The following is a 57,671-nucleotide window of genomic DNA, read 5'->3' on the forward strand; positions in this document are numbered from 1 at the left end:
GCGGGTTCGGCTCGTGCGGCACGCCGTGCCTGACCGCGGGCGCCTCGCCGCTCAGCAGTTCCTGGTGTACGGCCTTGAGCCGGGCGCCCGGATCCGTGCCGAGCTCGTCGCGCAGCTCACGGCGGTACGCCTCGTACCGCGCGAGCGCGGCGGACGGTCCCGCCGTCGCGGCTTCGCCGCGCAGCAGTTCGGCGAGCACTTCCTCGTCGCGCGGATGCTCAGCGGCGAGCACGGCCAGCGGCCCGGCCGCCTCCGCGTGCCGTCCAAGGCGGGCGAGCGCGAGCGCCCGGGCCCGTACGAGCGCGCCGTGCACGGGGACGCGCTCGGCGCGCAACGCGGCCACGGGGTCTGTGCTTTCGCCGGGCCCGCCGGCCCCGTCAGGGGTGCCCTCCCACAGCCCGAGCCCGGCCTCGGCCGCGGCCAGCGATCCCGCGTGGTCCCCGGCTCTGGCCCGGTCCGCGCTCGCGGCGGCACGCAGCAGCAGGGCGGAACTGTCGACCTGGTCCTCGGCGAGGGCGAGCCGGTATCCGGTCGGCGTACTGGCGATGACGTCGGCGCCCAACTGCGCCCGCGCCCTGGACACGAGAACCTGCAACGCCTTCCCCGGCCGCTCCGGCAACTCGTCCGGCCACAGCCCCGCCACAAGCCGCTCGGTGCTGCAGCCCGTGCGGAGGTCGCCCGCGAGCAGGGCCAGGAGGCCGCGGAGCCGGGGCGCGGTGACTTCCTGTCCGCGACAGGCGACGCGCGGCAGCAGGGTCAGGTCGGTGGTCACCCGTGCAGATTATCCAAGGCACGCCGAACGGCCGAACTCCCGCCGGGGGCCGAGCCCTTGGCGCGTGCCGAACTCCCGGGGAGGTGCCGGGCCTCTGGCGCGTGGCGAGACCTTGGCGCATGCCGAGCTCTTCGGGCGCGGGCGACCCTCGGCGGCGTATGCACAACGCCCGGGCGGCCTCATCCGGCATGACATCCCATGAAGCTATCAATGATTAGCCTAACTCCAACCGCTCTTCCGCCATGGGCTCGCGCAAACCCTTGACACACGCGCCCACCTACCTCTCTCATGGCTAATGACTGATAGCCAAGGTCAAGGGGTCAACGTGTCGATCGGGTTCGAGACCGACGAGAGGGTCGCCGACATCGCACGGCGCACCACCGGGTTCGTGCGGGACGTGGTACTGCCGGAGGAACAGGCATGCGACGGGAACGTCCATGACGGGCCGGAGCCACTGCGGCGCCGGCTGCAGGAAGCGGCCCGGGCCGCAGGGGTGTTCGCTCCGCATGTGGGGGAACAGTGGGGCGGGCTCGGGCTGGATCTCTGCGGCCAGGCCGTGGTGTTCGAGGCGGCCGGATACTCGTTGCTGGGCCCCCTCGCGCTCAACTGCGCGGCACCGGACGAGGGCAATATGCACCTGCTCGAAGTGGTCGCCGACGAGGAGCAGAAGGAGCGGTATCTCCGGCCGCTGGCGGCCGGCGAGGTGCGCTCCTGCTTCGCGATGACCGAGCCGGCGCCGGGCGCGGGATCCGACCCCCGGGCGCTGGCCACCACGGCGACGAGAACCGGACGCGGCTGGCGGCTCGACGGCCGCAAGTGGTTCATCAGCGGAGCCGACGGGGCCGGCTTCGCCATCTGCATGGCCCGCACGAGCGGCGTCCCCGGCGAGGCGGGGGGCGCGACGATGTTCCTCGTCGACGCCGACAACCCGGGCATGAAGGTCGTCCGGAACATCGACACCCTGGATCAGGGGCTGTTCGGCGGGCACAGCGAGGTCGTCTTCGACAACTGTGAGGTCGGCGACGGTGCCGTGCTGGGCGAGGTGGACCAGGGCTTCGCGCATGCCCAGGTGCGTCTCGGGCCCGCCCGTATGACGCATTGCATGCGCTGGCTCGGGGTGGCGCGCCGGGCACAGGACATCGCCCTGGAACGGGCGGTGGATCGCTCGGCCTTCGGTAAGCCGCTGGCCGAACTGGGCATGGTGCAGCAGATGCTGGCCGATTCCGAGATCGACATCGAGACCGGTCGCGCGGTGCTGCTGCGGGCCTGCTGGGAACTGGACCAGGGCCGTTCGGCCGCCCAGCACACCTCCATCGCGAAGACGTACGTCTCCGAGGCGGTGAACCGCGTGGTCGACCGGTCCGTGCAGGTGTGCGGCGCGCTCGGCATCTCCTCAGACACCCCGCTGTCGCGGCTGTACCGGGAGGTGCGTCCGTTCCGGATCTACGACGGCCCGTCCGAGACCCATCGCTGGGCCATCGCCAAGCGCGCGGTGCGGGCGGCGCGGGAGCGGAGGGCCGCGCGATGACCACGACGGAGCACGCATCGGGGCCCACGGCAGAGCATGCGTCGGAGCCCGCGTCCGAGCCCACGGTGGCGGTACCGCGGACGACGGCGACCACGTCACAGACCGCGGCCACCACCCCGGACACAGCCGTGGTCGGCATCGACGGCCCCGCCCTGCAGCGCTACTTCGAACGCCATGTGCCTCGGTGCGCGGGCCCGTTGAGGGTCGAGCTGCTGCACGGCGGGCGCTCCAATCTCACCTACGAGGTGACCGACGGGACACACCGGTGGGTGCTGCGCCGGCCGCCGCTGGGCGTGCTCACGCCGACCGCGCACGACATGGACCGCGAGTACCGCGTCGTCGCCGCACTCGGCGGAACCGACGTGCCGGTGGCCCGAGCCGTGCTGTCGTGCACGGACCCGGCGGTGATCGGCGCGCCGTTCTGCGTCGTCGACTTCGTGGAGGGCGCCGTGCTGCGCGACGGTGACGAGGTCGCAACGCTTCCTCCAGCCGACGCCCGGCGCAGTGCCGACGCGCTGGTGGACGCCCTGGTGGCACTGCACTCGGTCGATGTCGCCGCGGTCGGGCTCGGCGACTTCGGCCGTCCCGACGGTTATCTGGAGCGCCAGGTGCGGCGGTGGCGCAGCCAGTGGGACAAGGTCGCCACCCGTGCACTGCCCGACCTCGACGCGCTGCACCGCCGGCTCGGCCGCGCCCTGCCCGTGAGCGGCGCGCCGACGATCGTGCACGGTGACTACCGCCTGGACAACACGATCCTGGCGCCCGGCGGCTTCGGGCGGATCGCCGCGATCGTCGACTGGGAGATGGCCACGCTCGGCGATCCTCTCGCCGATCTCGGGATGCTGCTCATGTACTGGGACCCGGTGTGCGAGCCGGTGCTCGGGGCGCGCCACGTGCCCACGGCCAACTCCGGCTTCCCCACGGGGCGCGAGCTGGCCGAGCGGTACGCCACAGGATCCGGCCGGGACATCGGGGATCTGGCCTTCTACCAGGCGCTGGGCTGCTTCAAGCTCGCGGTCATCGCCGAGGGCATCCACGCCCGCTATCGCGCCGGTCAGACCGTCGGCACCGGCTTCGAGCTGGTCGGCTCCGCGGTCCCGGCGCTGCTGCGCTCGGGCTTGGAGCTACTGCCGTAAAGGCCACTGGACCACTGACACCGACGCAGACGACGAATCTGAGGAGGACCCGTGCGAGACCGGCTGTCCGGAGAGATCGCCCTGGTGACCGGCGCGACCGGTGGGATAGGAGACGCCGTCGTACGCCGGCTGGCCGCCGAGGGTGCCGCGGTGGCGGTGACCGACGTGGACGCCGGCCGCTGTGAGGCACTGGCGAAGGAGCTGAGGGACGGCGGGGCGCGCGCGCTGGGCCTGGCCCTGGACGTCAGCGACGAGGAGACGTGGCGCCGCGCGGTCGAGCGGGTCGTCGACCAACTGGGCGGGCTGTCCGTGCTCGTCAACAACGCGGGCATCGCCGAGACGCGGACGGTGGAGACGGAGACCCGGGAGTCCTGGGACAAGGTCATCGCGGTCACCCAGACCGGTGTCTGGCTCGGCATGAAGTACGGCGGGCCGGCGATCGAGCGCGCCGGCGGCGGCTCCATCATCAACGTCGCCTCGATCTTCGGTACGGTCGGCGGCTTCGGCAGCCAGTTCTCGTACCACGCCGCCAAGGGCGCGGTCCGGCTGATGACGAAGAACGCCGCGCTGCACTGGGCCACCCGCGGCGTGCGCGTCAACTCGATCCACCCCGGCTTCATCGAGACGGCCCGCTCCCGCGAACTGTGGCAGGGCACGCCCCGGCACACCGCGATGGTCGAGGGCACCCCCTTGGGGCGGCTGGGCCGGCCCGACGAGGTCGCGGGAGCGGTGGCGTTCCTCGCTTCGCCGGACGCGACCTTCGTCACCGGCTCCGAGCTGTACGTGGACGGGGGCTGGACGGCACGCTGACGGCCGGCGCCCCGTGCCCGGCCCGTGCCGGTGAAGTCATCGCACGCGCGTGTACTGGTCCACGCCGCCCACGGATGCCACGGTCGCCCGCCCCTGGAGCACGAGGACGTCCAGGTGGGCCGCCGTCTCGTTGACCGCGAGCATCTGGTTGAAGGCGTTCAGCTCGCCGAACGGCACCGCCCGGCGCGTCCATCCGAGCTTGCGCGCCACCGCGTGGGCGTCGAGCGTGTCCTCGCCCAGCGCGGTGAGGCTCTTGGCCAGCCGGTCGTCGTGGTGGGCGAGCAGCTCGGCGACCCGGGTGTGGGTGCTGTCGGAGACCGGCCCGTGCGCGGGCAGCAGGCGCGCGTCGGCGTAACGGTTCATCAGGCGCAGCGAGTCCAGATAGTCGGCGAGCGGCCGGCCGCCCGGCTCGGTCAGCTCGAAGCCGATGGACGGGGTGATGTGGGGCAGCACATGGTCCCCGGAGAACAGCAGTCCCCGCTGCTCGTCCAGGAAGACCACATGTCCCCGGGTGTGTCCCGGAGTCGGCACGACGCACAGCTCGCGGTCGCCGAAGCGGAGGGTCTCGGCGGCGAGCCAGCGGTCGGGGGCCTCCCACACGCTCGGGTCGAAGCCGCCGTGGTTCATCCTCCGGATCTGGTCGGCCAGTTCGCCGGCGCCCGCCCTGCTCAGGGTCTGAAGTGAACTCACGGGTTCGTCGCTGCGCAGCCGGTCGAGCATCTCCAGACCCGGGCGTTCCCCCGCGCCGAGGTAGACGCGCGAGCCCAGCAGCCGGCGCAGTTCCACCGCGTGCGTGTAGTGGTCGCGGTGGATGTGGGTGACCAGGATGTGGCTGATGTCGCCGAGGTCGCGGTCGATGGCGGCCAGGGCCTCCTCGAGCGTCTTGCGCGCCTCGGGGATCGCCCAGCCGCCGTCGATCATGACGAGGCCGCCGTCGTCGGCGAGGTCCTCCAGAAGGTAGACGTTGACGGCGTGCAGGCCGTCGTTCGGAAGCGGCAGCGGAACGCGGTGCACCCCGGGCTGGACGGTCTGGACTCCGGATGCGGCCCACGGGCCCTGGTCGAACCGCGTTGTCATGATCCTCCTTGTGGGTGTGCCGCCGCGGGATCATGCCGGTGGGCACGCGCGACGGCACCGTTTCGTCCATTGTCGCCTCAGGCCTGGTCGCCGGGCGTGCGGGCCGTCATCCTGACGGCCAGGTCCCGGGCCCCGCTCCGGTCGAGCTTGCCGACCTTGGTCTGGGGCAGTTCCTTGATGCCGTACACGAATTCGGGCCATTTGGTCTTGGACAGGCCGACACTCTCCAGGTGTCCGGTCACCTCGGCCAGGTCGATCCCGCCGCCGTCCTCGGTGACGACGAGCAGGGCCACGCGTTCACCGAGCACCTCGTCGGGAACCGCCGCGACACAAGCCCTGGCCACGCGCGGGTAACTGGCGACCGCGCGCTCGATCTCGGTGATGTCGATGTTGCGGCCGCCACGGATGATGACGTCCTTCTCGCGGCCCATGATGCTGATGGTGCCGTCCTCGTGGGTCATCAGCAGATCGCCGGTGGGCAGGTAGCCGTCCTGAGTCAACGCCGCGGGAGCCAGCTCGCCGTCGCGGGCGTAGCCGAGGAAGAGGGAGGGGCCGCGTACCTGCGCCCGGCCGGTCACGCCTGGCCCGGCCGGCTGCCCGTCGGGGGTGAGCGCGCGTACGTCCGTACCCGGGAAGGGGCGGCCGTCCCTGCCGAGCCGGATCTCCTCGGGGTCGTCGGGGCTGGGTGAGGTGTGGCCGAGGCACTCGGACATGCCGAAGACGCGGAGGATCCTCGTGCCCAGGGACTGCTCCGCCCGGGCCAGCGCTCCGCGGTCCATGGGGCCACCGCCCACGGTGATCGACCGGACGCCGCGAAGGATGCCGGAGCCGGCCGCCTCGGCGCCCATCTGCAGCGCCATGGTCGGTACGCACATGGTCCAGCGGACGCCGGCGTCGGCCATCCGCCGCAGGGCGAGGGCCCGGTCCCACTTCCCCGTCATGACGAGCGGCCCGCGCAGCATCAGGGAGAGATAGACACCGAAACAGTAGGCCGCCGTCGACGACAGCGGCACGATCGCGGCGACGGCGTCGCCGGGCGCCAGGCCGTTGATGGCGATGGTGCTCCGGGCGGCATAGCGCAGGGCCGACTCGGACTGCACGACGCCCTTGGGTCGCCCGGTCGACCCGGAGGTGAGGCCGATCAGCGCGCCGCCCGACCAGCGTGACACCTCGCGCTTGCGGGGCGTGGACAGGCAGGTCCAGCCGTCGAGCACCGTCCGCGGCGGCCCCGGCAGCCGTTCGGCCACCGCCCATTCGTCCATCGCGGAAGGCTCGGCGACCACGGCGTCCGGGCGGATGTCCTCCCAGGCCGCGGTGAACTCGGCATGTGTGGTGTGCCGGTTGACCACCGCGATGACGCCGCCGTCCCGGCCGCTCATCCCCACGGCAAGGGTGGCGGCGACCGTACGCCATGAGTTGTCGGCCTGGACCATGACGGTGCCGCCCGCTCCGTCGGCCTTCGCGGCGGACAGCGTTCCGGCCAGCCGTGTGGCCTCGTCGAGCAGTTGCCGTGCCGTGTGGCTGCCCGCATCGTCGATGACGGCGACGAAGTCCGCCTCGTCCGCCTTCTGTTGGAACTCCCGCACTACCTGTCGCATCTTGTCCCTCGCTGCGCTGTGCCGAACTCCGTCTACTGAACGCTGGGGTGGGTGCCGTGCCGGTGAGCCGGGATCGTCCGGCAGGGGCGCCGGTTCGACGACCGGCATCGCCGGCCGGGCCGTCGCGTTCCTGTCAGCCGACGAACATCTCCGCCTCGTGCCCCATGACCGCGATGCGGCGGCCCTTCATGTCGCCGACCTGGGCGACGGCCTCGGCCCACTCGGGGCTCGCGAGGGCCTTCCGCAGGTCCTCAGGGGAGTCGAAGCCGAGCACGGAGATCCCGTCCCAGCCCTCGGAGCGCGGCTCCAGGGCGGCGTCGATCTCGGTGTGCCGCCAGGCACGCAGTCCGGGCAGGCGGTAGGTCAGTTCCGCGTGGTCGCCGCGCCACCACTCGATGAACTGCTCGTGCGTCCACTCCGGAGGCCGAGCTGCCAGCAGGACAAGGTTGTACATGACGGTCCTCCGTAAATGCCTGCATGGTCCGTTGAACGGGCGCGGCGGGACGGGCGTACGTGGCTGATCACGTGAAACGGATCTCGGAGGAACGGCCGATCAGCAGGCGCTGCAACCGGCCCTCGTCGTTCACCCGCCCCGCGGCGACGAAGCTCGCCTCGGGGACACCCGCGCGTCGCACCTCCCCCAGGAAGAGTTCGTCCTGGCCGAGCGTGGTCGCCGACAGCCGGTGGTGCGTGCGGGTGCCCCTCTCGCGCTGTTCGAGGTAGCCGACGAGAGCCGCGCGGTCGCCGGCGAAGTCGGTGGCGTTGCCGTCGCCCGTGGAGAACAGGATGGACAGCGTGAAGTCGTCGCTGATCAGGTCGAGGATCCGGGACGGCTCGTCCCCGTCGAGGATCTCGAACCACGCGGTGAGGAAGGGGGCCGCGGTCGTCGAGGTGTCGGTCATGCCCGGCTCCTCTCGTCCGTGGCCCGCCCGGCCCAGTCGACGAGTTCGAAGGAAGTGGTGAAGACGGACTGGTAACGCGCCAGGAGCCCGCCGGGCGATACGACCGCTGCCGACAGGAAGGAGCCCCTGTACTGGCCGCCCTCCGTCACCACTCCGTAGACCGTCTCGACGTCGCCGTCCCGGCTGTGGCGCAGGATCTCGTGCGCCCGGTCCACGGGGTTACGGCCGGCGATGTACGCGGCGAAGTCCTCCTTGGAATTTCCGATGACCTCCTTGCCGGGCAGGGCGATGAGGAAGCGGAAGTCCGGTTCGAGCAGGTCCAGCGTCCGCTCCGGATGCCGGCTGTCCATGCTGGCCATGTATGCGCGCAACGCCATAGGAGCCTCTCCAGATCAACCTGAGCCAAATTCAATTCAGTTTGGATGGTAATCCCGCGGAAACAGGGCTGGCAAGAGTGCGTCACGAAGCTTCCGCCGGCGCTTCTTCCGTGGCGCCGCGTGCGCCGGAAGCGGGGCGAAGCGGGCACGACAATGCCCCCTGGCATCCGTCATGTCCACCAGGGGGCAGAAAAGCCGACCGCGGCCGCGGAAAGCCGGCGCCGCTCAGGGCGTCACGTGGCGACCATCCGGACGCAGGCGCCCTCGATGAGTTCGGAGACCTCCGACAGCGGCGTCGGCCCGGACGGCCGGTACCACCGCCAGACGCTGACGATCAGGCCGAGCACACCCGCGCCCAGCAACTGCGCGTCGCGCAGCGGGAACGCGCCCTGGGACATGCCCCTGACCAGCAGGTTCGTCCAGTCCCGCTCGACGAGCTGGACCAGCTGGCGGGCCGCGACGCGCTCGGCCTCCTCCCGCTTGGACTTGCGCGGGCCGGAGAGCAGGTCCATGTGGTTCTGCAGGATGCGCATCTGCAGGACCTCCTGGTCGGACACGTCGTACGCCGCGCGCACGGCCGCACGCAGCGCTTCCACCGGCTCGGCGACGTCCGAGGTCGCCTCCGTGAACTTGTCGTGGGAGCGCTGCAGCTCCAACCGCATGATGGTGAGCAGGCAGTGGGTCTTGGACTCGAAGTAGTGGTACAGCGCGGTCTGCCCGATGCCCACCCGCTCCGCCACGGTGGACCACTTGGTGGCCTCGAACCCCGTCTCGCCGAAGCAGTCGACGGCGGCCGCCAGAATGGCGGCGCGCTTGGACCTCGGCCCCGCTTCCGGTTCAACGATCTTTGTCGCCATCAGTGACCTGTCTCCTGGCTGCCGCCCACCTCGTGCGTACCCGAGAGTAGCCCCAAGCTGAACTCAGTTGCCAATCGACTTCCGGTCAAAGGCGCTCGAGGACGGTCGCATTGGCCATGCCGCCGCCCTCGCACATCGTCTGCAGACCATAACGTCCGCCGGTCCTGCGCAGTTGGTGGACGAGCGTGGTCATCAGCCGGGCGCCGGTGGCGCCGAGCGGATGGCCCAGCGCGATGGCGCCGCCGAAGGCGTTGATCCGTTCCCCGTCGGCACCGATCTCCTTCTGCCAGGCGAGGACGACGGAGGCGAAGGCCTCGTTGATCTCGACCAGGTCGATCTCCCCGATCGACAGCCCGGCCTTCTTCAGGACCTTCTCGGTGGCGGGGATCGGGCCGGTCAGCATCTGGATCGGGTCGGAGCCGACCACGGCCATGGTGTGCACGCGGGCGAGCGGGGTCAGGCCGTGCCGGCGTACCGCCTCCTCGGAAGCGATCAGCAGGGCGGCGGCGCCGTCGGAGATCTGGCTGGAGACGGCCGCGGTGAGCCGGCCGTCCTCGGTGAGCGTCTTCAGTCCGGCCATCTTCTCCAGGCTGGTGTCGGCGCGCGGGCCCTCGTCGGCGGTGAGTCCGAAGGCGGGGGTGATCTCGTCGTCGAACGCACCGTCGGCCTGGGCGGCGAGCGCCCGCTGGTGGCTGGTGAGAGCGAACCGTTCCATGTCGGTACGGGAGACGCCCCACTTCTCGGCGATCAGCTCCGCCCCGCGGAACTGTGAGACCTCCTGGTCCCCGAAGCGCTCGCGCCAGCCGTCCCCCGCGTACGGGCTGCCCATGCCGGCCTGCTCGCCGACATACATCGGGCTGGCGATGGGCACCAGGCTCATCACTTCCACTCCACCGGCGACCACCAGATCGGCGGCGCCGGATCCGACCGCCTGCGCGGCGAAGTGCACGGCCTGCTGGGAGGAACCGCACTGGCGGTCGATGGTGGTGCCGGGGACGTGCTGCGGCAGCCCGGCGGACAGCCAGGCGGTGCGTGCGATGTTGCCGGTCTGTGCGCCGAGCTGGCTGACGCACCCGAAGTACACGTCGTCGACGGCCCCCGGGTCGGCCCCGGTGCGCTCCAGCAGGGCGCGCAGCACATGGGCGCCGAGGTCGGCGGGGTGCACGCCGCTGAGCGTGCCCTTGCGGCGGCCGACGGGGGTGCGGACGGCTCCGACGATGAAGGCTTCGGACACGAGGGGCTCCCTTGTTGGGTAGGGGATCAGGTCCTGGGTGAGAGGTGCTGGAAGTCGGGCGCCCGCTTGCCGAGGAAGGCGGCGACGCCCTCGCGCCCCGTGTCGGAGGCGGCCGCGGCGGCGAGCGCACGGGCCTCGCGGTCCAGGTGCGGGCCGAGGTCCGAGGCCAGTCCGGCGGCGACGAGCCGGCGGGTGACCCCGAAGGCGGCGGTGGGTCCACCGCTCAGGGCATCGGCCGTGCGGGCCGCCTCGGCGGCGAGTCGGCCGGGGGCCACGACCCGGCTCACCAGTCCGATCGCCTCGGCCTCCGCCGCGGGTATGCGGCGGTTGGTCAGCAGCAGGTCCAGGGCCCGCTTGGGGCCGACGAGACGGGGCAGGAACCAGCTGACTCCGGCGTCCGGTGAGTAACCGATGCCGGTGTAGGCGGCGGTGAACGAGGCGTCGGCGGCGGCGAGGGTCACATCGGCGGCCGCGGCCAGGCCGATGCCCGCGCCCGCCACGGCACCCTGCACGGCGGCCACCACGGGCGCGTCGCCCGCGGCGAACGTCCGCAGGGCGTCGTGCAGCGCGTCGGTCACCGCGGTCAGGTGCTTCTCCAGCGCCTCGCCGGACAGCCGGGAGAACTCCCTGAGGTCGCCGCCGACGCAGAAGGACTTCCCCTCGCCGGTCAGCAGCACGGCTCGTACGGCTTCACGTGCGCAGGTCCGCGCCGCGTCCAGCAGTCCGCGCGCCATGTCCAGGTCGATGGCGTTGCCCGCCTCGCCCCGGCGCAGGGTGACGCGGGCCAGGCCGCCGTCGTCGATCTCGACGGCGACCCTCGTCGGGTCGGACCTCATCGCCCCGGCCGTCATCGCGCCGTCCATCCGCCGTCGACGGTGAGCACCTGTCCGGTGCAGTAGGAGGAGGCGTTCGAGGCGAGGAACAGCAGGGCGCCGTCGAGTTCGTGGCCGTCGCCGCCGCGTCCCAGCAGGGTGTTGCGCTCGACCCAGCGACTGGAGCGGGCGTCGCCGAAGAGGCCGGCGGTCATCTCGGTGCGGAACCAGCCGGGAGCGAGTGCGTTGACGCGTATCCCGCTGCCACCCCACTGTCCGGCCAGCTCCCGGGTCAGGCCGATCAGTCCGGCCTTGGACGCCGAGTAGCTCGCACCGCCGAGGGGGGCGGCGGTCACCAGGCCGAGGATGGAGGAGACGTTGACGATGCTCCTGCCTCCCCTGTCACCGGGTGCCTCGGCGGTGAGGCGGGCCAGGTGGTAGGGCGCGGTGAGGTTGACCCCGAGGACGCCTGTGAAGGCGTCCGGTGATTCGTCCTCGGCGCGGGTCTCGCCGGAGGTGGCCGCGTTGTTGACCAGGATGTCGAGACGGCCGGTGGCGGTCAGCGCGGTCTCGGCGAGCCGCACTCGGTCGGCGGCGAGGGAGACGTCGCAGGCCACGGGGTGGATGCGGGAGTCGGAGTCGGCGAGTTCCTTCAGCCGGTCGATGCGGCGGGCCGCGGCGAACACGGTGGCGCCGGCCTCGGCGAGGACGGCGGCGAAGCGTGCGCCGAGCCCGGCGGACGCGCCCGTGACGACGGCCGTCCTGCCCTGGAGCGAGAACAGCTCGGCGGCGGATCGCGGCGCGCTCACTCGTCCACTCCGATCGGCAGGGCGGTCGCTCCGCCGTCGAGCACCAGGGTCTGGCCGGTCATCCAGGAGGACGCGTCCGAGGCCAGGAAGAGTGCCGCGTTCGCCACGTCCTCCACCGTGCCGAGGCGCCGCAGCGGCAGCTTGGCGGTGAGAATGGGCTCGCGCACCTCCCACACCGCCCGCGCCAGTTCGGTCTTGATCAGACCGGGGGCGATGGCGTTCACCCGTGCCCGCGGCCCGAGTTCGTAGGCGAGCTGCCGGGTCATGTGCAGCATGGCGGCCTTGGTGGCGTTGTAGTAGCCGATGTGCGGGTCGACGATCAGCCCGCCGACGGAGGCGATGTTGACCACCGCTCCCCCGTGCTCGGCCATCCAGGCCCGCCAGGCGTACCGGGTCCAGGCGATCATGCCGTACTGGTTGACGCGTACGGTCTTCTCCGCCCGCGGCAGGTCCAGGTCGAGCAGATCGCCGTGGTACGGGTTGGTCGCCGCGTTGTTGACGAGGATGTCGACCCTCCCGAAGCGGGCCATGGTCTCGTCGACGCAGGCCTCGGCCTGCTCGGGTTCGCCCGCGTTGGCCACCACCGTGTGCAGGTCGCCGTCGCCCTTGACGCGCAGCAACTCCTCGCGCGCCTCGGCGAGTCCGGCCGCCTTGCGGGCCGCGATCACCACGTGCGCGCCGGCCGCTCGGTAGGCGGTGGCGATTCCGAGCCCGATGCCGCGGGATCCGCCGGTGATGACGGCGACCTTGCCGTCGAGAGTGCTGGCACTCACGCTGCCCCTGCCTTCATGTCGGTCTTCTGCACGTCGGCCGTCTCCTGCTCGGCCTTCTCGTGCGCGGCGTTGTGGTCCTCGGCCTTCTCCTGCCCGGCCGTCTTCCGGTACTTGGCGAGTTCCTGGCGGGCCACCGTCCGCAGATGTACTTCGTCGGGGCCGTCGGCGATGCGCAGCGCCCTCGTGATGGCGTACAGCCGGGCCAGTACGGTGTCGTCGCTGACCCCCGCCGCGCCGTGCGCCTGCACCGCGCGGTCGACCACCTTGTGGGCGACCTCCAGTGCCGCGACCTTGATCGCGGCGACCTCCATCCGCGCGGCGGCGTTGCCGACGGTGTCCATCAGCCAGGCGGACTTGAGGACGAGGAGGCGCAGTTGCTCGATCTCGATGCGGCTGCGGGCGATCCACTCGCGCACCACGCCCTGATCGGCGAGCGGTCCGCCGAAGGCGGTGCGTTCGGTGACGCGCTCGCACATCAGCTGCAGGGCGCGCTCGGCGAAGCCCACGGCGCGCATCGCGTAGTGCATCCGTCCCGGACCGAGCCGTCCCTGGGCGAGCGCGAAGCCCTCTCCCTCGCCCCTGAGGATGTTCTCCACGGGCACGCGGACGTCCTCGAAGAGCACGTCGCCGTGCCCGAGCCGGTCCGTGTAGCCGAACATCGGCAGGTCGCGCAGGACGGTGACACCCGGGGTGTCCCGGGGGATGAGCAGCATGCTCTGCTGCCGGTAGGTGGGCGCGTCCGGATCGGTCTTGCCCATCAGGATGATCAGCTCGCAGTCGGGATCGAGGATCCCGGAGGTGTACCACTTGCGGCCGTTGACCACATAGCTGTCGCCGTCGCGGGTGATCCGGGTACGGATGTTGCGCGCGTCGGAGCTGGCGACCTCCGGCTCGGTCATGGCGAAGCAGGAGCGGATCTCCGCGTCCAGCAGGGGCCGCAGCCAGCGTTCCTGCTGCTCGGGCGTGCCGTACAGCGCGAGCAGTTCCATGTTGCCGGTGTCGGGCGCCGAGCAGTTGAACACCTCGGGGCCGATGATCGAGCGGCCCGCCAGCTCCATGAGGGGTGCGTATTCGAGGTTGGTGAGCCCCGCGCCCCAGTCGCCGTGGGCCATGAAGAGGTTCCACAGGCCCTCGGCGCGCGCCTTCTCCTTCAGCTCGCGCATCACCGGCGGCAGCGCGTGCGGATCGTCCGCCTCGGCCAGTTGCCGGTCGTAGACGGCCTCCGCGGGGAAGACGTGCTGCTGCATGAACGACCGCATGCGGTCCTGGAGTTCACTCGCCCGTGGCGAGAATCCGAAATCCACGATTGCTCCTGTCCGGGGTTCCGCGGTTCGTGTGGTCGGTCCGGATCAGCCGAGGATGTCGCGCGCCGTGCGGATCATCGCGGCGATGGTGGGCGGCAGTCGCTCCTGGTCCGGGTCGTGGTGCTTGCCCTCGCGGTGCCGGCGCAGGTTGTGGCCCATGATCGCGGCCATCTTCATGCGGCCGAGTGCTCGGAACCAGTCCATCGCGGGCAGCGCGGGCCGGCCGTCGAGGTAGGCGTCCAGCAGTTCGGCCTCGCTGGGCAGGCCGGGTACGGCACGCCCCAGCCGGGGGAAGTTGCGGTGGTCGGCGAAGAGCAGGAACCAGCCGAGGTCGATGCGCGGGTCGCCGACGCTCCAGATCTCCCAGTCGACGACGGCCACCGCACGCTCGTCGACGCACAGCACGTTGCCCAGCCGGAAGTCGCCGTGCAGCAGCACCGGCGGCAGACCGACGGGCACGTCATGGGCGAGGCGTGCGAGCAACTCCTCCCCACCGGGCCGTAGCTCGCCGGGAACAGCGTGCAGGGTGCGGCTCCATCGCTCCAACTCACCTGCCGCGTCGAGGGGTTCGGGCGGATCGAGGCCGGGCGTACGGGTGTCGGTGGCGTGCAGCCGGCGCAGTACGGCGGCGATCTCCAGCATCCGGGCGCGAGCTGTCGCGGCCGGCACCTCGGGTTCGTCGAGTACCGGTTCGATGGCCTCCCCGACCGCGAACTCCATGGCGAACCAGGCCGGTTGCCTCTCGTCGACGGCGGCGACGCCCGGCACCGGCACCGCGGATCCGGCCAGCGCGCCCAGCACCCGGGCCTGGCGCAGCACGTCGTTGCGTCCGACGGGCCGCTGCCCCGGAGGCACCGCCTTGACGACGTACCGGGCGTCCCCCGCGGTGACGGAGTACGTGAGCCCCGAGTGGCCGCCCGGCAGTACCGCCAACTCCCCTATGACAGCGCCCGGATGACGGCGGGCGAGCCGCTCACGGACCCGGTCGGTCAGCTCCGACACCGCAGTGGCGGCCATGCTCATCGGACGGGCTCCTTCGGCAGGCCGAGCACGCGTTCGGCGAGGATGTTGTGCTGGATCTCGTCGGTGCCGCCCGCGATGCTGTAGCCGGGGGCGCCCAGCAGGTGCTCCGTCCAGGCATACGTGCCCCACTGCTCGGTGTCCGCGACGAGGCGCGGCCCCAGCAGCTCGGCGACCAGATCGCTGGTGCGCCGCATGGTCTCGGTGGCGTAGAGCTTGCCGACCGAGGCTTCCGCGCCGGGCTCGCGTCCGGCGACGAGGGCGGCGGTCACCCGCAGTCCGATGAGCCGCTGGACGAGGGTGCGCAGGTAAAGGTCGGCGGCCCGCTGCTGTTCGCTGCCGGTGAGCGGGCGGGGCAGGTTCCCGGCGAGGTCCAGCGCGCGGTCGGCGTTGTCCAGGCCGAGGTTGCCGGAGTCGAGCCGTTCGGCGGCCAGCACGCTGAGGGTGACCCGCCAGCCCTCGCCGACCGGTCCGAGCCGATCGGTGTCGGGCACCCGCACGCCGTCGAGGTAGACCTCGTTGAAGCTGGTGCCGCCCGTCATCTGCCGGATGGGCCGTACGGTCACACCCGGCGCGTCCATGCGTACCAGGAAGACGGTGATGCCGGCGTGCTTGCGCACGTCCGGATCGGTACGGCACACCGCGACGCCCCAGGTCGCCACTCGGGCCCCGGAGGTCCACACCTTGTGCCCCTGAAGCACCCAGCTGTCACCGTCGCGCACCGCCCGGGTGCGCACCGCGGCGAGGTCGGATCCGGCCTCGGTCTCCGAGAACAGCTGGCAGGCCAGTTCGTCGGTGCGCAGCATGGGCCGCAGCCAGCGTTCCTTCTGTTCCTCGGCGCCCCAGATGCCGATCGCGGGGGCGACGAGCTGCTGTGTCACCGGGAAGACCTCGGTGCGATGCGGCACGTCGAAGGCTGCCTCTTCGGTGCGGTAGAGCTGCTCGTAGTACGCGGGCAGGCCGCGTCCCCCGTACTGCTCCTGCCAGTTGAGCGCGCCCCACCCATGGTCGTAGCGGGTCCGTTCCCACTCCCGGATGCGGACGGTGTGCTCGCGCTCCTGTTCCTCGGTCCAGTTCTCGAAGACGGCGACGGAGTCGGAGCCGCTGCCCCACTCCCCGTCGGCGGCGCGCGGCCGGGCGACCGTGGTGAGCCATTGCCGGGCCTGGGCGCGGAACTCCTCGGGTTCCGGGATGGCGCTCATCTCTTCCTCCACCTCCGTTCAGCGGGACAGCACGGTGCAGGCGCTCACGCCCGGGGCGCCGTACACGTGCGTGAAGCCGACCCTGGGTTCGCCGGGGACCTGCCGCTCACCGGCCCGTCCGCGCAGTTGCTGGACGATCTCGTAGACCTGGCGCAGTCCCGAGGCGCCGATGGGTTCGCCGTTGGCGATGCAGCCGCCGTCGGTGTTGACCGGCAGGCTCCCGCCGATCCCGGTGGCGCCTGAGGCGACCAGCCGCTCCTGCTCGCCGTCCTCGCAGAACCCGCACTCGGCCATGTGCATGACCTCGGCGCCGCTCTCGGTGTCCTGCAACTGGCAGACGTCGACCTCACCCGGGCCGATCCCGGCCTCCTCGAAGGCGGCGGCCGAGGCGTCACGGCTGACGCTGGTGAGCGGGCCGCCGGGGATCCAGGGACTGAACACCTCGAACGAGCCGAAGCGCCGGGTGCGTACGGCCGCCGAGCGCAAGGTGACCGGTGTGCCCTCAAGGGTGCGTGCGGCCTCGGGTGAGCACAGCACCAACGCGGCGGCGCCCGCTCCCGGGGAACAGAACATGTAGCGGGTCAGCGGATCGCTGACCATGCCCGAGTCGAGGATCTCGTCCGCGTCCACCGGTTTGCGGCGCCACGCCTCAGGGGTCAGGCCACCGTTGCGGTACGCCTTCTCGGCGACCAGGGCGAGGGTCCGCGGTGTGATGCCGTGGTCGTGCATGTAGCGCTGGATCTTCATGCCGAAGAACTGGGTCGTGACCATCAGCCCGTCGCTGCCGTACTCCGCTCCCAGCCCCCAGTCCTCGGGCCGCGGGTCGAAGGCGCCGCGCGGGTGTTTGTCGAAGCCGACGGCGAGGACGACGTCCGCCATGCCGGAGCGGATCGCGTTCACGGCGGAGACCAGCGCGCTGCCGCCGGTGGCGCAGCCGTTCTTGACGTTGACGAACGGCAGTCCGGTCAGACCGAGTTGGGCCACCAGCGTGTCGGCGAGGCCGGCGCTGTCGCTGCCGCCGAAGGCGGCCCGCACCCGCGACCACTCGATCCCGGCGTCCGCCAGCGCGGCGTTCACCGCTCCTACGGCCAGTTGCCGGCCGCTCGCCTCCGACCGGCCGAACGGGGTGCGCCCTGCGCCGCAGATCAGGACGTCGGTACTCATGAGCCCTCCTCACCGGGGGTCGTGGGCCTCGCCCGCGGGACACCGGAGCCCGCGGTCACGGTGAGGGGCATCCCGATACGGACGCCGTCGAGGCCGTCGCGGATGTCGACGTCGAGTACCGCGGCCACCCGCACGCCCTCCGCCAGTTCGACGTAGCCGAGCGCGAACGGCTCGAAGCCGCCGGGCGGGGCCTGATAGGGCGGCGACTTAGGGGCGTACCGCTGCACCGTCCAGGTCCACAGCGTGCCCGTGCCCTGCAGGACCGCCGGAACGGCCGGTCCCCCGCAGCGCGGGCACGTGTCCTCCGCGGGGTAGGCCGCCACCGCGCAGCCGGAGCAGCGTGAGCCCTGGAGCCCGACGGCGACGGCCGGACTCCGCGGATCCGTGGCCATCCGGATCAGCGCCCCGTCCACTTGGGTTCACGCTTCTCCAGGAACGCCGACACGCCTTCGTTCGCGTCCTCGGAGTTGAGCGCCACACCCACGGCGAGGTGCTCCATCACCATCAGCGACTGGGTGTCGGCGTCCAGGCTGCGGTCGATCGTCATCTTCGTGAGCCACATCGTGAAGGGGCTCTTGTCGACGAGGTCCCCGATGAAGTCGTCGACTGTCGCGTCCAGCTTGTCGGCCGGGGCGGACTTGTTGATCAGTCCGAATTCGGCGGCCTCGATGCCGGAGAGGAGCTTGCCGGTGAGCATCAGCTCCTTGGTCTTGCGGATGCCGATCATGCGCGGCACCCGGTAGATCGGGCCGGCCCCGCCGAACAGCGCTCGGCGGATGTGGAAGTCACCGATCTTGGCGTCGTCCGCGGAGATGGCGAAGTCGCAGGAGATCATGATTTCGAAGCCGCCGGCGGTGACGTAGCCCTCCAGGACGGCCACCGACGGGGTCTTCATCGAGTAGAGGCGGTCGCACACCTTCGCGGACTTCACCGCGACGTCGATCGCGTTCGACTTGCCGACGTAATCCGCCTTCAGGCTGTCGAGGTCGAAGCCCGAGCAGAAGGTGCCGCCACGGCCGCGCACCACCAGGACCCGCAGCTCGGGGTCCTCGTCGACCTCCGTGATGATCTCGTCGAGCCGGTCCAGGATCGGCACGGTGACACAGTTCCTCTTCCACGGGCGGTTGAGCCACACACGGGCGACGTGGCCGTCACGCTCGAACTGGATCTCGTCTTCCACTGCCATCTTCCAACCCCTTCGGAGTCCGAACTGAACTGAATTCACTACGAGTCTGGAAGCATCGAGGGACCATGTCAACCCCTGCGATCAAGCAAACCGAACCTGATTCAATTGCCTCGGAGCCGACCGCCGCCGGCCGGACTTCGTGGCCGAGGCGCTGCTGGTGCCGTATCTGCTCTCCGCGATGTCCGGTCGGTCGGGTCCGGGACGGCGCGCGTGGGGGACATCGACAGCGGTACGGAGCTCGGCTGCGCCCGCCGGACGGGTCCGCCGGCCGTGAGAGGGGCCGCGGCTTCTCCACGTACGACAGCGGACCACGCCGCCTGCCATGCCGGTGAGCCGGCCGCCGGATGGGCGGCGGCCGGCTCACTCATACGGTGCCGTTGCGACGTGCGGTGCGATGCCGGGCCGGGCCGGGCCGCCAACCGTCAGGCGCCGTGTCCCAGTTGGTCCGCCCAGCGTTCGGCCATCATCATCACCGTCGTGTTGGTCGGCACGGCCGGGATGTCCGGCATGGTGGAGGCGTCGACGACGTACAACGCGTCGACCCCGTGCACCTTGCCGGCCTGGTCCACCACCGCGGCCGGGGTGCCCTCCCCGCCCATCGCGCAGGTGCCCACCGCGTGGCAGTAGGTGTTCTTGCCCTGGAGGACAGCGCGGGTGAGGTCGGCGTCCGTGGTGGCCTCAGGACCGGGCCACGTTTCGGCCCGTACGTACTTCTCCAGCGGGCCGGAACCCATGATCTGCCGGATCTGCCGGATGCCGGCCACCATGCGCCGTACGTCGTCGGGGTGGTCGAGCAGCCCCAGCCGGATGCTCGGGTCGGCCTCGGGAGCGCGTGAGGTGATCTCCACCCTGCCCAACGAGTACGGACGGACCACAGCGAGGGGCACGAGCATCACCCCGGGCTCCATGGTGAACGGCAGCGCGTGCAGATCGACTTCACCGTCGCCGCCCGCTCCCGCCGAGGAGAACGCCAGGGCGGTCTGCAACGGCGGCTTGAGCTCACCGACCGCCTCCTCGTCCACGGCGTAGGTGAGGTACACCATGGGGTGGTCACGGAGGTTCCTGCCCACGCCTTCGAGGGGCCGGACCTCGAGGATGGACAGCTCTTGGAGCAACCGCCGCGGGCCGATGCCCGAGCGCATCAGGATGGCGGGGCTGCCGATGGCTCCGGCGGAGAGAACGACCAGGTCGGCTTCGAGAGCGGTGCCGTCGGCGAGGATCACCGCACGGGCCGTCCCGTCCGCGGTGAACTCCACGCGGTCGACGGTCCGTCCGCCCAGTACGGTCAGGTTCTCGCGGTGGCGGGCCGGGCCGAGGTAGGCGATGGCGGAGCTCTGCCGGATGCCGTTCTTGCGGTTGAAGGGGATCGGGCCCGCGCCGCGCCGGCGGGCGCCGTTGATGTCCTGGTGGATGGGGTGGCCTGCCTGGGCACAGGCCTCCAGGAACGCGGACATGACCGGGCGCAGTCCGTTGCCTTCAGTGAAGCGCTCGATGTGTACGGGGCCGCCGGTGCCGTGCAGTTCCCCGCCCACCGGGTCGTCCTCCAGCTTCTTGAAGTACGGCAGGACCTGGTCCCAGGACCAGCGGTCGTTGCCCAGTCCGGTCCAGCGGGCGAAGTCCTCGGGGGTGGGCCGCAGCGCGTTGGCGCCGTTGACGGACGACGAGCCGCCGATGACCTTGCCGCGCAGGACGGGCACGATGCCCTGCTGGACGATCCCGAACATCGGGATGCTGTCGGCATCGACGACGTGGTCGGCCGACTCGTAGCCCCAGTCGTGGGTGGTGAATCCGAACTGGTCGGCGTCGAGTACCTCGGGGGCGGTCTCCTCCTGGGTGCGGTAGTCGTGACCCGCCTCGACCAGCGTGACGTGGTTCGTGGGGTCCTCGCTGAGCCGGGCGGCCAGGACACCACCGGCGGAACCTCCGCCGCAGACCACTGTGCGACGTGCCATGGTTACCTCGCTTCTCTCTTCTTCGAGACGAAGGGTTCGGGACGTGGGAGCCGACGAGTCGGCAGGTCGGCGTGTGCGTCGTTCCTCAGCCCAGGGGCGCGCCGGACAAGGCGATCGACTTGGGTTCGAGGAAGTCGTCGAGGCCTTCGGGGCCGTTCTCGCGGCCGAAGCCCGACTTCTTGCTGCCGCCGAAGGGGGCGTTGATGTCGAGCGTGTAGGCGTTGATGCTGAAGGTTCCGGTGCGCACGCGGCGGGCGATCCGCAGGGCGGTTTCCTCGTCCTGGGTCCAGACGGTTCCGGAGAGCCCGTACGGCGAGTCGTTGGCGAGTTCGACGGCGTGGTCGGGACCGTCGTGCGGGATGGCGACGACGACGGGGCCGAAGATCTCCTCCTGCGCGATCCGCATGTCGTTGGTGACGTCGGTGAAGAGGGTGGGTTCGAGGTACCAGCCGGTGCTCAGGCCCGCGGGGCGGCCTCCGCCGCAGGCCACGGTGGCGCCTTCCTTCCTGCCGAGGGCGATGTACTCCTCGACGCGTGCGCGGTGGGCCTCGGTGATCATCGGTCCGATCACGGTCGCGGGGTCGGCCGGGTCGCCGATGGGCAGGGCGCTCATGTGACGTGCCAGGGCCTCGGTGAACTCGGTGTAGCGGGAGCGCGGCAGCAGGATGCGGGTCTGGGCGGTGCAGATCTCGCCCTGCATGAAGGCGGCGCCGCAGCCGACGAGTGCCGGGACGACGGTGTCGATGTCGGCGTCCTCCAGCACGATCGCCGCCGATTTCCCGCCCAGTTCCAAGGTCACCCGGCGGATGTCGCGGCCGCAGGCCTCGGCGATGCGGGCGCCGACCGCGGTGCTTCCCGTGAAGCTGACCTTGTCCACACCCGGGTGGGCGACCACGTACTCGCTCTCCGCGGCCTCGGCGGCGAACAGGCCGATGACGCCTTCGGGAACGGCCGATTCGGCGACGACCTCGGCGAACACGTGGCAGGCGAGCGGGTCCTGCACCGGTGCCTTGACGATGACCGTGCAGCCGGCCATGAGGGCGGCGGCGATCTTCTGGGCGGTCAGCGGGAGCGGCCCGTTCCAGGCGGGGATGGCCACGACGACGCCGACGGGTTCGCGGACGACCAGAGTGCGGGCCGGTCCGTCGACCCGCTCCTCCTCGAAGACGTGTCCCTCGGCCAACGTGGCATAGAAGCGCAGGTAGTTGGAGGGGGCGACCGCGAAGTATCCCTCGGCGAAGCCGCGCGGGCAGCCGGTCTCGGCCATGGCCAGTCGGGCGAGTTCGGCCGCACGCGTGTCGAGGCGGTCGGCGAGGTCGCGCAGGGCCGCGGCGCGCTGTTGAACGCTCCACCTCGGCCAGGGACCGGCGTCGAACGCCCGGCGGGCCGCGGCCACGGCGTCGTCGACGTCCGCCGTGGAGGCCAGGGGAACGTGGCCGATGACCTCCTCGGTGCTGGGTGAGACGACCTGCGCGACGCGATCGGTGGAGGGGGCGGTGAGCCGGCCTCCGATGAGGATGCGGTCGTAGTGGTGTGCCATGCGGGGGCTGCCTCTCTGCGGAAACGCGGAACCTCGGAAACGCGGAAATGCGGGAACTCGGAAATGCGGAAACGCGGAAACTCGGACGCGGAGACGCTGCCGAGGAATGCTGATCGCCGCCCGTCCAGGGGTCGTCACTGCAACCTGGTGGTCCGTGCGGTCAAGGTCTCGGCTGCCGCGCGTCCCTCCGCGACGGCGTGTGCGATGCGGCGCGGCACGACGCAGTCGCCGATCGCGTGGACCGTCTGGTGGCCGGAAGGGGTGAAGTCGGGGCGGCACGGGTGGCGTTCGCCGACGGTGACCAGGACGTCGGCGGCGAGGCTGGACTCCTGGCCGTCCAGGACGTGGCGCAGGCGCACTCCGTCGGTGGTCGTCGAGGTCACCGTGCTCATCGCGAGGACGCGCAGGGGCGCGCCGGTGAGCCGGTTCAGCAGTTGGGTGCGGTTCTCCGGTGACAGGCCGGTGGCGAAACCGGTGCCGGGGGTGATGAAGGTGACCTCCCCGGCGCCGGCCGCCAGCGCGCTCTCCACGGCGCTGATGCCCTGCCACCAGCCGAAGCCGTCGTCGAGGACGGCGACGACGGGCGCGTCCGGTACGACGTCCGCGTACCGGTGCAGGAACGCGGAACTCGTGAGGGTCCGAAGCTCGCCGGGCACGGAGAGGGACTCTTCCTCCGCGCCGGTGGCCAACACGATGTGGGGGTACGCCTCCAGGTCGTCCGGTTCCGGCGAGGTGCCCAGCAGCAGGCGCACGCCGAAGTCGGCGAGTTGCTCGCGCTGGTAGTCGACGAACTTCCGCCAACCGGAACGGTGGGGGGCGAGGGAGGCCAGGGACGCCTGACCGCCGGGCTGTCGAGCCGTGTCGAACACGGTCACCTCGGCGCCGGAGCGGGCAAGCGTCAGTGCGCACTCCATGCCGGCGGGGCCCGCTCCCAGGACGGCGACAGGACCGCTGCGGCCCCCCGGCCGGGTGAGCGGCAGCGCGACGGCCGGCCGGGTGAGCGGCAGCGCGACGGCAGGGCGGATGGCGGTTCCCGGCGGACCGAGCTCGGGGTTCACCGAGCATGACCCGGTGGGCTCGAAGGTCCGACAGCCTTCGTTGCAGCCCGTGCACGGGCGTACGGATCGCTCGTCGCCCGCGATCACCTTGCGGGCGAAGTCGGGGTCGGCCATGAACGGCCGGGCCATCCCGACCAGGTCGGCCCCCGAGTTCAGCGCCCGCTCGATGTCGGCCACCGTCCGAAAGCCCTGGCTGACCAGGAGAGGCAGTGCGACTGCCGAGCGGAGCCGGGCCACCGACGCCAGCAACGGCGGGCGAGTGGTGGCCATGCCCGGGACGTAGGTGTTGCGGACGCCGGTGGTGACGTTGACGTAGTCGAAGGGCGAGGCGGCGGAAAGCCGCGGCAACAGCTCGGTCAGATCGTCCAGTCCGAGTCCGGAGTTCTCGCCGGGCTCCACCGACACCCGTAAGCCGATGGGGAGTTCACCGATCTCGGTGCGGATGGCGTCGATCACCTGGGTGAGCAGGGCGATACGGTCGCCGTACTCGTCGTCGCGGGTGTTGTTGGCCCGGGAGAGGAACTGGGCGAGCAGGTAGCCGTGGCCGGCGTGCAGTTCCACGCCGTGAAAACCGGCCTCCACGCTGTTCGCCGCGGAGATGCGGAACGCGTCGACGACGCCCCGTACTTGTTCGGTGCTCAGCGGATGGGGCGCGGTCGCCTCGCGGGGGGAGCGGACGGCCGCGGCGGAGACCGGCGCGTAGTAGGTGCCGGCACCCAGGGTCTCCCGGCCGAGGTGGACGAGTTGCGCGACGGCCACGGCGCCCTCGTCCGTGATGGCCTCCGCCCGGCGGCGTACCGCGTCCTTGATCTCGGGGCGCCACGCTTCGGTCAGATAGCGGCGTGGCAGCGTCGACTCGGGTGCCACGGCGGTGCCTCCAGTGATCACCATGCCGACGCCTCCTTCAGCCAGCCGCCGCCAGTAGGCCACGTCGGTCTCGGTGGGGACGCCGTCGCTGACGGCGGCGGTGGCGTGGGCGGTGGCTACGAGGCGGTTGCGCAGGGTGAGACCGCCGAGGGTGAAGGGTGTGGCGAGGGCGGGCGGGGTGCGTGGCGTCGGCGTCATGCGGATGCGGCTCCCGTTGTCTGTTCTCGTGGCCTGTTCTCGTTGCCTGTTCCCCTTGTCCGGTCAGGCGGCGGATCCTGTGGTGAGACGAACGCCGCTGGGGAGACCGATGAGTTCGGCGAGTCGGGTCCGGTGCCGGTCCGTCGTGCCGAAGAAGGGCTCGCCGCTGCGCGCGCGACGCACGTACAGATGGGCCGGATGCTCCCAGGTGAAGCCGATGCCGCCGTGCAGTTGGACGTACTCGGCCGTCGCCAGACGGAAGGTCTCCGAGCAGACCACGGCGGCGGCACAGGCGGCCACCGGCAGCTGCGGCGAGGCGACGGCGGCGCAGGCGGTCGCGTACGCGGACGCGGAGCGTGCCGCCTCCAGCGCGACGAGCACGTCGGCCAGCCGGTGCTTGACTGCCTGGAAGGAACCGATGGGTCGCCCGAACTGATGGCGCTGTGCGGCGAATTCGACCGTGGCGTCGAGCGCGTGTCCGCTGCCGCCGACCTGTTCCGCCGCGAGGGCTGCCCGCCCGGTGTCGAGGGTCGCCGCGACGGTCTCTTCGGTGCGCTCAGCCGTTCCCACGGTGGTGACCGGCGCCCCGAGGAATTCAACCAGCGCCTGGCGCCGCGTCTCGTCCAGAACCCGGCGCCCAGTCCGCCGGCTGGTGTCCGGTGTGGGCTCACAGGCGAACAGCCTCGGTCCGGCGGGAGTTCGGGCCCGTACGAGAATCAGATCCGCGCCGGCCCCGTCGAGGACGAAGTCCACCCGACCGCGCAGTACCCAGCCCGAACCGCCCTGCTCGGCCATGACGCCAGGCTCTCCGGGCTCGTCCGACTCGTCAGGGCCCTCGGCGTCGAATCCGGCGACGGTCGCGGTGAGCGTGCCGTCGGCGATCCGCGGCAGGTAGCGCTCGCATGCCGTACGGTCGCCGCTGTACAGCAGGGCGTGGGCCGCGAGGGCCACCGTGGGCAGCAGCGGTCCGCAGGACAGGGCGCGCCCCGATTCCTCCAGGGCAACGGCCAGTTCGGCGAAGGTGAAGCCCGACCCGCCGTACTCCTCGGGAATGGCCAGTCCATGGACCCCGATCTCGCCCGCGAGCCGCGCCCAGAGCGGTTCGTCGTATCCGCGCGGGGTGGCCAGATGTTTGCGGACGTCCTCGGGACCGCTTGTCTCGGTGTAGAAGTCCCGCAGGACGGCGCGCAGTTGCCGCTGTTCGTCGGTTTCGGACAGCAGGTGGGGGTCGATCTCGGGGTGACGACGGTGCATGGTGCGCGCTCCTCACGAAACTGAACTCAATTCACTGACGGTAGGCACAGGACTCCGGCCCGGCAAGACCTCTGCACGAGTTGATGTCGCTCAGGCGGTGAACCGGCCGCCGTTGGCGAGCAGCACCGCGCCGACCAGGTTCGCCGCGGCGTCGCTCGCCAGGAAGAGCGCTATGTCGGCGATCTCCTCGGAGGTCGCGTACGGGCGCACCCGCGGGTCGGCGAAACCGGTCCGCAGCACCTCGGGAGTGCGCGCCGCCATCCCCGTCTCCGTCGGCCCTGGAGCCAGCACGTTCACGCGGATCCCGGACGCGACGACCTCCTTGGCCACCGCCTGACTCAGTGCGTGCACACCGGCCTTGGAGGCGGCGTAGTGGGGATAGCCGACGGGGGTATCGAAGGCGGACGACGAGCCGATCACCACGATCGACCCGGCTCCGACGGGACGCATGGCCCGCACCGCGGCACGCAGCACATGGAACGTGCCGTCCAGGTTCACTCGCATGACGCGCCCCCAGGAGGCGTCGTCGAGGGAACCGGTCACCTCGACCGGCCGCCCCTCGATCAGCGCGTCCGCGATGCGCTGCTTGGCCTCGGGGTCGTCGACCCCGGCCGCGTGCACCAGGACGTCGAGCCGCCCGTGGCTGCGCAGTACATCCTGGACAGCCGCGTCGACCGCCCCCGCGTCCGCCACGTCGAGTGCGGCCGCCCTGGCGCCGGGCAGTTCCTTCGCGACCGCCTCCGCACCGTCGCCGTTCACGTCCACCAGGACGACGGCCCGCGCTCCTTCCGCCGCGAGCTTGCGGGCGACCGCCGCCCCCATGCCGGAGCCGGCGCCCGTCACCATCGCCACCTTGCCCGCGAACCTGTTCGTCGGCCCGCCTGCGCCTGTGCCTGTCAAGACAGTCTCCCCTTCACCGCTCCTGGCTGTATTGAACTGACTTCACCTCTGTTACCGTGGCGACCGCAGGGCTGACAAGACCTTGGACGGTGAAGATGAGGGCACTGCGACTGACCGCGTGGGGCGAACCCCCGGCACTGGCCGAGGTCGAGCGTCCGGCCCCCCAGGGCGCCGAAGTACTGGTTCGGGTCGAAGCCACCGGGTTGTGCCATTCCGACCTTCATGTCATCGGTGCCGTTCCGGGGGCTCTCCCCTATCGGCTCCCGTTCACCCTCGGCCACGAGGTCTGCGGGCGGATCGAGACCCTGGGGCCCCACACCGACGGGGTGCGGGTCGGTGACCGCGTGGTGCTCTACGGACCGTGGGGCTGCGGCGCCTGCGACCGGTGCGCCACGGGCCGGGACAACTACTGCGACCGGCGCGACACCCTCGCCTGGCACGGGGCGGGACTGGGCCGGGACGGCGGAATGGCAGAGTACGTACTCGTCCCGTCCGCCCGCCATCTCGTGCCGATCGACGACCTGGCCGCCGATCAGGCGGCTCCGCTCTCGGACGCGGGCCTGACGTCGTACCACGCCGTGGCCGGGCTCCGGCACGCGCTCGGCAAAGGCACCACCACCGCCGTCATCGGCGTCGGAGGGCTCGGCCACCTGGCCGTGCAGATCCTTCGCGCGACCACCCGCAGCCGCGTGCTGGCGGTCGACGTCCGGGAGGACGCCCTGGCTCTCGCGGACCGCTCCGGCGCCGACTTCGGCACCCTGGTGCGGGCCGACACCGCCCAGGTTCTGAGGGCACGCGGCGGTGGCGCGGGAGTGGACGCCGTGCTCGACTTCGTCGGCACCACGCAGACGCTGGAACTCGCGGCCAAAGTCCTGCGGCCGGGTGGTGAACTCGCCGTCGTCGGCAGCGGAGGCGGCCATCTGACGGTCTCCAAGCCAGGGGTTCTCCCGCCGGGCTTCAGGCTCTCGCTGCCCTTCTGGGGAACGCGCCCCGAACTCGCCGAGGTCGTCGCGCTGGCACGCTCGGGGGCGATCCACGTGGAGACCGAGCGGTACCCGCTGTCCGCCGCCCCTGAGGCGATCGACCGGCTTCGCCGGGGCCGGGTGCACGGTCGGGCCGTACTCGTTCCCGACTGACCAGGTTCAGACGTACACGCACGGACGGAAGGGAAGCTCAGGATGCGCTTCGACGGAAAAGTGGCGATCGTCACCGGTGGAGCCCGGGGCATGGGCGCCTCACATGTACGCGGGCTGGCCGCGGAAGGCGCCCGGGTCGCCGTCTGCGATCTGCTGGACGACGAGGGAGAAGCCCTGGCCGAGGACCTCCCCGACGCGCGGTACCACCACCTCGACGTCACCGACGAAGACGCGTGGCAGTCCGTCGTGCGCACCGTCGAGGACACCTTCGGTCCCGTGGACGTCCTGGTCAACAACGCGGGGATCGTTCACTTCGGCGGTGTGGAAGAGCAGTCGCCCGAGCACTTCCGCCGGATCCTCGACGTCAACGTGGTGGGCACCTTCCTCGGCATGCACACCGTGCTGCCCGGCATGCGCCGGCGCGGCCACGGGGCGGTCGTCAACATCTCCTCGGCCGCCGGCCTCATGGGTTTCGCCGACGGCATCGGCTACGTGGCGAGCAAGTGGGGAATCCGGGGAATGACCAAGGCCGCAGCGCTGGACATGGCCGGCACCGGGGTGCGCGTCAACTCCGTGCATCCGGGCGTCATCCGCACCCCCATGGGCGACCGGGCCAAACCGGAACTCTTCGCCGACCAGCCGGTACCGCGCATCGGGGAGCCCGAGGAGGTCACGCGCATGGTGCTCTTCCTCGCCGGCGACGACGCCTCGTACACCACCGGCGGCGAGTTCCTCGTCGACGGCGGCCAGACCATCGGCCATGTCGGTCGGGCCCACGCGTCAGCCGGCCAGTAGCGCTTCGGGCGGCCGGCGCCGGCCCCACCCGCCGCGCCGGGCCGCCGTCCGCTCAGGGGTGCCGCCCGAGCCGCTCGGCGACGCGGCGGACCACGAAGACAGTGCTGGGTCTACGGGGCACCACGAAGGCCGAGAGAGGGGCTGAGTGCGCGTGTCGGACCACCACACGGTCGACCTGCTCGTGATCGGGGCGGGAATGGCCGGGCTCACCGCGGGAGCGAGAGCCGTGCGCGACGGGTTGTCCGTCGTGGTCGTCGAGATCGGCGGTGACGTCGGGGGATCCGCGCGCTACGCGGGTTACGCCTGGACCGCCCCGAGCCATGAAGTGATGGAGCGGCACAATCCGGGGGGAGATCCCTCACTCAAGCGCGCCCTCGTGGACCGCTTCGAGAACGGCATCACCTGGATTCGGAGCACCGGTGTGGAGGTCAAGGGCGCTCAGCCCGTCCTCAGCTTCGGCCAGGGGCACCAGTTCGACACCCATCACTACGTCGACACCTGCCGCCGCATCATCGTGGAGGCGGGTGGCGAACTGCTGCTGACCACCGATACCGAGCGGCTCCTCCTGGAGGACGGGGCCGTGACCGGAGCGGAACTGCGCACGAGCGACGGCACGCGACGACAGGTGCGCGCCACGTCGACACTCCTGGCCACCGGAGGGTTCCAAGGGGACATGGACCTCCGCAACAAGCTCGTCCACCCCAGCGCCGACCGCATGGAACTGCGCTCCAACCCTCATAGCCGCGGGGCCGGCCACCGCCTGGCGACCGCCGCCGGAGCATCGACCGGGCTGCCCGGCGCCGGCTTCTACGGACATCTGATCCCGAGCGGCGTCCCGTTCGCCGACCCGTCGGACTTCGTCGACCTGTCGCTGTACTACAGCGAGCACGCTCTGCTGTTCAACCTGCTGGGCGAGCGGTTCACCGACGAGACACTGGGTGATCACCTGACGACGATGGCGCTGATGGAACAGCCCGAGAACCGCGGGCTTCTCATCGCAGACGCGCGTGTGTTCCGCGACTGGGTGGTGGGCTCCTACGTGGAAGGGGCGGTCGCCGTCGACAAGTTCGCGCTGGCCGGCAGACGCGGCGGGCGGATCGGCTTCGCCGAGGACCTCGACGAACTCGCCTACCTGCCCGAGGAGTGGGGATACGACGGGCCTGCCGTCCGCGCCGCCGTCGAGCGGTTCAACGCCCGGACGGCGGCGGGTGCGGATCCGGTGCCGGGCCGCCGGCTCGACCGCCTGCCGCTCGACCAACCGCCCTACTACGTCATCGAGACGGTGCCGGCCATCACCTTCCCCTTCCACGGGATCCGCATCGACGACCGGGCACGGGTACTGGGAGAGGACGGCGAGCCCGTGCAAGGGCTCCTCGCTGCCGGCTCGGACACCGGAGGCCTGTGGTACAGGGCCTACGCGGGCGGAATCGCGTCGGCCCTGGTGTTCGGGCTCACCGCGGCCGACACCGCGACGGTCCGCGCCACCTCCGGGCGGGGAAACCGTGGCTGAGACAGTACCGGTCGTCAGGCCCTGGGCGGCGTCGCGACGGCTGACGTCGGCATGCGGGCGACGCGCGAGACGGATACGTAGTCAGTTCATGGACCGGATGCGCACCCGGGCCGGGTCGGATCACGCATCCGGGAGGAGCGGCGATGCAGGGCCGTGAGGTATGGCCGATCAGATACCCACGCGGCGACGTCCGCGCGTCGGACTTCCGCGTCGTCGAAGTCCCGGTGCGGCCGCCGCGACCGGGCGAGGTACTGGTCCGGAACACGTGGACCTCCGTCGACGCGGCTCTCCGTCTGCGGCTCAGCAAGACGGCACCACCGGGATACTTTCCCGCTTTCCCCCTCGAAGAGCCCATGGACGGCATCATGACCGTCGGGGAGATCGTCGAGTCCCGCGCCGACGGATTCGCCCCCGGCGACACGGTGTGGCATGCCTCCGGCTGGCGCGACTACGCGGTCGTCGAGGCGGAGAAAGAGGCACTCGGCGGCGTCGGCACACTCACGAAGCTCGACGTAGGCGTCGCACCTGCGCAGGCCTACCTCGGCGTGCTCGGCGGAACGGGGCTCACCGCCTACGCCGGCCTCTTCCATGCCGCGGGCCTGCGCGACGGCGACGTCGTATGGGTCTCCGCCGCGGCCGGCGCCGTCGGCAGCCTCGCCGCGCAGATGGCCAAGATCCGCGGGCACCGCGTCATCGGCAGCGCCGGTTCCGACGAGAAGGTGCGCCACCTCCGGGAGGAGCTCGGCCTGGACGCCGCCTTCAACTACAAGTGCGGCGCCCTCCCCGACCTCCTGCGCGAGGCCGCTCCGGACGGCATAGACGTGTACTTCGACAACGTCGGCGGCGACCACCTCGAAGCCGCTCTCGGAGCACTGCGCACGTCGGGCCGCGTCGCGATCTGCGGCATGATCTCGCAGTACGCGGCACAGGAGCCGCCGCACGGCCCCGGAAACCTCATGCTGGCGGTCACGAAAGGCCTGACGATTCGCGGCTTCCGCGGCAGCGGCCACACTCACTTGCTGCCCGAGATGAGCCGGCAGGTGGGTGCGTGGGTCCGTGAAGGCCGCCTGAGCTGCCGCGAAACGATCGTCGAGGGACTGACACAGGCGCCGGTGGCGCTGGCGGGACTGCTGCGAGGCGACAACACCGGTAAGACACTTGTGCGGATCGACGGCGTCCCCCATGGTGAGAGCGCCGCCGGCTGAGGCGACCGAGCGAGGCGCCCAGGAGTCGCCCCGGATACACCGGGCCCAGCACCGGTTTCTCGTCGCCTACACCGAGTCCAGCAGCGTTTCTCGTCGCCCCTCCCGGCGCGAACACTCATGCCGCTGCCCGGTCCATCAGCACTTCGATCGACCCGGTACTGAACTGAAATAAGTCCAGCACAGCCAGCGGGCGCCGGCCCGGTCGCACGGCCGGCCGACGCGCCACACGCCGCGCGCGGACAACGACCGTGCGGCGACCACCGCCGGAAAGACATCTCCGAGCCCACAGGGGTCAAGCCCCGCTCCCCACACTCAACGGGCCGGGGCCGAGCGAGGCCGACCGCCCCATGCCGCCGCGCCAACCCCTCCAAACCGGCGGCTGCGCATTCTATTGCCTAACCGAGTTCAGTTTGGTAGCTTCACGAAATCTTGGCCATCCGGCCACCGTCCAGCGCGAAGTCCACTCGGTTGTGCGCCGGTTCGGCCCGGGAGCCGGTTTCATGTAAGGGAGCCGAGAATGAGATCAGATCCGCGACGGCGCGGGGCTTTGCTCATCCTGCTGTCGATCACCACACTGCTGGTCGCCGCGTGCGGCGGCGGCAACAACGCCGAGTCCAAGGTCGTGCCCGCATCGGCGGGTATGGACCAACTGGTCGCCGCAGCGAAGAAAGAAGGGCAGATCACGGTCTACTCGGCCCAGGATCTGACCTCCCTCAACAACCTCGCGAAGGCCTTCGAGGCCAAGTACCCGGGGATCGACGTCAAGACCGTCCGGGGCGTCGACGGTGACCTCGGGGTGAAGGTCGAGACGGAGTTCAACACCGGCAAGCACATCGCCGACATGTACGTCAGCGCGAGCCTGTCCTGGGTGAAACCGCAGGCCGAGGCCGGGAGGTTCCTGGCGCCGACCGGCCCAGAACTGACCGGCAAGGGCGACTACGACACCAAGCAGTACGTCCACGAAGGCAACTACTTCGAGACCAACTCCGCGGTGCTCACCTTCGGCTGGAACACCAAGCTCCATCCTCAAGGGCTGACCGACTACCCGGACCTGCTCGACCCGTCCCTCGCGGGCGGCAAGATCGGCGTCGTCGAGCCGACGGCGCCGTCGCTCGTCGACTTCTACCTGTGGCTGGAGGAGACGTACGGCGCCGACTACGTGAAGAAGCTGGCCGCCCAGAAGCCGCGCATCTACCCCAGCTCCCTGCCGATGGGCGAGGCTCTGCAGTCCGGCGAGATCGCCGCCGGCAGCTTCATCGCACCGATCGCGATCGATCCCGCGAAGAAGAAGGGCGCACCGGTCGACTACCGCATGCCGCCGCACGGCGCCTGGGGTGCCCGGTACTACGGCATGGTGCTGAAGGGCGCCCCGCATCCCAACGCGGGACAGCTGTTCGCCAACTTCATGGTGACCGCCGAGGGACAGAAGCTGATCACGCCGTCCGCCGGCTCGGTGCTGCCCGACGTCCCCGGCACAGTGATCACCAACGACAAGGTGCGGGTACAGGATCCGGCCAAGCTCACGCCGGACGCCGTGACCGCGTACCAGAAGAAGTGGAAGTCCCTGTTCCAGTAGGGGCGTCGGATCTGTCGGCCAGTGCCGACGCACAACAGTGTGGGCACCCGCCTCGACGGGTGCCCACTCACTCGGTCTTTGGATGTGAGGAGTCCCCGTGTCCCACGTGCGCATCGAGGGTCTGACGAAAAGGTTCGCCGGCAAGCCGCCGGCTGTGGCGGTGGACGACCTGTCGCTGGAGATCGAGCCGGGCGAGTTCATCGTTCTGCTCGGCCCGAGCGGCTGCGGGAAAACCACGACTCTGCGCTGTCTGGCCGGTCTGGAGACGCCCGACGAGGGACGCATCTCGCTGGGCGACCAGACCGTGCTGGACGTACGAGGGAAGGTGAGCCTCCCACCGAACAAGCGCCGCATCGGGATGGTGTTCCAGTCGTACGCGCTGTGGCCGCACATGACAGTGCGCCGCAACATCGGATATCCCCTGAGAACCAGACGGGTGGCCCGTGAGCAGGCGCGCACACGGATCGAGGAGACGGCGGAGCTCGTCGACTGCGCCGCCCTGCTCGACCGCTTTCCGGCGCAGCTCAGTGGCGGCCAGCAGCAGCGGGTCGCCCTGGCCCGAGGCTTGGCCGCGCAGCCCGACCTGGTGCTCTTCGACGAGCCGTTGAGCAACCTCGACGCCCGGCTGCGCGACCAGGTACGCGCCCAACTGCACGAGTTGCACGCACGGCTGGGCTTCACCGCCGTGTTCGTCACCCACGACCAGAGCGAGGCCCTGGCGCTCGGCGACCGCCTGGCGATCATGAAGGCCGGGCGGATCGAGCAACTGGACACGCCGGAGCGGGTCTTCGAGGAGCCGGCCACGGAGTACGTCGCCGGCTTCATCGGCATGTCGAACCGGCTTCCACTCCGGCGGCAGGGCGCGGGCTGGGCTCTCGCCTGCCGACCGGGCGCCGACGGCGAGGCCCACGCGCCGGGCCAGGCGGTGGTCGACGAGCTCCCGGTGCCCCGTTCGCAGAGCGAGGTCACTGCCCGGCTGCGCCCCGACGACCTTCAGCTCTGTCCGGTCGAGGAGAAGCCGCCGCCGCAGGGCGTCGGCCTCGCGGCGGAGGTCGTGGACGCGCAGTTCGGCGGCCGGCACATGGACGTGGTCGTCGCGATCGGGGACAGCCGTCTGCACGCGCAGGCGCCCCTGACCGGCAAGCCGTGGGCCCGGGGTCTGTCGCGCGGACAGCGAGTGACCGCCTGGTTCACCAAGGACGCGGCCATCTACTACGACGCCGACGGGGTGCGGACAGCCGAACACGCGCCCGCCGCCGCAGTGAGGGCGTGACATCGTGGCCGCACCCGCCGTACCCGCCCCCGCACCCCTCACGACACCGACGCCCTCGGCCCCACCCCGCCCGACGGCGGTGACCCGTGCGCGGCGCCACCTGCCACGGCTCGGCGCGCTGGTGTTCCTGGCCGCCATCGGCTACCTGGTGATCGCTCCCCTGGTGGGCCTGCAACGGCTGGCCTTCGAGGACGACGCCCGTGGCTACAGTGCCGCCTTCGACAACCCGGACATGGCCGGGACGCTGCGCACGACGGCCGGTATGGCGCTGGGCTCACTGGCCATCGCGCTGGTCCTCGGCACGTTCCTGGCCTGGGCGTCGACCCGCCTGCCACCCCGGCTGCGACTGCTGCGCGTCCTGCCCGTCCTGCCCATCGTGGTCCCGGCCGTGGCGGCGGTGACCGGCTGGGCCTTCCTGTTCTCGCCCCGCCCCGGCTACCTCAACGCGGCGCTGCGCAACCTGCCCTGGTGGAACCATCTCGACGAGGGCCCCGTCGACATCTACACGCTGCCGTGGATCGTCCTCATCACCGGCTTCGGCCTGACCGCCTTCGTCTACCTCTTCGTCAGCGCCGGCTTCGGCAACATCAACGCCGAGCTGATCGAGGCGGCACAGGTCAGCGGATCGTCGGCCGCCGGAGTGTTCTTCCGGGTCACGCTGCCGCTGCTGCGCCCGGTCCTGGTGTACGGCGGGTTCGTGGCTCTGCTGCTGGGGCTCGGCCAGTTCACGGGACCGCTGCTGCTCGGCAGGAACAAGGGCATCGACGTACTCACCACGGACATGTACGTCGCCGTGTCGCAGAGCCCGGTCGACTACGGTCGGGCCGCCGCCATCGGCTCACCGCTGCTGCTCTTCGGCATCGCCGTCGTCGTGTTCCAGAAGGTGATCCTCGGCGACCACAGCCGGTTCGTCACCCACGGCGGCAAGGCCTTCCGAGCCGGCGGGCGGCCGTCATGGGTGGCGGTCACGGGCATCGTCCTCTACGGCCTGGTGGCGCTGGCGCTGCCGCTGGGCGCACTCACAGTGGTGTCGCTCTCCGCCTTCTGGAGCGGCAGGATCGAACCCAGTGGGTTCACGCTCGACAACTTCCGGCGCGTGTTCCAGGAGTCGGGGATCACCGACGCGATCGTCAACAGCCTCGTCACCTCGGTCGTCTCGGTGGCCATCGCGCTCCCGCTCGGCTTCGTCGCCGCCTCGCTCCTCCTCAAGGGGCGCCGGTTCCGCATCATCCGGGCGGCCGTCGACTTCGTCGTGGCGATGCCCCTCGGGATCCCCGCGGTCGTCTTCGGCGCCGGTTTCCTGCTGACGTACAGCCGCGAGCCGTTCATCCTGTACGGCACCCGTTCGGTGATCGTCCTCGTCTATGTGACGCTGATGCTGCCCTTCGCCACCCGGATGCAACTGTCCGCGATGGTGGCACTCGGCGACACGTACCTGGAGGCCTCGCGTACGAGCGGCGCGGGTGCGGTGCGGACCAACAGCGAGATCGTGCTGCCTCTGCTGCGCCCCACGCTCGCGGGTGCCGCGGCGCTGATGTTCGTGCTGCTCACCCACGAGTTCACCGCCTCGATGCTGGTACGGGCGCCCACGACGCAGGTCATGGGCACCATCCTCTTCGACTACTGGTCCAACGGTTCCTACCCGCTGGTGGCGGCCATCGCGCTCGTCATGACGCTGGTGACCTCGGCGGGTGTCTTCGTGGCCATGTCCGTCGCCGGCTCGGACATCTTCGAGAAGCTCTGACGACCCATGACGCGGCATGCCGCCAGAGCGCGGAACGGTGCTCCCCGCCCACTGCACCGGCAGGCACCCGACGTTTCTCCTATACATCCTTGCGGACGGTGAGCAGGGAACCGATCCCGATCACACAGACCACCATGACGAAGAACGCCGGTGAGAGCTGGTTCCCGGTCCGCTGGACCAGGAAGGTCGCGATGTAGGGAGCCGTGCCGCCCGCGAGGACGGTGCCGATGTTGTACCCGATCGCCATGCCGGTGTACCGGACCCGGCGTTCGAACAGGTGCGGCCACAGACTGGCCGCCGGGACCTGTACGAACGCGCTGCTCACCATGAAGAGGAGGTAGGCGACGCCGGCCAGGGCCAGACTGTGCCGGCCCATGAGCAGCATCGCGGGGTAGGCGGTGACCAGGAATCCCAGCAACCCGAAGAGCAGGATGCGCCGGGAGCCGAACCGGGCGGCGAGCCGGCCGGCCGGCACCATGAGCAGCACGGTGACGAGCACGACGCCCGCGCTCAGCCAGAGCACGCGCGTGGCGTCGTACCCCAGGTCGGTGGTGAGGTGGATGCCGATGTACGTCAGTCCGAGGAAGATGGCGCCGCCCTGCGCCATGGAAAGGCCGATGGACTGCAGCAGTGCCGCGCGGTGGGTGGACAGGACCTCCCGGATCGGGGCCGTGGGAATGTCGGCGCGCCGTGCGGCCTCCTCGAACTCCGGGGTGTCCTCGATCCGCAGCCGGGCCCACAGGCAGAACAGGGTGAGCGGCACGGCCATGAGGAACGGCAGCCGCCAGCCCCAGTCGGACATCTGGTCCTTCGTTGCGAGCGCGGAGATCACACCCGCCGTGGCGGCCGCGAACATGAACCCGAGGTTGGACCCGATGGGCGTGACGGCGCCGAGGAAGGCCCTGCGCCGGGGCGGCGCCGACTCGTAGATGTAGGTGTAGGCGCCGACCGACTCGCCCCCGGTGGAGATGCCCTGCACCAGCCGGGCGAGCAGGAGCAGCACCGCGGCACTCACGCCGATCTGGCTGTAGGTCGGCAGCAGACCCGTGACGCTGCTGGCCACGCCCATGCACACCACCGAGGAGACCAGCGCCCTGCGACGGCCCCATCGGTCGCCGAGCCACCCGAAGAAGACGCCGCCGACCGGGCGCACCACCAGGCCCGTGGCGAACACCGCGAGCGTCGCCAGGAGCGAGGCCGCCGGATTCTCGTTCGGGAAGAACTGGGGAGCGATCACCACGGCGAGATAGCCGTAGACACTGAAGTCGTAGTACTCGATCAGGGTGCCGAGGCTGCCGGCGAGCATCGCGCGGCGCACCGTACGCGGATCGTACGCCGCTGATTCCGCCTCTGATCCTGCCCCTGGCTCCGCCCCTGATGTGGCGGAACGCTGAGTGGCGCTCATGCTCGGACGCTCCTTCCCCGGCCCGGTCCGGTACCGTGCCGACGTCCGGGACGGTACAGAACTGAACTCAGTACATCTAGCCTTGGTGCAGGAGTTTTTGCCGTGGCCCTTATGGTTACGGGGTCGACACAGTGTGAAGGCTTCCGATTTTGAACTGGGTTCGATTTGGCCTTGAGTGCTGTCGCACGCTTGGTCCTGAGTGCTGCCGCACGCTCCCGCCCAGGCAGGTACTCGCGGACCGGGCGCCCGCGGGACTCAGCGCACGCCGGCCAGCCGCAGGGCGAAGTCGCCGTACTGGTAGACGACCTGATCTTCCGTCAGGTCACCGTCCTCCCGGTACCAGACGGGCACGCCCATCCCCAGATCCAGGATGGCGTAGGAGGTCAGCTTCACCGTGGTGATGCTGAAACGCTCGGCCCGCACTCCTTCGCTGAGCAACGTCCGGAACGCGTGCTCGTAGGCCGCGCGCCGCTCAAGGACCTGCGTGCGGTGGGGCTCCTCCAGGCTGCGGATCTCCCGGGTCCCCACGAACGCTTCGAGTCGGTGCCGGGCGTGGTAGCGGACATGAGCCTCGGCGGCCCGGCGCAGCCGCTCCACCACGTCCTCACAACCGGCAACCGCGACGCGGTGGTTCCGTAGCAGGTCGTCCATGGTGCCGGTCATGATCTGGGTGAGCAGCTCCTGCTTGGAGCCGACGTGCTTGTACAGACTCGGCCCGCGCATTCCCACCGCTTCGCCGATGTCAGCCATCGTGGTGGCGGCGTACCCGCGCTCGGCGAACAGGACGAGGGCCGCGTTCCGGATCTCCGCCGCGCGCGGTCCCGGGCCCCGGCCGGCCGTCGTGCGGCCCCGGGCAGCTGCCGCCGGCTGCTTGCCGCGCTGTGACGTCACGTTCCCCTGCCTTGTCCCTCGCCATCGGGCATCGAGCCGGCATCCGCCGGCTGAGGAGGCGTAGCCGGCGGCCCGCATGCACGTCGCCCAGCTCACCGTAATGCATCCGAGATCGCACTCGCTTCTGGAGTGCCAGTTCACGGAACCGCTGCATCCGCTACTGAACGTCGGGCCGACCGGGCGGGGTCTCATCGACGCGCGCGCCGAGGGGAACGTCCGGGGCGTCGGGGAGTGGATGCGGCCGCACGGGCGAGCGGTGTGCGGTCAGTGTCCCGGGCCCGTCCGCCGGTCAGGGCGCAGGGTGCTGCGGAGGGGGCGGCGGCGGTGTACGCCTGCGTTCGATTCTGGACCAGCCCTGGGGGGTCACGCGGTAGTGGTCCCCGTCATCGGCGTCCATCCGCGAGTGGCCGTGCACATACAGGGCCTCCCCGTACTCCTCGAAGCAACCGCCGGTCCTCTCCCGCAGCAGTGTATGGAAGTGGTGCTCCAGCACATCCTGCGGAGAGAGGAGCCGCCGGACCTGGACCGGCTCCAGCAGATGCGCATGCCCCTGCTCCCGCGCGACGTCCACGGCGCGCCGCCCGTCCCGGGTGCGCTGTGTGCGCCAGGCGCCGTGCGCGATCAGCCGGGAGACGACGGCGAAGTCCGCGCCGTGCCAGGCCGCTTGATGCAGGGGGGCGTAGCCGGTGCGGTTCCCCGGCCGGGGAAGGTTGACCCAGCTCGGCGCGGATCTCTCCGAGGGCAACCTCGGGCGCGACAAGTCGCTGCTCGACACGGATCTCGACGTCTGGCAGCGCACCCTGGACGTCAACGTGGTCGGGTTCGTCCGAACCGCTCGCGCCGTCCTGCCCCACCTGCTCGCGAACGGCTCAGGCAGCATCGTCAACACGTCCTCGGGTGCGGCGGTCAGCGCCACCGACGGCAAACGCCCCGCCTACGGCGCCTCGAAGTCGGCGCCAAGAACTGGGGACCTGAGGGGGTGCGGTGCAACGGTGTGATGCCGGGCCTGGTCATGGGCGAGACGCAGCAGGAGCAGAACGACGTTCAGTGGATCAACGGCCAGGTGTGGGCGATCGACGGTGGCGCCAACATGCGCGCGTAGCCCTGCGTTTCCCGGAGCGGGCCGTCCCCAGCGACCCGGCCCGCTCCGGGCTTTGCCCAATTCTGGTTCGCTGCTGGTTAATTCATGCACTCGGATTTGCCGTGGCCTTACCCTGAGAAGGATTCAACCGGCAGCTTGTTCACGGTCAGGGATATCTGACACCCCGGATGATCCACGATCCGTCATCAAAAGCTGCTGAACATATCAGCAGGTCACCGATCTGGTGTCTGCCGGATCTTCTTCCGTTCCATCAACGTTCAATCAGCCGTTCCTGCTTGCGCTTTAATCAGTCCCTAGGGTCCCTGAAGGCTTCGAAAGAAGGGACCCATGGACACACTCCATTCAGTCCGGGCGCGCGGGATCACCAAATGTTTCGGCGACGTCGTCGCACTCGACGGCATCGACCTGGATGTGCCGCAGGGTCAGATACACGGCCTGGTCGGGCCGAACGGCGCCGGCAAGACCACGTTGCTCGGGCTCCTGCTGGGTCTGGCCGTCGCTGACAGCGGCCGTCTGGAGATCCTGGGTACGCCGGTCGGGCGGGCGCTCTCCGCTCCCGAGGGTGTCGCCGGTTTCGTGGACGGGCCCGGGCTCTATCCCTCGCTCACCGCGCGGCAGAACCTCGCCGCACTCGCCGCTCTCCGGGGCGGCGACGCGCGGACAGCGGGAATCGACGACGTGCTCGACCAGGTCGGTCTCACCGATGTCGCCGACGACCGGGCCCGTGGTTTCTCCCTCGGCATGCGTCAGCGGCTCGGGCTCGCCGCCGCCCTGCTCATGAAGCCCCGGCTGCTCGTGCTCGACGAACCGTCCAACGGCCTCGACCCGGCCGGCAAAAGGCACGTACACGGTGTCCTCAACCGGCTCGCGGCGGGCGGAACCAGCGTCGTGCTCTCCAGCCACCGCATGGACGACCTCGAGGTGCTGTGCTCCGGGGTCACCATCCTCGCGACCGGACGCGTCGTCTTCTCGGGCCCGCCCGCCAAGCTGGCCGCCGAGAACCGTGAGCTCGACTACCGATTGCTCACCTCCGACGCACAGGCCGCCCGCAAAGAGGCTGCCGACACGGCCGGGATCCGTGTCGTCGACGGCGTCGGGGCGCGCTACGGCGCCGAGGCGCTCGTGGTGCGTGCGCTGGTGCCGGCTCTCGACGAACTGGTGGTGCGGCTCGTCCACGCGGGCGTCGCGGTACGGGAGCTCACGCCCGTGGTGTCCCCCCTCGAAGCCGCGTTCCTCGCCCTCACCGACGAGCCCACCGAACAGCCCGCCGGACAGCCCGCCGGACAGCCCGCCGGACAGTCCGCCGACCAGGAGGAGTCCGACAGATGACCGCGACCATGGTCGACGACCGCGCTGCCGGTGCCGGCCGCGTCTCGGTACCGCGCGGCTACCGCTTCGAACTGGTCAAACTGGTCTCGCAATGGCGGATCCGCCTGCTCGTCCTCGCCTGCTGGATCGCGCCGGGCCTCTTCGTCGCCGCGGTGAGCCGGCAGAGCACGCTCCCCTCCGACACCCTCTTCGGTCGCTGGATGCACGCCACGGGGTGGGCCGGACCTCTGGTGATGCTCGGCTTCGCGGGCACGTGGGCGCTTCCGCTGCTGACCTCGGTGGTCGCCGGTGACGTGTTCGCCTCCGAGGACCGGCTCGGTACCTGGCGGCATCTGCTGGTGGCGGTCCGCTCCCCCCGGCGGATCTTCGTGGCGAAGGCGCTGGCCAGCCTCAGCGTCATCCTGCTGCTCGTGGCCGGGCTGGCCTGTTCCAGCGCGGCCGGCGGGGTTCTGGCGGTCGGCGACCATCCGCTGGTCGGCCTCGACGGCCACCTGCTGGCGCCGTCGGACGCCGCCGGGAGGGTCGTCCTCGCCTGGGTCTGCGTGCTCGCGCCGACGCTTGCCCTCGCCGCGATCGGACTGCTCGGGTCCATCGCGCTGGGACGGTCCCCGATGGGGCTGCTGCTGCCGGCGCTCTTCGCGCTGGCCATGCAGGTCGCCCAGATGCTGCCGCTTCCCGTCGCCGTCCGACTCGCCCTGCCCAGTTACGCCTTCATCGCCTGGAACGGTCTGTTCACCAGCCCGGCACAGGTCGGACCGCTCCTCATCGGCATCGTTGTCAGCCTGGTGTGGGCCGTACTCGCGACCGTGCTCGCCTGTCTGCTGTTCCTGCGGCGGGACTTCACCAATCTCACCGACGACGGCTCGGCGCGCCGTGCGCTCGTCACCGGGCTCCTGCCGCTGGCCGGACTGGCCGCCCTCACGGTCACGGTCGTCGCCGTGGCACTCCCGTCCGTGGGTTCCGGGATCCGGCAGGACAAGGTGCAGCGGTCTCTCGCCACGGCGTTCGCCCACCTGTACCGCTTGCAGACCCGGCAGCTCAACCGCCCGGACGTCACCGAGGCGCAACTGCGGGCCTCGGCGGCGTGCGACAAGGGCGCCGGGCAGGTCACCGCCGAGGGGCCGGGCAACGACTGGCGTTGCGTCGTCTCCTGGCATCTCCCCGACGTCGAGGCCACCGGCACGGCCGTCTACCAGCTCGACGTCACCTCCGACGGGCGGTTCGTCGCCGACGGCGACGGACCGAAGGAAGTGAACGGCTACTTCCTGGTCCGGACCCCGGTCGGGGACGCACCGAACCCGCTGTGGCAGTTCGACGGCAACGTCGAGCTGCTGTCCACCACCCCGAAGGGATAACCCCATGCAGGTCACACGCCGCCGCAGGCGTGTCGAGGAGGAGCGTTCCGGCTTTCTCGGCAGACGCATCAGCCGCCGTCTACCCCTGCTGACGGCGGGCACCACCGCTGTCGCCCTGGTCGCCGCCGGCACCGCTTTCGCCACGACGCACCAGTTCGGCACGGACCAGGTCGGCCAGGTCACCGACCACGGCCAGGTCATCTCCAGCGACCAGTACCTCGCCCCGTACGGCGAACGCCTCGTCGTCAACAACGGCAAGATCATGTCGTCCTCGGTCAGCCCGGACGGCACCCACCTCGCGGCCTCGGTCACCGACGGTGGGGCGGCGTTGTCCATCGTGGACCTGAAGAGCTGGAAGGTGCAGCAACTCGTCGGCAACGCCGCGTCGTCGACCCCGCGCATCGGCAGCAACAGCGTGGGCCAGGAGGGCCCCACGTACTCGCCCGACGGCACGCAGCTGTGGCTGGGCCAGACGGACGGCTACACCAGGTTCACGGTGAACCCGGACGGCACGGTCGCCAACCCGGTGTCCGTCAGCATCCCGGCGGACGGCGACAAGCACGCACTGGTGGGCGAGGCGGTGTTCTCGCCCGACGGCTCCACCGTGTACTCCGCCGTCAACGGCCAGAACCGGGTGGTCGCCATCGACGCGGCGACCGGGGCCGTCAAGCAGAGCTGGGCCGTGGGCAACGCCCCGCGCGACCTGGTCAAGGTCGGCGACAAGCTCTACGTCAGCAACGAGGGCGGCCGTCCGGCGAAGCCCGGCGACAGCACCATCAACTCTTACGGCACTCAGGTGCCGGCCAGTCCGGTGACCGCTGCCACCACCACCGGCACGGTCAGCGTCATCGACCTGGCGAACCCGTCCGCCGCCGTCGGGGCCATCAACGTCGGTCTGCACCCGACCGCGTTGTACGCCAAGAAGGGCGCGCTGTTCGTCACCAACACCGCCACCAACGACGTGTCGGTGATCAACACCGCGAGCGACAAGGTCGTCCAGACCATCGCCACCCAGCCGTGGCCCGAGGCGTCCGTGGGCTACGAGCCCGACGCGGTGACGCTCACCGACGACGGTCACCTGCTGGTGACGCTCGGCCGCGCCAACGCGGTCGCCGTCTACCGGTACACGAGCCCGCAGATGCCGGTCAGCTACGTCGGCCTGCTCCCGACCGACTACTTCCCCGCGGAGATCGCCACCGTCGGCAAGCAGGTGGTCGTCTCCAACACCCGTGGCATCGATGCCCGCCGCCCCACCACCAGTGCCGGGCACGGCACGCACGACACCACGTCGAGCCTGCAGCGGTTCACGCTGCCGAGCGACCGTGTCATCAAGTCCGAGACGGCCAAGGTCTTCCAGCAGAACGGCTGGACCGCCGGCTCGGTCACGCAGGCCAAGGGCACGAGCCACGCGCTGCCGGTGCCGGTTCCGCAGCGGCTCGGCGACCCGTCGACGATCAAGCACGTCTTCCTGATCGTCAAAGAGAACCGGACCTACGACCAGGTCTTCGGTGACGTCCCGCAGGGCAACGGCGACCCGTCGCTGGCGGAGTTCGGCGAGAACGTGACGCCGAACCAGCACGCCCTGGCCGAGCAGTTCGGCCTGTACGACAACACGTACGACATCGGTACGAACTCCGCGGAGGGCCACAACTGGCTGATGCAGGCCGACGATCCGGAGTACACCGAGTCCTCGGCCGGTGAGTACCAGCGCAGTTACGACACCGAGGACGACGCTCTGGGCCACCAGCGGACCGGGTTCCTGTGGACCGGTGCGCAGGCGGCGGGCAAGTCGGTGCGGGACTTCGGTGAGTTCCAGCAGTTCCTGACCAAACCGGCGGACGCGAGCTGGCAGAACCTGTACTGCGACTCCAAGAACATGGCGGCGACCGGGCAGGACACCGCCTACCCGCTGAACTCCTCCTCGCCGATCCCGTCGCTCAACAGTGTGTCGGTGCCCGGTTTCCCGAAGTTCGACACCAGCGTCCCGGACGTCTACCGGGAGCAGATCTGGAAGCGGGACTTCGAGAAGAACGGGCCGGCGAACCTGAACATGTTCTGGCTCTCCAGCGACCACACCGGTGGCCCGGCGAACGCGGCCGCCCAGGTCGCGGACAACGACCTCGCGACCGGCAAGATCGTTGACGAGATCTCGCACAGCAAGTACTGGAAGGACTCCGCGATCTTCGTCGTCGAGGACGACTCCCAGGCCGGCCTCGACCACGTCGACGGTCACCGTGCCCCGATCCAGATCATCAGCCCCTGGGCGCAGCACGACACCGTGGACAACCACTACTACTCGCAGATCACGATGATCCGGACCATCGAGCAGATCCTCGGGATCCACCCGATGAACCAGAAGGACAGCGCGGCCAGCCCGATGCGCGGGGCGTTCACCCCGCATCCGGTCTACACGCCGTTCAAGGCGCTGCCCAACCGGACCTCGCTCACCGACGGTCTGAAGACCCCGCCCGCCTGCGGCGTGGACACCCCGGCTCCGCAGGACCCGAGTGCGGCCGCCGTGCCGTCGGCGAAGGTGCCGGCGGACAAGCAGGCGCTCGCGGCGCAGTGGGATTCGTGGAAGTCCAAGCAGCGGCTGACCGGCCCCGACGCGGTCCCGGACTTCGCCAACCCCGCGCAGATGAACCACTTCACGTGGTACCAGACACACGGGTGGAAGAAGCCGTATCCGGGCGAGTCCAAGATCTTCGCGCCGAAGGACGTGCCCGGCGCCTACATCCCGTCCTCGGAGTCCGACGGCTGACACACACCGCCGCACCGAACCGTCATGAGGGGCCCCCGGTCTGCGTCACCGCAGGCCAGGGGCCCCGCCCGGCTTCGAGGTGTTTCCCGGCGTCGAGCGGACCGAAACACGCAGGAAACGGGCCCTTCGTACCCTCCTGCACGTGCACCTGACAGTCCTTGACTCCCCCAGCGAGTGGAGCCGGTTCACCGAGGCCTCCATCGAACGCCGGATGCTGCTCGCCCTCGGCGACCGGCTCGGTACCAGGCTGCGCCCGAGGCCGCTGATGCTGCCCGACGGCAGCCGCGTCGAAGTGGAGGGGATCGACGACGCGGGCCGCGTACTGGTCCAGTTGGTCGGCAACCAGGGCGCCTACAAGCCCGCGTACCGCAACAAGGTCATGGCGGACATGTTCAAGCTGCTGTGGCTGCGGGACTCGGTGCCGACGGCCGAGCGAACGGTGCTCCTGGTCACGGAGCTGATCGTGCAGGCCCTCGGCGGCTGGGTGGCACGCGCGGCGGCGGACCTCGGGATCGAGATCCACGTCTTCGACGGCACCACCGCCGTCCCACTTCGCCACCGAACGTAAAGTCCCCGAAACACACCACGGTGGCGGATGGAAACACAGGGCTCCTACGGTCGACGACACCTAAGCGGATTTCCGCGTGGCAGTCACCCGCACTCGCCACGCACGCTCTCCGACTTCCAGGACCGGGCCTTCGTGCTCGCTACATGGATGGGAGCGTGAAGGTGACTGGTACGCCAGCACTCGAACTACGGTCGGTGCACCGGGTCTACGGATTCGGGCCGTCCGCGACGAACGCCCTGGACGACGTCCGGCTGACGGTGCCGCCCGGCCGCTTCGTCAGCCTCATCGGTCCCAGCGGCTGCGGCAAGTCGACCCTGCTGCGCCTCGTCGCAGGCCTGGAGCGGCCCGACCGCGGCGAGGTCCGGGTGCACGGTGTCCCGCCCGCGAAGGCATGCGCCGCCAAGATGATCGGCCTGGTACCGCAGAGCCCGGCGTTGCTGCCCTGGCTGTCCGTGCTGCGGAACGTCACACTGCCCCAGAAGATCAACAAGGGTGCCGCCGGGCGCCGCGAACGCATCGCCGGCTTCACCGAGCGGGAGGGCGCGCCGGCCGCCCCCGACATGCGGGAACTCCTCGTCAAGGCGGGGCTCGGCGAGGCCATGCACAAGCTCCCGGCGCAGTTGTCCGGCGGTATGCGGCAGCGTGCCGCGATCGTGCGTGCCTTCGGCCTGCGGCCGGACGTCCTCGTCATGGACGAGCCGTTCTCGGCCCTGGACGAGTTCACCCGCGAGAGCCTTCAGGACCAACTGCTCGATCTGTGGGACGAGTTGAAGACGACGGTCCTGTTCGTCACCCACTCCGTCCCCGAGGCCGTACGGCTCTCCGACACCGTGATCGTGATGGCCCCCGGCCCCGGCCGCATCGTGGACACCATCGACGTCGACCTGCCCCGTCCGCGCGGTGAACGGCTCTTCGGGGAGCGCCGCTTCCACGAGTACGAGGATCTGGTCCGAGACCGGCTGCGCCGTGCCTGGCGCTCCGAAGCCGCGTGAGGGGGGCGAGGACATGACCGTAGCCGACGAACGCGCCACCGCTCCGGCGACCGAGGCCCGTCCGCCCGTCGAACCGTCGCGCTTCAGCCTCGGCCATCCGAGGTCGCGGGTCGCGTGGATCCGCCCGGCTGTCTGGCTGCCGCTGCTCGTGACGCTGGCGGTCCTCGCCGCTCTCTGGCAGTGGGGAGCGGCGAAACTTCCGTATCTGCTGCCGCCGTTGCCTGCCGTCGGCAGCTCGCTCGCCGGCCAGTTCGGCTACTACGTCGACAACGCCCTGGTCACCCTGGGCGAGGCGGCGGCCGGACTGGCGATGGGGTTCGCCGCCGCGTTCGTCCTCGCGGTGCTGACCAGTGAACTCCCCCTCGTACGCCGGGCGGTCATGCCGATCGCCGTCGTCCTCAACGTCACCCCGCTCGTGGCGATCGCCCCGGCCCTGGTCGTGGCCTTCGGCTTCGGGCCGCTGCCCAAACTGATCATCGCCGGCCTGATCTGCTTCTTCCCGATCCTCATCAACACGGCGGCCGGTCTGCGGTCCGTACCGCAGCAGGTGCTGCAGGTGTACCAGACGATGGACGCAGGCCGGCTGGAGCTGCTGCGGCACGTGCGCGTCCCCCACGCGCTGCCGTACGTGTTCGCGGCGCTGCGCATCGTCTTCCCGCTGTCGATCGTCGGCGCGGTGGTGGCCGAGATGTCCGCGTCGGGATCGGCCGGCGGCCTCGGCACCGCGATCAGCGTGGCCTCGTCGATGAACCAGCTGCCGGTCGTATACGCCTCGATTCTCGTCCTCGCGGTCATGGGTGTGCTGCTGCTGCTCGCCGTGACGCTGGTCGAGCGCCGCGTCCTGCACTGGCACGACAGCGCACACAACTGACTCGCCCGCACACCTGCCTGCCCGCACGTCGCTCCACCCACCCGTGGCCCGCGCCGGCGGGGCGCTCGGCGAGCCATGCCTTCCTCTCTCATCCACACCCTTCTCCGGCGACCGTCGCCAGACTGGAGTCACCCATGCCGTCCAAGCCGTACCGCCGTATCAGATCCGCACTCGCCTCCCTCGCCGCCGTCGCGCTGACGGCCGTCGTCGCGGGATGCGGCTCGGGCTCCGGCGACAGCACCTCGACGGGCTCGGAGGGTTCCGCGATCTCCGCCGAGCGCTGTGCCGAGAACAAGGCCGCCGGCAAGATCACCTACCTGTCGGGCTACCAGTACCAGTCCTCGGTGTCGATCCTCGAGTACATCGCCGCCGCCAAGCTCGGCTACTTCAAGGACCTCTGCCTCACCGTCGACCTCAAGCCCGGCAGCGGCGACACGGCGCAGAACACCAAGCTGCTCGCCGGCGGACAGGCCACCGTGAGTCCCGTCGCCGAGCAGGACGTCATCCAGGCCCGGGCCAACGGGATCGACATCACGGGCATTTCCTCGTACTCGAACGCCGGCCTCGAGATCCTGATGACGAACAAGGACATCACCGACCTGACCCAGCTCGACGGCAAGGTCGTCGGCCACAAGGGCTACGTACCGGCCACCGTCGAGGCGATGATGGTCAAGGCCGGAGTCAAGTGGGACTCGCTCAAGCTGGTCAAGCAGGGCTACGACCCTTCGGTGCTGCCGCGCAGGCAGGGCGGCCTCGAAGCACTCACCGGGTTCGTCTCCAACGAGCCCAACCAGCTCAAGGCGGCCGGTGACGACGTCACCGTGTGGAAGCCCGTCGACTACGGTGTCCCGAGCTCGCTCGGCGCGATGGCGGTGAACCCGGCGTTCGCCAAGGAGCATCCGCAGGCCGTCGAGGACATCCTGCGCGCCGCCCTGCACGCCTACGGCTACTGCTCGTCCGGTGCCCGGCACATCGCCGAATGCGTCGGATACGCGGCGCAACTGTCCGGACCGACGTACGACAAGAAGCTGAACACGACGATCTGGAAGACCGAGATCAAGGTCGCCGAGGACAACCCGTCGCCCGGCCGGCCGTTGGGCGGTATCGACCTCAAGAACGTCGCCGCGCTCGTCGGCATGCTGCACCAGTTCAAGATCGTGCCCGCCGGCGTGACCGCCGCCCGGGCCAAGGGATGGTTCGACACCTCCCCCGTGACGAACATCTACGCCGCCGACAAGCTTGTCTGGCCCGCACCGTAGCCGCACCCCTGGCCCCCACGCGGCAGCAGAGAACTCACGGAAAGGCCCACCAACGTGCCCGCGAAAGAGTACGGAATCTTCCTCCCCATCGGAAACGGCGGATGGATGCTGTCCACGACCGCGCCCCACCCCGAGGCGACCTACGCGTGGAACAAGCGCGCGGCCCTGCACGCGGAGACCATCGGCCTCGACTTCATCATGTCGATGGCCAAGTGGCGCGGCTTCGGCGGCAGCACCGACCACTGGGGCCGCTCGCTGGAGTCGATGACGATGATGGCGGCGCTCGCCGAGGCGACCAGCCGGGTCAAGATCTGGGCGACCCTGCACGCCAACGTCCACAACCCCGCCCTCGCGGCCAAGATGTTCGCCACCCTGCAGGACATCTCCGGCGGCCGCGCCGGCATGAACATCGTCAACGGCTCCTACGCGGGCGAGTTCGAGCAGTTCGGGGAGTGGAACCCGCGGCTCACTCACGCCGACCGCTACCGGATGACGGAACTGTGGACGGAGGCGGTCACCCGGCTGTGGACCGAGGACTCCGTCACCATGCACACGCCGTACTTCGATCTCGTCGACTGCCAGTCGCGCCCGCATCCGGACAGCCGCCCGACCCTCATCAACGCGGGCCGCTCGGAGGAGGCGCGCCGCTTCCAGGCCACGTATGCCGACGGGGCCTTCCTCGCCGCCGAGACCCTCGACGAGATGCGGATGCTCTCGGCCGACGTCCATGGGCGGGCGAAGGCCAACGGGCGGGTCTGCAAGACCTACTCCATGCTCACCGTCGTCCAGGACGAGACAGACGAGCTCGCCGCCAAGAAGGTGAAGGAGTGGGGCGCGGGCCTCGACCGCGAGGCGCTCACCCATATGCGCCGCACCTGGGGCGTGCCCGAGGACCAGGCGCGCGCGTGGGCCGAGGGCGCCGCGGGAGAGGCGGCGTTCCAGACCGCGTACGTCGCGGGATCGGCGCGGACGGTCACCGACCACATCGAGTACATCGTCCGCGAGGCCGACCTGGACGGGCTCATGCTGATCTTCCCGGAGTACGACGAGGACATGCTGCTGTTCGGCGACACCGTGCTGCCGGCTCTGCGTGAGCGCGACGAGGTGGCGGCCTGATGTCCGACCTGCGCGACAGACAGCTCGCCCACCTCTCCCGGCCCGGCAGCGGACCCGCGCTGGTCGTGGTCGACGTACAGCGGGACTTCGCCGATCCGGACCGTCTCGCCGCGTACGGCCTGACGGAGGCCGCGCTGTCGGCGCTCGACCGGGCGGTCACCCGCGTCGGAGAGCTCGTCGACGCCGCCCGAGCCAGTGAAGTGCCGGTCGTCTGGGTCGAGTTGGGCAGCGACCCCGCCAGGCCGTGGCGGTCGGGCAACTGGCTGCGCTCAGGTGACTACGACGCGCCCATGAGTCCGGACGAGCCGTGTGTCCTCGGTACGCCCGGGGCCGAGTGGTACCGCGTGCGGCCCGCCGGGGGCGAAACGCGCGTGGTCAAGCGCGGTTACAGCGGATTCCTCGGCACCGATCTCGACGCGCGGCTCCATGCGGCCGGCTGCGACTGGCTGACCGTCGTGGGCCTGACGAGCGAGTGCTGTGTCGACGCGACCGCCCAGGACGCCGTACAGCTGGACTGGCCCGTCGTCGTCCCCCGGGACGCGACGGCCGCCTACGACCTCGACGTCAACGCCGCGGCCCTGGTGCAACTGGGACTCAACGTGGCCCTGCTCAGCGACACCGACGAGGTCGTCGGCCTGTGGGAGAAGGGCGTGCGGTGAACGGCATGCACATCGCCTTCGACCTCTCCTTCACCCACACCGAGGGCGCGTGGGCCCGGCAGGGCTCCTGGGTCGGACAGGACTTCCCGGACGTACGCATGTACATGGAACTGGCGCGGACGGCTGAGCGGGCCGGTGTCGGCATGTTGTTCTTCGGCGACGGAAGCGGCATACCCAGCACCTGGCGCGGGAGCATCGAACCGGCCGTGGAGTGGGGCATCCAGTGGCCACGGCACGACATGTCGCCGGTCATCGCGGCCCTGTCCACCGTGACCGAGAAGATCGGCTTCGGCCTGACGTACTCGTCGACGTTCATGCATCCGTTCTACGTCGCCCGGCTGCTCAACTCGCTCGACCATGTGACGGGCGGGCGTATCGCCTTCAACGTGGTCGCCTCGACGCGCGGCGCGGACGCGGCGAACTACGGGTTCGCCGAGTTGATGGACCACGACCTGCGCTACGAGCGGATGGAGGAGTTCGTCGCGGTCTGCCGCGCGTTGTGGGACTCGGTGGCACCCGACGCCATCGTCCGCGACCGGGACACGGGCCGGTTCGCCGACCCCGCGAAGGTGCACCCGATCGATCACCGAGGGCGCTTCTTCACCGTCAAGGGCCCGCTCGCGTCGGTACCCAGCCCGCAGCACCACCCGGTTGTCGTCCAGGCGGGCAACTCGCCCCGCGGTATCGCCGCGTCGGCCCGGTTCGCCGATCTGATCTTCGGCTTCGGCGGCAACCTCATGGCTCAGCAGCGTCACCGCGAACTGCTCGACGAGGCGCTCCTGGCCGAGGGACGCGACCCGGCCGAGGTGGGCATCCTGTGGGCCACGCAGGTCATCGTCGGACGTACGACGGCCGAGGCACAGGCGCGCCGCGACGCGGCGCAGGAGTTCTGGAACGAGGAGGCCGTCGCCACCTACCTGTCGCACAACGCCGGTTACGACCTCTCGACGCTTCCGCGGTCGTTCCGCCTGGCCGAGTTGCGCGACGCGATCGTCGCCGCCCACGCGAGCCCCGCGGGCCTCGTCGGCTCGCTCATCGCCGAGTTCGGCGAGGACCACACGATGAGCCGGAGCGAGTTCTTCGCACACGGCCGCGGGCGGGCGACGGGGCTCGACCACAGCATCGTCGGCGACAGCGCCACCGTCGCCGACGCACTGGAGGAGAACTTCGCCGCGACCGGGTCACGCGGCGGCTACATGCTCTCCTGCCCGCTGGCCATGCCCTCGGGCTTCGCCGACATCAGCGAGCTGCTGCTGCCGGAGCTGCGCCGTCGCGGCGCGCTCGCGCCGGCCTACCCCGGCGCGACGCTGCGCGAGAACCTGGCGGTGTGAGATGGGTGCGGCGAGCGAGCGACGCCACTGGCTGGCTCTGGGCAGCCTGTGCGCCGGGTTCTTCATGCTTCTGCTGGACAGCACCATCACCTCGGTCGCGCTGCCCGCGCTGATCACCGGCCTGCACACCACCGAGACCCTCGCGATCTGGGTCAACAGCGGCTATCTCATCGCCTACGCCGTGCCCCTGATCATCGCGGGACGGTTGGGCGACCGCTACGGCCACCGGCGTGTCCACCTGGTCGGGCTCGCGGCGTTCACCCTCGGGTCACTGCTGTGCGCGCTGGCTGACACCATCACGGCACTGATCGGGTGGCGGGTGGCCCAGGGCGTCGGTGCCGCGTTGATGACTCCGCAATGCCTGACCATCATCAAGGCACTGTTCCAGCCGCCGCGCCTCGCTGTCGCGCTCGGCACCTGGGGCGCGGTCGGCGGAGCCGCGGTGGCCGCCGGCCCCCTGGTGGGCGGCGGGCTCGTCGCCGTCGGCGGCTGGCCCGCGGTGTTCTGGGTCAACGTCCCGCTCGGCGTCGCCGCGATGGCCGCCGTGGCCGCGTTCGTGCCGGCCCTCCCCCGCCAGAAGGTGGGTATCCCGGTGTGGGCGATCTGCGCGAACGCGACGGGCGTCGGCGCACTCGTGCTCGGCGTGCAGGGCACGGACGCCGCGAGCGCCGACGTCCTGGACGTACCCCGGTGGCTGCTCGCCACCGTCGGCGCGCTGGTCGTCACGGCCGTCGTGTGGCTGCAACGCCACGACGGGCAGCGGGCGTTGGTGCCGATCGTGTTGCTGCGCAGCCGCGGGTTCCGCACCGCGGCCTGGGGTGCCGCCGCGGCGGCCTTCTGCTCCGGCTCGGCCATGATCCCCCTGATGCTCTACCTCCAGCGGGAGCGCGGGCTCGACATCGGAACGGCTGCCCTCACGCTCGTCCCGATGGGTGTGCTGTGCCTGCTCGGCGCGCCGGTCTCGGCCCGGCTCAACAACGGCATCGGACCCCGTGCGGTCGCCGTCGTCGGCTCCCTCGCGCTCGTCCTGTCCATCGGCGCGTCGGCGGTGCTCGTCGCGACCGACGCGCCGATCCCCGCTCTGACCGCCGCCTTCGCGGTGTACGGGGTGGCCAACTCGTTCCTCTGGTCACCCCTGTCCATCGCGGCGGTGAGCGCGGTCGCTCCGCACAAGGTCGGGGCGGCGTCGGGAGCCTTCAACGCCATGAAGCAACTCGGTGCGGTGCTCGGCAGCGCCGTCTGTGCCGTGCTGCTGGCCGGCTTCGGGTACGCGGCAACCCTCGGCGGACTCGCCGCCGTCGGACTGCTCTGTCTGCTCCTGTCCGCGGTCCTCGAAGTCGACCAAGTCGACCACGTCGACCACGTCGACAAAGGGGACCGAGTGGACCATCCCGGGGCCTGCCCCACGCAAGGTCACCACCAGCTCGACGCCGCGAAGACGAGGGCCGCACGATGACGTCGCAGGAAAGCTTCACCTCGGATCCCGGCGAGATGAAGAGGGCGTTCTCCGCGTTCCCGTCGGGAGTCGCGGCGCTCTCGGCCCGCGTCCACGGCGAACCGGCCGTCATGATCGTCTCGTCGTTCGCCGTCGGCGTGTCCTACAACCCGCCCATGGTCTCCTTCGCCGCCCAGCACACCTCGACGACCTGGCCGGTGCTGTCCGGCGCCAAGGCGATCGGCGTATCCGTCCTGGGCGAGGGCCACAGCGACAAGGCCCGGCAACTCGCCTCCCGCAGCAAGGAAGGCCGGTTCGCCGGCCTCGGCACGGTCGAAGCGGCATCCGGCGCGATCTTCCTCCAGGGCGCGCCGGTCTGGCTGGAGTGCGCCGTCGAGCACCGTTATCCGGCCGGCGATCACGACATCATCGTGCTGCGGGTGCTCGCCATGATGACCGACGACGACCGCAGTCCGCTGGTCTGGCACCGCCAGACACTCAAGTTGCTGGGCAATGGTCCAGCCCACTAAACGCTGCACGACCCCTTTCGCGCTCACGAACGTCGTGGCATGCTCTCCGCCGACGCAGATCTGAACGTCGTTCATATCCATGAAAAATCATGGGAGGAGCGAGCGGGCATGAGAGACGTGCACACCGGTGCCATGGGCACCCGCAATGTCATGGGCATGACTAGGAGGTCCTTGCTCGGAAGTGCCATCGCCGTGGTGGCCGGCGCCGGCACCGCTGCGGCAGTCGGCTCAGGTACCGCGGCAGCTGCCGGCTCGGGTAGCGCGGCTTCGACCGGTTCAGGTGCCGCACCGGTCGTCCCCGCCCTGTGGCGGGAGTTCAGCCACACACCCTTCACCCACCCGCAGATCCCGTACATCGGCCGGGCCGGTTACCGCGGCGGAGCGGTGCGCTTCGCCCGCCGACCCGTCGTCGTCGACGTACGCCACTTCGGTGCCGTGGCGGACGGCACTACCGACTCCGCCCCCGCCATCAACCGTGCCATCGCCGCCGCCGGCAGGGCCGGCGGTGGCACGGTCACCATCCCGCCCGGCGTGTTCCGCATCGACGACGTCATCCGCGTCAACCGCTCGAACGTGGTCCTCAAGGGCGCCGGCAGCGGCCGTACCACGCTGTTCGCGACAAAGAACCTCACCGAGCTGATCGGCGTGTACGGCTCCCGCTACGGCGGCGACAAGTCGTCCTGGTCGTGGGCGGGCGGCCTGATCTGGCTGGCCCCCGAAGCCCGCTGGGCCTCCCTCGTCGCCGCGATCCGAGCCAAGGCATGGCCCTTCGAGGGCTGGACGGGCAACCGGCGCGACGAGTGGCGCACGCTCACCACCGTCGAACCGGCGCGGCAGGGCTCCTGGACGGTCACGGTCGCGGACCCCTCGTCGCTGCGGCCCGGCGCCCTGGTCCTCCTCCGGCTCGCCGACGACGCGGACCACACCCTCCTCGAGCACATGTCGGGCGGCGGCCCGGGTCCGGAGGCCTATGTCTGGGACGACAAGACGAAACTGACGTCGTACGTCCCCTACGAATGGCCCGTCCGCATCGCCGGCGTCCGCGGCCGGAAGGTCACCCTGGAACGCCCCCTCCCGCTCGACGTACGTCCGGAGTGGAATCCCCAACTGACCACCCACGTCCAGGAGTTGTCCGGATCGGGGGTCGAGGGCCTGACTCTGGAAGCGGTGGAGACCCCGCAACAGCAGCACCTGCTGGACAAGGGCTACAACGGCGTCGTCCTGCAGTGCGCCTACGACTGCTGGGTGGACGACGTGACGGTCCGCCACGTCGACAACGGCTTCGGCCTGGTGGCCGCCTCCGCCTGCACCCTGCGCCGTACGCGCGTCACGGGCCGCGGGTCCCACCACCCCTACTTCTGCCGTGAAGGGTCGCACGACAACCTCATCGAGGACTTCGCGATCGAGGAGCGCACCAGCCCCGCGCCGTCGAACACCCAGTTGCACGGCATCAATGTCGAGGGTCTCTCCTCGTACAACGTCTGGTCGCGCGGCGACATGCGGATGGGCACCTTCGACAGCCACCGCGGCCTGCCCTTCGCCAACGTCCGCACCGACATCACCGTCGTCAACAACGGCCGCCACGGCGGTGACGCCAGCGCCGGGCCCCTGTTCGGCGCCCGCTTCACCCACTGGAACATCCGGGTCACCAACGACCGGGCGGGCCTGATGAAGATCGACGGCCTGGCACCGTACTCCGCCACCGTCGGCATCAACGAGGTCCGCGAGTTCGACCAGATCGACGTGCCCGATTTCACGGGCGATCTGCACACCCGCCTGGAGCTGTACGCCAGCCCGCATCCGGTACGGCCGCACAACCTCCACCAGGCCCAGCGCGAACTCGGGCACGCGGCCCCCGCACCCAGGGCCTGACACCCAGGACATCTCCGGGACCACACCGGGGCTCTCGGCGCCCGCGGCCCTGAACACGGATCACCCAACCGGGGGTTCACCTACTTGAACGGAGTGGACTGACTGATGAGCGCAAGACGACGCCTGGGCACCCTCCTGGCGGCCCTGGCCGCGTTCACCGCCGCGGCCGCCCCCACCGCCTCGGCGGCGGTGACGGCACACCCCGCGCCCAAGGCCCCGCACACCGCCGTCCTGGACGGTGCCCGTCTGCAGCAGACGAAGATCCGCGTGGACCGTGGTGATCCACAACTGCGGGGAGCCGTCCGGGCGTTGAAGAGCCGAGCCGACAGGTGGCTGGACCAGGGGCCCTGGACGGTGGTCGACAAACCCAGGCCCGCTCCCGGCGGCGACGTCCACGACTACCTCAGCCAGGCCCCGTACTGGTGGCCCTCCCAGCCCCCGACCTCCGACAACCCCTGGGGCTGCCCGTACGTGCAACGCGACGGCGAGCGCAACCCCGAGGTCGACTCGGGCACCGACCGGCAGGACGTCGAAAAGACCTTCGACTCTTCCTACGACCTGTCCCTCGCCTGGTACTACACCGGCGACAAGCGGTACGCCGAGAAGGCCGGGCAGATCCTGCGCACCTGGTTCCTGAACCCGGCCACCCGGATGAACCCGAACCTGAACCACGCCCAGTTCATCCCCTGCAAGTACGACGGCCGCGCCATCGGCATCATCGACTTCTCGCAGTCGTACACCAGCGTTCTCGACGCGATCGCCATCCTGGACAGCGGCGCCCCGGGCTGGACCGGGACGGACCGCGGCGGCATGAAGAAGTGGAACACCGACTTCCTCAACTGGCTCACGACCAGCGACTTCGGCAGTCAGGAAGCCGCCGCCACCAACAACCACGGCACCTTCTACGACATGCAGCTCGCCGGTCTCGCCTACGCGACCGGCGACCGGGAACTGGCCCGCCGCGCCGTCCTGGACGCCCGGAGCAAGCGCATCGTGCCGCAGATCCAGGCCGACGGCAGCCAGCCCCAGGAGCTGGCCCGGACCCGGAGTTGGCACTACTCGACCTTCACCCTGGTCGCCTACAGCCGGCTCGCGGCCATCGGCCGGCACGTCGGCGTGAATCTGTGGGCCTATCAGGGTCCCGACGGGCAGAGCCTGTTCAAGGCGGTGGACTACCTGCTGCCCGCCGCGACGGCAGCCGCCGCCTGGCCGCATCCGGAACTCGAGTTCCACCGGTACGCGGCAACGGACGTCGTGCACGCGGCTGCCGATGCCGGAGACCCGCGCGCACAACGAGCCGTTCGGTCACTGGAGGCACCACCCGGCGGCGATCTGTGGGCTCTTCGCCCGGCAGCCGAACAACTGGACTCCATCGCGGGCTGACCAGGCCGTAACTTCGGGAGAGAGCAGGGCAGTTCGGACCGACCCCAAGCATCATGGCACGGCATCAGTGAACACCCCGACTGCTGCTTCCAGTGATCGGGAGGCCTTGAGGGCGATGCACCACGGCATCGCCCTCCCTGGCGTGCCTGCCGCGTGAACATCGCGATCACCGTCCAGAGGGCTCGTCCGTCACCGGCACCCGCCACACCAGCACGGTCCCGCCACCGGCCGGGCTGCCCAACTCCAGGCCCCCGCCCAGCTGCTGGGCCCGTTCGGCCAGGTTGCGCAGACCGCTGCGGCGGCCCTCGGGCGGGATTCCGACGCCGTTGTCGGCGACCGTCAGCCGCACCTCGCGACCGTCGGTCTCCAGGACCACGTCGGCACGGTCGGCACGGGCGTGCCGGGCAACATTGGTCAGCGCCTCGGACAGCACCGCCACCACCTGGTCCGCGATCCGGCCGGGGATCTCGGTGTCCACCAGTCCTTCCATCCGCACACCGGGAGCAAAGCCGAGCACCGCGGCGGCCTCACCGGCCACCCGCACCACGCGGGCCCGCAGACCGGATCCGGCGGTCCCCTCACGCGACCGCAGCCCGAAGATGGTCGACCTGATGATCTTGATGGTCTCGTCGAGGTCGTCGACCGCCCTGGACACGCGGTCGGCGGCCTGCGGATGCTCGATGAAACGGCCGGCGCTCTGCAAGGTCATCCCGGTCGCGAACAGCCGCTGGATCGCCAGGTCGTGCAGGTCCCGGGCGATCCGGTCACGGTCCTGGAGCATGGCGATGTGCTCGCTGTCCCGCCGGCGTTCGGCGAGCTCCATCGCGATCGCCGCCTGCGCGGCGAAGGCCTGCAGCGGTTCGGTCTCCTTGTGCGTGAACACCGGCCGGCCCGCCTCCCGCACCAGCAGGACGACACCCCGCACGCTGTCCCCCGCCCCGACCGGCACCGCCACAGCAGGCCCGAGGCCGGTGAAGCGCGGCGAGGCCACCGCCACCCGCTCGTCGCGCGTCACGTCCGGGGTGTCGAGGGGAGCGCCGGTGCAGAAGGCGCGGCCCATCAGGCTGCCCTCCACCGGCAGCACGAGCCCATGGTGGTCCTCAGCACCCTGACCGATGGCCAGTTCCACCACCAGCGAGTCGGCGTCCTCCACCGGCATCGCCACCACCGCCAGCGCGGACGCGGTGATCTCCCTCGCCCGTTGCGCGATCAGTCCCAGCGCGTCGGCGCGATCGCTCCCTGA

The 57,671-nt window shown here is 70.6% G+C and carries 51 protein-coding genes (2 of these 51 cut by a window edge); 25 read left to right on the forward strand and 26 right to left on the reverse strand.

What is annotated here, in order from left to right:
- A protein-coding gene (locus tag ACIBK3_RS16125; protein WP_399365976.1) for an ATP-binding protein crosses the window boundary here: on the reverse strand, positions 1-772 show its start. The gene continues 2,381 nt to the left of window position 1, outside the view; the window shows 772 of its 3,153 coding nt (coding positions 1-772); the start codon lies at positions 770-772; its stop codon lies beyond the left edge, outside the window.
- 325 nt (positions 773-1,097) lie between these two features.
- Between ACIBK3_RS16125 and ACIBK3_RS16130 the strand changes: the two genes are divergently transcribed.
- Genes ACIBK3_RS16130 through ACIBK3_RS16140 form a run of 3 tightly spaced genes read left to right on the forward strand, consistent with a single transcriptional unit; the run spans position 1,098 to position 4,246 of the window.
- On the forward strand, positions 1,098-2,300 hold the full coding sequence (locus ACIBK3_RS16130; protein ID WP_399365978.1) for an acyl-CoA dehydrogenase family protein: 1,203 nt from the start codon (positions 1,098-1,100) through the stop codon (positions 2,298-2,300).
- Positions 2,297-3,436 carry a phosphotransferase family protein gene (locus ACIBK3_RS16135; protein WP_399365980.1) on the forward strand — a complete coding sequence of 380 codons (1,140 nt, stop codon included), beginning with the start codon at positions 2,297-2,299 and terminating at the stop codon, positions 3,434-3,436. Before ACIBK3_RS16130 ends, ACIBK3_RS16135 begins: the two co-directional genes overlap by 4 nt.
- 51 nt (positions 3,437-3,487) lie before the next feature.
- The gene (locus tag ACIBK3_RS16140; protein WP_399365982.1) at positions 3,488-4,246 is read left to right on the forward strand and encodes an SDR family NAD(P)-dependent oxidoreductase; all 759 of its coding nucleotides are present in this window, start codon (positions 3,488-3,490) and stop codon (positions 4,244-4,246) included.
- Between the two features lie 36 nt (positions 4,247-4,282).
- On the opposite strand, the gene ACIBK3_RS16145 is transcribed toward ACIBK3_RS16140, so the two are convergent.
- The 21 genes from ACIBK3_RS16145 to ACIBK3_RS16245 form a co-directional block, all read right to left on the reverse strand.
- A complete protein-coding gene (locus tag ACIBK3_RS16145; RefSeq protein WP_399365983.1) occupies positions 4,283-5,323 on the reverse strand; it encodes an MBL fold metallo-hydrolase in 1,041 nt (346 codons plus the stop codon).
- 77 nt (positions 5,324-5,400) lie between these two features.
- The gene (locus ACIBK3_RS16150) at positions 5,401-6,921 is read right to left on the reverse strand and encodes a class I adenylate-forming enzyme family protein (protein WP_399365985.1); all 1,521 of its coding nucleotides are present in this window, start codon (positions 6,919-6,921) and stop codon (positions 5,401-5,403) included.
- 133 nt (positions 6,922-7,054) lie between these two features.
- A complete protein-coding gene (locus ACIBK3_RS16155) occupies positions 7,055-7,375 on the reverse strand; it encodes an EthD family reductase (protein WP_399365987.1) in 321 nt (106 codons plus the stop codon).
- 67 nt (positions 7,376-7,442) lie between these two features.
- Positions 7,443-7,823: a hypothetical protein gene (locus tag ACIBK3_RS16160; protein ID WP_399365988.1), complete on the reverse strand. Its 381-nt coding sequence runs from the start codon at positions 7,821-7,823 to the stop codon at positions 7,443-7,445.
- Entirely contained in the window at positions 7,820-8,200 is a 381-nt protein-coding gene (locus tag ACIBK3_RS16165) for a nuclear transport factor 2 family protein (RefSeq protein ID WP_399365990.1), read from the reverse strand. Before ACIBK3_RS16165 ends, ACIBK3_RS16160 begins: the two co-directional genes overlap by 4 nt.
- Positions 8,201-8,433: 233 nt before the next feature.
- The gene (locus ACIBK3_RS16170; protein WP_399365992.1) at positions 8,434-9,057 is read right to left on the reverse strand and encodes a TetR/AcrR family transcriptional regulator; all 624 of its coding nucleotides are present in this window, start codon (positions 9,055-9,057) and stop codon (positions 8,434-8,436) included.
- Positions 9,058-9,142: 85 nt separating this feature from the next.
- Positions 9,143-10,291 (reverse strand): acetyl-CoA C-acetyltransferase, encoded by a 1,149-nt coding sequence (locus tag ACIBK3_RS16175; RefSeq protein WP_399365994.1) that lies wholly within the window; start codon positions 10,289-10,291, stop codon positions 9,143-9,145.
- A 26-nt stretch (positions 10,292-10,317) separates the two neighbouring features.
- Positions 10,318-11,142, reverse strand: a complete 825-nt coding sequence (locus ACIBK3_RS16180; protein ID WP_399365996.1) for an enoyl-CoA hydratase/isomerase family protein — start codon at positions 11,140-11,142, stop codon at positions 10,318-10,320.
- Complete coding sequence (locus ACIBK3_RS16185; protein ID WP_399365998.1) at positions 11,139-11,912, reverse strand: SDR family NAD(P)-dependent oxidoreductase; 774 nt, start codon at positions 11,910-11,912, stop codon at positions 11,139-11,141. Before ACIBK3_RS16185 ends, ACIBK3_RS16180 begins: the two co-directional genes overlap by 4 nt.
- Positions 11,909-12,685: an SDR family oxidoreductase gene (locus ACIBK3_RS16190; RefSeq protein WP_399366000.1), complete on the reverse strand. Its 777-nt coding sequence runs from the start codon at positions 12,683-12,685 to the stop codon at positions 11,909-11,911. Before ACIBK3_RS16190 ends, ACIBK3_RS16185 begins: the two co-directional genes overlap by 4 nt.
- A complete protein-coding gene (locus tag ACIBK3_RS16195) occupies positions 12,682-13,989 on the reverse strand; it encodes an acyl-CoA dehydrogenase family protein (protein WP_399366002.1) in 1,308 nt (435 codons plus the stop codon). Before ACIBK3_RS16195 ends, ACIBK3_RS16190 begins: the two co-directional genes overlap by 4 nt.
- A gap of 45 nt (positions 13,990-14,034) precedes the next feature.
- Positions 14,035-15,012, reverse strand: a complete 978-nt coding sequence (locus tag ACIBK3_RS16200; protein WP_399366004.1) for a phosphotransferase family protein — start codon at positions 15,010-15,012, stop codon at positions 14,035-14,037.
- Entirely contained in the window at positions 15,009-16,211 is a 1,203-nt protein-coding gene (locus ACIBK3_RS16205) for an acyl-CoA dehydrogenase family protein (RefSeq protein WP_399366006.1), read from the reverse strand. The genes ACIBK3_RS16200 and ACIBK3_RS16205 overlap by 4 nt, the downstream gene beginning before the upstream one ends.
- An 18-nt stretch (positions 16,212-16,229) precedes the next feature.
- Positions 16,230-17,375: a thiolase family protein gene (locus ACIBK3_RS16210; protein WP_399366008.1), complete on the reverse strand. Its 1,146-nt coding sequence runs from the start codon at positions 17,373-17,375 to the stop codon at positions 16,230-16,232.
- Positions 17,372-17,767, reverse strand: a complete 396-nt coding sequence (locus ACIBK3_RS16215) for a Zn-ribbon domain-containing OB-fold protein (protein ID WP_399366010.1) — start codon at positions 17,765-17,767, stop codon at positions 17,372-17,374. The genes ACIBK3_RS16210 and ACIBK3_RS16215 overlap by 4 nt, the downstream gene beginning before the upstream one ends.
- Positions 17,768-17,772: 5 nt before the next feature.
- Positions 17,773-18,561: an enoyl-CoA hydratase/isomerase family protein gene (locus ACIBK3_RS16220; protein ID WP_399366012.1), complete on the reverse strand. Its 789-nt coding sequence runs from the start codon at positions 18,559-18,561 to the stop codon at positions 17,773-17,775.
- A 422-nt stretch (positions 18,562-18,983) separates the two neighbouring features.
- Positions 18,984-20,513 (reverse strand): GMC family oxidoreductase, encoded by a 1,530-nt coding sequence (locus tag ACIBK3_RS16225; protein ID WP_399366014.1) that lies wholly within the window; start codon positions 20,511-20,513, stop codon positions 18,984-18,986.
- 85 nt (positions 20,514-20,598) lie between these two features.
- On the reverse strand, positions 20,599-22,053 hold the full coding sequence (locus tag ACIBK3_RS16230) for an aldehyde dehydrogenase (RefSeq protein ID WP_399366016.1): 1,455 nt from the start codon (positions 22,051-22,053) through the stop codon (positions 20,599-20,601).
- A gap of 134 nt (positions 22,054-22,187) precedes the next feature.
- Positions 22,188-24,176 carry an FAD-dependent oxidoreductase gene (locus ACIBK3_RS16235; RefSeq protein ID WP_399366017.1) on the reverse strand — a complete coding sequence of 663 codons (1,989 nt, stop codon included), beginning with the start codon at positions 24,174-24,176 and terminating at the stop codon, positions 22,188-22,190.
- Between the two features lie 63 nt (positions 24,177-24,239).
- A complete protein-coding gene (locus ACIBK3_RS16240) occupies positions 24,240-25,430 on the reverse strand; it encodes an acyl-CoA dehydrogenase family protein (protein ID WP_399366019.1) in 1,191 nt (396 codons plus the stop codon).
- A 90-nt stretch (positions 25,431-25,520) separates the two neighbouring features.
- Positions 25,521-26,330, reverse strand: a complete 810-nt coding sequence (locus ACIBK3_RS16245; protein WP_399366021.1) for an SDR family NAD(P)-dependent oxidoreductase — start codon at positions 26,328-26,330, stop codon at positions 25,521-25,523.
- A 95-nt stretch (positions 26,331-26,425) separates the two neighbouring features.
- On the opposite strand from ACIBK3_RS16245, the gene ACIBK3_RS16250 reads away from it, so the two are divergent.
- From ACIBK3_RS16250 to ACIBK3_RS16280, 7 genes are all read left to right on the forward strand, one after another.
- Complete coding sequence (locus ACIBK3_RS16250) at positions 26,426-27,466, forward strand: NAD(P)-dependent alcohol dehydrogenase (RefSeq protein WP_399366023.1); 1,041 nt, start codon at positions 26,426-26,428, stop codon at positions 27,464-27,466.
- 42 nt (positions 27,467-27,508) lie between these two features.
- On the forward strand, positions 27,509-28,261 hold the full coding sequence (locus ACIBK3_RS16255; RefSeq protein ID WP_399366025.1) for an SDR family oxidoreductase: 753 nt from the start codon (positions 27,509-27,511) through the stop codon (positions 28,259-28,261).
- Between the two features lie 151 nt (positions 28,262-28,412).
- On the forward strand, positions 28,413-29,771 hold the full coding sequence (locus ACIBK3_RS16260) for an FAD-binding protein (protein ID WP_399366027.1): 1,359 nt from the start codon (positions 28,413-28,415) through the stop codon (positions 29,769-29,771).
- A gap of 143 nt (positions 29,772-29,914) precedes the next feature.
- Positions 29,915-30,976 carry an NADP-dependent oxidoreductase gene (locus tag ACIBK3_RS16265; protein WP_399366029.1) on the forward strand — a complete coding sequence of 354 codons (1,062 nt, stop codon included), beginning with the start codon at positions 29,915-29,917 and terminating at the stop codon, positions 30,974-30,976.
- A 517-nt stretch (positions 30,977-31,493) separates the two neighbouring features.
- Positions 31,494-32,552 (forward strand): ABC transporter substrate-binding protein, encoded by a 1,059-nt coding sequence (locus tag ACIBK3_RS16270; protein ID WP_399366030.1) that lies wholly within the window; start codon positions 31,494-31,496, stop codon positions 32,550-32,552.
- Between the two features lie 97 nt (positions 32,553-32,649).
- Positions 32,650-33,825, forward strand: coding sequence for an ABC transporter ATP-binding protein (locus ACIBK3_RS16275; RefSeq protein WP_399366032.1), 1,176 nt, complete (start codon positions 32,650-32,652; stop codon positions 33,823-33,825).
- A gap of 4 nt (positions 33,826-33,829) precedes the next feature.
- Entirely contained in the window at positions 33,830-35,569 is a 1,740-nt protein-coding gene (locus ACIBK3_RS16280) for an ABC transporter permease (RefSeq protein WP_399366034.1), read from the forward strand.
- 79 nt (positions 35,570-35,648) lie between these two features.
- Here ACIBK3_RS16280 and ACIBK3_RS16285 read toward each other — a convergent pair whose 3' ends face one another.
- The 3 genes from ACIBK3_RS16285 to ACIBK3_RS16295 form a co-directional block, all read right to left on the reverse strand.
- Positions 35,649-36,974 (reverse strand): MFS transporter, encoded by a 1,326-nt coding sequence (locus tag ACIBK3_RS16285; protein WP_399366036.1) that lies wholly within the window; start codon positions 36,972-36,974, stop codon positions 35,649-35,651.
- A 255-nt stretch (positions 36,975-37,229) separates the two neighbouring features.
- Positions 37,230-37,865, reverse strand: coding sequence for a TetR/AcrR family transcriptional regulator (locus tag ACIBK3_RS16290; RefSeq protein WP_399366038.1), 636 nt, complete (start codon positions 37,863-37,865; stop codon positions 37,230-37,232).
- 289 nt (positions 37,866-38,154) lie between these two features.
- Positions 38,155-38,610 carry a hypothetical protein gene (locus ACIBK3_RS16295; RefSeq protein WP_399366039.1) on the reverse strand — a complete coding sequence of 152 codons (456 nt, stop codon included), beginning with the start codon at positions 38,608-38,610 and terminating at the stop codon, positions 38,155-38,157.
- Between ACIBK3_RS16295 and ACIBK3_RS16300 the strand changes: the two genes are divergently transcribed.
- From ACIBK3_RS16300 to ACIBK3_RS16370, 15 genes are all read left to right on the forward strand, one after another.
- Positions 38,576-38,863, forward strand: a complete 288-nt coding sequence (locus ACIBK3_RS16300) for an SDR family NAD(P)-dependent oxidoreductase (protein ID WP_399366041.1) — start codon at positions 38,576-38,578, stop codon at positions 38,861-38,863. The two genes, ACIBK3_RS16295 and ACIBK3_RS16300, sit on opposite strands and share 35 nt — an antisense overlap.
- Before the next feature lie 431 nt (positions 38,864-39,294).
- Entirely contained in the window at positions 39,295-40,296 is a 1,002-nt protein-coding gene (locus ACIBK3_RS16305) for an ATP-binding cassette domain-containing protein (RefSeq protein ID WP_399366043.1), read from the forward strand.
- Positions 40,293-41,651 carry an ABC transporter permease gene (locus ACIBK3_RS16310; protein ID WP_399366045.1) on the forward strand — a complete coding sequence of 453 codons (1,359 nt, stop codon included), beginning with the start codon at positions 40,293-40,295 and terminating at the stop codon, positions 41,649-41,651. The genes ACIBK3_RS16305 and ACIBK3_RS16310 overlap by 4 nt, the downstream gene beginning before the upstream one ends.
- A 4-nt stretch (positions 41,652-41,655) precedes the next feature.
- Positions 41,656-44,412 (forward strand): alkaline phosphatase family protein, encoded by a 2,757-nt coding sequence (locus tag ACIBK3_RS16315; protein WP_399366047.1) that lies wholly within the window; start codon positions 41,656-41,658, stop codon positions 44,410-44,412.
- Between the two features lie 142 nt (positions 44,413-44,554).
- The gene (locus ACIBK3_RS16320; protein WP_399366049.1) at positions 44,555-44,980 is read left to right on the forward strand and encodes a hypothetical protein; all 426 of its coding nucleotides are present in this window, start codon (positions 44,555-44,557) and stop codon (positions 44,978-44,980) included.
- A gap of 161 nt (positions 44,981-45,141) precedes the next feature.
- Positions 45,142-45,972: an ABC transporter ATP-binding protein gene (locus tag ACIBK3_RS16325; protein WP_399366051.1), complete on the forward strand. Its 831-nt coding sequence runs from the start codon at positions 45,142-45,144 to the stop codon at positions 45,970-45,972.
- Positions 45,973-45,985: 13 nt separating this feature from the next.
- Positions 45,986-46,843, forward strand: coding sequence for an ABC transporter permease (locus tag ACIBK3_RS16330; RefSeq protein ID WP_399366053.1), 858 nt, complete (start codon positions 45,986-45,988; stop codon positions 46,841-46,843).
- A gap of 134 nt (positions 46,844-46,977) precedes the next feature.
- The gene (locus tag ACIBK3_RS16335; protein WP_399366055.1) at positions 46,978-48,102 is read left to right on the forward strand and encodes an ABC transporter substrate-binding protein; all 1,125 of its coding nucleotides are present in this window, start codon (positions 46,978-46,980) and stop codon (positions 48,100-48,102) included.
- Positions 48,103-48,156: 54 nt separating this feature from the next.
- The gene (locus ACIBK3_RS16340) at positions 48,157-49,218 is read left to right on the forward strand and encodes an LLM class flavin-dependent oxidoreductase (protein WP_399366057.1); all 1,062 of its coding nucleotides are present in this window, start codon (positions 48,157-48,159) and stop codon (positions 49,216-49,218) included.
- A complete protein-coding gene (locus tag ACIBK3_RS16345; RefSeq protein WP_399366059.1) occupies positions 49,218-49,877 on the forward strand; it encodes a cysteine hydrolase family protein in 660 nt (219 codons plus the stop codon). The genes ACIBK3_RS16340 and ACIBK3_RS16345 overlap by 1 nt, the downstream gene beginning before the upstream one ends.
- 5 nt (positions 49,878-49,882) lie before the next feature.
- Entirely contained in the window at positions 49,883-51,208 is a 1,326-nt protein-coding gene (locus tag ACIBK3_RS16350) for an NtaA/DmoA family FMN-dependent monooxygenase (protein ID WP_399366826.1), read from the forward strand.
- 1 nt (position 51,209) lies between these two features.
- Complete coding sequence (locus ACIBK3_RS16355) at positions 51,210-52,664, forward strand: MFS transporter (RefSeq protein WP_399366061.1); 1,455 nt, start codon at positions 51,210-51,212, stop codon at positions 52,662-52,664.
- A complete protein-coding gene (locus ACIBK3_RS16360) occupies positions 52,661-53,173 on the forward strand; it encodes a flavin reductase family protein (RefSeq protein ID WP_399366063.1) in 513 nt (170 codons plus the stop codon). The genes ACIBK3_RS16355 and ACIBK3_RS16360 overlap by 4 nt, the downstream gene beginning before the upstream one ends.
- Positions 53,174-53,281: 108 nt before the next feature.
- Complete coding sequence (locus ACIBK3_RS16365) at positions 53,282-55,045, forward strand: glycosyl hydrolase family 28-related protein (RefSeq protein ID WP_399366065.1); 1,764 nt, start codon at positions 53,282-53,284, stop codon at positions 55,043-55,045.
- A 105-nt stretch (positions 55,046-55,150) separates the two neighbouring features.
- Positions 55,151-56,428, forward strand: a complete 1,278-nt coding sequence (locus tag ACIBK3_RS16370) for an alginate lyase family protein (protein ID WP_399366067.1) — start codon at positions 55,151-55,153, stop codon at positions 56,426-56,428.
- Positions 56,429-56,594: 166 nt separating this feature from the next.
- Here the strand turns inward: ACIBK3_RS16370 and ACIBK3_RS16375 are convergent, their stop codons facing one another.
- Positions 56,595-57,671, reverse strand: the 3' portion of a protein-coding gene (locus ACIBK3_RS16375; RefSeq protein ID WP_399366069.1) for a GAF domain-containing protein. The gene runs 651 nt beyond the window's last position; 1,077 of the gene's 1,728 nt are visible here — the last part of the coding sequence; the start codon falls outside the window, past its right edge; it ends in the stop codon at positions 56,595-56,597.

The sequence above is a fragment of the Streptomyces sp. NPDC050287 genome, assembly GCF_044459385.1.
In the GTDB taxonomy this organism is placed as follows: Bacteria; Actinomycetota; Actinomycetes; order Streptomycetales; family Streptomycetaceae; genus Streptomyces.

What these genes read in the sequence shown, in the direction of transcription:
- ACIBK3_RS16135 (WP_399365980.1), top strand. Translation starts at nt 2,297, where the DNA reads ATGACCACGACGGAGCACGCATCGGGGCCCACGGCAGAGCATGCGTCG.
- ACIBK3_RS16145 (WP_399365983.1), bottom strand. Translation starts at nt 5,323, where the DNA reads ATGACAACGCGGTTCGACCAGGGCCCGTGGGCCGCATCCGGAGTCCAG.
- ACIBK3_RS16150 (WP_399365985.1), bottom strand. Translation starts at nt 6,921, where the DNA reads ATGCGACAGGTAGTGCGGGAGTTCCAACAGAAGGCGGACGAGGCGGAC.
- ACIBK3_RS16155 (WP_399365987.1), bottom strand. Translation starts at nt 7,375, where the DNA reads ATGTACAACCTTGTCCTGCTGGCAGCTCGGCCTCCGGAGTGGACGCAC.
- ACIBK3_RS16160 (WP_399365988.1), bottom strand. Translation starts at nt 7,823, where the DNA reads ATGACCGACACCTCGACGACCGCGGCCCCCTTCCTCACCGCGTGGTTC.
- ACIBK3_RS16165 (WP_399365990.1), bottom strand. Translation starts at nt 8,200, where the DNA reads ATGGCGTTGCGCGCATACATGGCCAGCATGGACAGCCGGCATCCGGAG.
- ACIBK3_RS16170 (WP_399365992.1), bottom strand. Translation starts at nt 9,057, where the DNA reads ATGGCGACAAAGATCGTTGAACCGGAAGCGGGGCCGAGGTCCAAGCGC.
- ACIBK3_RS16180 (WP_399365996.1), bottom strand. Translation starts at nt 11,142, where the DNA reads ATGACGGCCGGGGCGATGAGGTCCGACCCGACGAGGGTCGCCGTCGAG.
- ACIBK3_RS16200 (WP_399366004.1), bottom strand. Translation starts at nt 15,012, where the DNA reads ATGAGCATGGCCGCCACTGCGGTGTCGGAGCTGACCGACCGGGTCCGT.
- ACIBK3_RS16205 (WP_399366006.1), bottom strand. Translation starts at nt 16,211, where the DNA reads ATGAGCGCCATCCCGGAACCCGAGGAGTTCCGCGCCCAGGCCCGGCAA.
- ACIBK3_RS16210 (WP_399366008.1), bottom strand. Translation starts at nt 17,375, where the DNA reads ATGAGTACCGACGTCCTGATCTGCGGCGCAGGGCGCACCCCGTTCGGC.
- ACIBK3_RS16215 (WP_399366010.1), bottom strand. Translation starts at nt 17,767, where the DNA reads ATGGCCACGGATCCGCGGAGTCCGGCCGTCGCCGTCGGGCTCCAGGGC.
- ACIBK3_RS16220 (WP_399366012.1), bottom strand. Translation starts at nt 18,561, where the DNA reads ATGGCAGTGGAAGACGAGATCCAGTTCGAGCGTGACGGCCACGTCGCC.
- ACIBK3_RS16225 (WP_399366014.1), bottom strand. Translation starts at nt 20,513, where the DNA reads ATGGCACGTCGCACAGTGGTCTGCGGCGGAGGTTCCGCCGGTGGTGTC.
- ACIBK3_RS16230 (WP_399366016.1), bottom strand. Translation starts at nt 22,053, where the DNA reads ATGGCACACCACTACGACCGCATCCTCATCGGAGGCCGGCTCACCGCC.
- ACIBK3_RS16235 (WP_399366017.1), bottom strand. Translation starts at nt 24,176, where the DNA reads ATGACGCCGACGCCACGCACCCCGCCCGCCCTCGCCACACCCTTCACC.
- ACIBK3_RS16240 (WP_399366019.1), bottom strand. Translation starts at nt 25,430, where the DNA reads ATGCACCGTCGTCACCCCGAGATCGACCCCCACCTGCTGTCCGAAACC.
- ACIBK3_RS16250 (WP_399366023.1), top strand. Translation starts at nt 26,426, where the DNA reads ATGAGGGCACTGCGACTGACCGCGTGGGGCGAACCCCCGGCACTGGCC.
- ACIBK3_RS16255 (WP_399366025.1), top strand. Translation starts at nt 27,509, where the DNA reads ATGCGCTTCGACGGAAAAGTGGCGATCGTCACCGGTGGAGCCCGGGGC.
- ACIBK3_RS16265 (WP_399366029.1), top strand. Translation starts at nt 29,915, where the DNA reads ATGCAGGGCCGTGAGGTATGGCCGATCAGATACCCACGCGGCGACGTC.
- ACIBK3_RS16270 (WP_399366030.1), top strand. Translation starts at nt 31,494, where the DNA reads ATGAGATCAGATCCGCGACGGCGCGGGGCTTTGCTCATCCTGCTGTCG.
- ACIBK3_RS16285 (WP_399366036.1), bottom strand. Translation starts at nt 36,974, where the DNA reads ATGAGCGCCACTCAGCGTTCCGCCACATCAGGGGCGGAGCCAGGGGCA.
- ACIBK3_RS16305 (WP_399366043.1), top strand. Translation starts at nt 39,295, where the DNA reads ATGGACACACTCCATTCAGTCCGGGCGCGCGGGATCACCAAATGTTTC.
- ACIBK3_RS16310 (WP_399366045.1), top strand. Translation starts at nt 40,293, where the DNA reads ATGACCGCGACCATGGTCGACGACCGCGCTGCCGGTGCCGGCCGCGTC.
- ACIBK3_RS16315 (WP_399366047.1), top strand. Translation starts at nt 41,656, where the DNA reads ATGCAGGTCACACGCCGCCGCAGGCGTGTCGAGGAGGAGCGTTCCGGC.
- ACIBK3_RS16330 (WP_399366053.1), top strand. Translation starts at nt 45,986, where the DNA reads ATGACCGTAGCCGACGAACGCGCCACCGCTCCGGCGACCGAGGCCCGT.
- ACIBK3_RS16335 (WP_399366055.1), top strand. Translation starts at nt 46,978, where the DNA reads ATGCCGTCCAAGCCGTACCGCCGTATCAGATCCGCACTCGCCTCCCTC.
- ACIBK3_RS16345 (WP_399366059.1), top strand. Translation starts at nt 49,218, where the DNA reads ATGTCCGACCTGCGCGACAGACAGCTCGCCCACCTCTCCCGGCCCGGC.
- ACIBK3_RS16350 (WP_399366826.1), top strand. Translation starts at nt 49,883, where the DNA reads ATGCACATCGCCTTCGACCTCTCCTTCACCCACACCGAGGGCGCGTGG.
- ACIBK3_RS16355 (WP_399366061.1), top strand. Translation starts at nt 51,210, where the DNA reads ATGGGTGCGGCGAGCGAGCGACGCCACTGGCTGGCTCTGGGCAGCCTG.
- ACIBK3_RS16360 (WP_399366063.1), top strand. Translation starts at nt 52,661, where the DNA reads ATGACGTCGCAGGAAAGCTTCACCTCGGATCCCGGCGAGATGAAGAGG.
- ACIBK3_RS16365 (WP_399366065.1), top strand. Translation starts at nt 53,282, where the DNA reads ATGAGAGACGTGCACACCGGTGCCATGGGCACCCGCAATGTCATGGGC.
- ACIBK3_RS16370 (WP_399366067.1), top strand. Translation starts at nt 55,151, where the DNA reads ATGAGCGCAAGACGACGCCTGGGCACCCTCCTGGCGGCCCTGGCCGCG.